The 56207-nt window shown below is 63.3% G+C and carries 57 protein-coding genes, 4 tRNA genes and 2 pseudogenes (1 of these 63 running past the window's edge); 26 read left to right on the plus strand and 37 right to left on the minus strand.

What is annotated here, in order from left to right:
- Window positions 1-107 precede the first annotated feature (107 nt).
- Window positions 108-566: a methylmalonyl-CoA epimerase gene (mce, locus tag ACSJJT_RS01325; protein WP_435916590.1), complete on the plus strand. Its 459-nt coding sequence runs from the start codon at window positions 108-110 to the stop codon at window positions 564-566.
- A 137-nt stretch (window positions 567-703) separates the two neighbouring features.
- On the plus strand, window positions 704-2065 hold the full coding sequence (locus ACSJJT_RS01330; RefSeq protein ID WP_435916591.1) for a DivIVA domain-containing protein: 1362 nt from the start codon (window positions 704-706) through the stop codon (window positions 2063-2065).
- Window positions 2066-2146: 81 nt separating this feature from the next.
- On the opposite strand, the gene nucS is transcribed toward ACSJJT_RS01330, so the two are convergent.
- Complete coding sequence (gene nucS, locus ACSJJT_RS01335; protein ID WP_435917009.1) at window positions 2147-2908, minus strand: endonuclease NucS; 762 nt, start codon at window positions 2906-2908, stop codon at window positions 2147-2149.
- 73 nt (window positions 2909-2981) lie between these two features.
- Here nucS and ACSJJT_RS01340 point away from each other — a divergent pair, with 73 nt between their 5' ends.
- A complete protein-coding gene (locus tag ACSJJT_RS01340; protein ID WP_500861874.1) occupies window positions 2982-3263 on the plus strand; it encodes an Rv1322 family protein in 282 nt (93 codons plus the stop codon).
- Window positions 3260-4072 carry an alpha/beta fold hydrolase gene (locus ACSJJT_RS01345; protein ID WP_435916593.1) on the plus strand — a complete coding sequence of 271 codons (813 nt, stop codon included), beginning with the start codon at window positions 3260-3262 and terminating at the stop codon, window positions 4070-4072. The genes ACSJJT_RS01340 and ACSJJT_RS01345 overlap by 4 nt, the downstream gene beginning before the upstream one ends.
- A 10-nt stretch (window positions 4073-4082) precedes the next feature.
- Here the strand turns inward: ACSJJT_RS01345 and ACSJJT_RS01350 are convergent, their stop codons facing one another.
- Window positions 4083-4586, minus strand: coding sequence for a peptidylprolyl isomerase (locus ACSJJT_RS01350; RefSeq protein WP_435917010.1), 504 nt, complete (start codon window positions 4584-4586; stop codon window positions 4083-4085).
- A 391-nt stretch (window positions 4587-4977) separates the two neighbouring features.
- Here ACSJJT_RS01350 and ACSJJT_RS01355 point away from each other — a divergent pair, with 391 nt between their 5' ends.
- From ACSJJT_RS01355 to ACSJJT_RS01375, 5 genes are read left to right on the plus strand one after another with little or no spacing between them, the layout of a single operon-like run.
- On the plus strand, window positions 4978-5997 hold the full coding sequence (locus tag ACSJJT_RS01355) for a PAC2 family protein (RefSeq protein WP_435916594.1): 1020 nt from the start codon (window positions 4978-4980) through the stop codon (window positions 5995-5997).
- A gap of 35 nt (window positions 5998-6032) precedes the next feature.
- Entirely contained in the window at window positions 6033-7520 is a 1488-nt protein-coding gene (locus ACSJJT_RS01360) for an Hsp70 family protein (protein ID WP_435916595.1), read from the plus strand.
- Entirely contained in the window at window positions 7517-9271 is a 1755-nt protein-coding gene (locus ACSJJT_RS01365) for an FUSC family protein (protein WP_435916596.1), read from the plus strand. The genes ACSJJT_RS01360 and ACSJJT_RS01365 overlap by 4 nt, the downstream gene beginning before the upstream one ends.
- Window positions 9268-9918, plus strand: coding sequence for an IMPACT family protein (locus tag ACSJJT_RS01370; RefSeq protein ID WP_435916597.1), 651 nt, complete (start codon window positions 9268-9270; stop codon window positions 9916-9918). The genes ACSJJT_RS01365 and ACSJJT_RS01370 overlap by 4 nt, the downstream gene beginning before the upstream one ends.
- A gap of 44 nt (window positions 9919-9962) precedes the next feature.
- Complete coding sequence (locus tag ACSJJT_RS01375; protein ID WP_435916598.1) at window positions 9963-10874, plus strand: diacylglycerol/lipid kinase family protein; 912 nt, start codon at window positions 9963-9965, stop codon at window positions 10872-10874.
- Between the two features lie 46 nt (window positions 10875-10920).
- Here the strand turns inward: ACSJJT_RS01375 and ACSJJT_RS01380 are convergent, their stop codons facing one another.
- From ACSJJT_RS01380 to ACSJJT_RS01390, 3 genes are read right to left on the minus strand one after another with little or no spacing between them, the layout of a single operon-like run.
- Window positions 10921-11601 carry a 5'-methylthioadenosine/adenosylhomocysteine nucleosidase gene (locus ACSJJT_RS01380; protein ID WP_435916599.1) on the minus strand — a complete coding sequence of 227 codons (681 nt, stop codon included), beginning with the start codon at window positions 11599-11601 and terminating at the stop codon, window positions 10921-10923.
- A 52-nt stretch (window positions 11602-11653) separates the two neighbouring features.
- Entirely contained in the window at window positions 11654-12274 is a 621-nt protein-coding gene (locus tag ACSJJT_RS01385; protein WP_435916600.1) for an L-threonylcarbamoyladenylate synthase, read from the minus strand.
- Window positions 12275-12311: 37 nt separating this feature from the next.
- Window positions 12312-12632, minus strand: a complete 321-nt coding sequence (locus ACSJJT_RS01390) for a hypothetical protein (RefSeq protein ID WP_435917011.1) — start codon at window positions 12630-12632, stop codon at window positions 12312-12314.
- A gap of 261 nt (window positions 12633-12893) precedes the next feature.
- Here ACSJJT_RS01390 and ACSJJT_RS01395 point away from each other — a divergent pair, with 261 nt between their 5' ends.
- Window positions 12894-14096: a pyrophosphate--fructose-6-phosphate 1-phosphotransferase gene (locus ACSJJT_RS01395; RefSeq protein ID WP_435916601.1), complete on the plus strand. Its 1203-nt coding sequence runs from the start codon at window positions 12894-12896 to the stop codon at window positions 14094-14096.
- Between the two features lie 62 nt (window positions 14097-14158).
- Here the strand turns inward: ACSJJT_RS01395 and ACSJJT_RS01400 are convergent, their stop codons facing one another.
- The 15 genes from ACSJJT_RS01400 to ACSJJT_RS01470 all read right to left on the minus strand — a co-directional run bounded on the left by ACSJJT_RS01400 (window position 14159) and on the right by ACSJJT_RS01470 (window position 26372).
- Window positions 14159-15439, minus strand: coding sequence for a YhjD/YihY/BrkB family envelope integrity protein (locus ACSJJT_RS01400; RefSeq protein ID WP_435916602.1), 1281 nt, complete (start codon window positions 15437-15439; stop codon window positions 14159-14161).
- 99 nt (window positions 15440-15538) lie between these two features.
- Window positions 15539-16126: a MerR family transcriptional regulator gene (locus ACSJJT_RS01405; protein WP_435916603.1), complete on the minus strand. Its 588-nt coding sequence runs from the start codon at window positions 16124-16126 to the stop codon at window positions 15539-15541.
- 183 nt (window positions 16127-16309) lie between these two features.
- A complete protein-coding gene (locus ACSJJT_RS01410; RefSeq protein WP_435916604.1) occupies window positions 16310-16789 on the minus strand; it encodes a bifunctional nuclease family protein in 480 nt (159 codons plus the stop codon).
- An 82-nt stretch (window positions 16790-16871) separates the two neighbouring features.
- Entirely contained in the window at window positions 16872-17582 is a 711-nt protein-coding gene (ftsR, locus tag ACSJJT_RS01415) for a transcriptional regulator FtsR (protein WP_435916605.1), read from the minus strand.
- Window positions 17582-18124 (minus strand): double zinc ribbon and FHA domain-containing protein, encoded by a 543-nt coding sequence (locus ACSJJT_RS01420; protein ID WP_435916606.1) that lies wholly within the window; start codon window positions 18122-18124, stop codon window positions 17582-17584. The genes ftsR and ACSJJT_RS01420 overlap by 1 nt, the downstream gene beginning before the upstream one ends.
- Window positions 18125-18170: 46 nt before the next feature.
- Window positions 18171-18563 carry a glycine cleavage system protein H gene (locus ACSJJT_RS01425; protein ID WP_435917012.1) on the minus strand — a complete coding sequence of 131 codons (393 nt, stop codon included), beginning with the start codon at window positions 18561-18563 and terminating at the stop codon, window positions 18171-18173.
- A 64-nt stretch (window positions 18564-18627) separates the two neighbouring features.
- The gene (locus tag ACSJJT_RS01430) at window positions 18628-19380 is read right to left on the minus strand and encodes a DUF881 domain-containing protein (RefSeq protein ID WP_435916607.1); all 753 of its coding nucleotides are present in this window, start codon (window positions 19378-19380) and stop codon (window positions 18628-18630) included.
- Window positions 19373-19705, minus strand: a complete 333-nt coding sequence (locus tag ACSJJT_RS01435; protein ID WP_435916608.1) for a small basic family protein — start codon at window positions 19703-19705, stop codon at window positions 19373-19375. The genes ACSJJT_RS01430 and ACSJJT_RS01435 overlap by 8 nt, the downstream gene beginning before the upstream one ends.
- Window positions 19706-19747: 42 nt before the next feature.
- The gene (locus ACSJJT_RS01440; protein ID WP_435917013.1) at window positions 19748-20491 is read right to left on the minus strand and encodes a DUF881 domain-containing protein; all 744 of its coding nucleotides are present in this window, start codon (window positions 20489-20491) and stop codon (window positions 19748-19750) included.
- Between the two features lie 20 nt (window positions 20492-20511).
- Entirely contained in the window at window positions 20512-21165 is a 654-nt protein-coding gene (clsA, locus tag ACSJJT_RS01445; protein WP_435916609.1) for a cardiolipin synthase ClsA, read from the minus strand.
- Between the two features lie 45 nt (window positions 21166-21210).
- Window positions 21211-21834, minus strand: coding sequence for a phosphatidylinositol phosphate synthase (gene pgsA / locus ACSJJT_RS01450; RefSeq protein WP_435916610.1), 624 nt, complete (start codon window positions 21832-21834; stop codon window positions 21211-21213).
- On the minus strand, window positions 21827-22387 hold the full coding sequence (locus tag ACSJJT_RS01455; protein WP_435916611.1) for an HIT family protein: 561 nt from the start codon (window positions 22385-22387) through the stop codon (window positions 21827-21829). Before ACSJJT_RS01455 ends, pgsA begins: the two co-directional genes overlap by 8 nt.
- Complete coding sequence (gene thrS, locus ACSJJT_RS01460; RefSeq protein ID WP_435916612.1) at window positions 22380-24449, minus strand: threonine--tRNA ligase; 2070 nt, start codon at window positions 24447-24449, stop codon at window positions 22380-22382. The genes ACSJJT_RS01455 and thrS overlap by 8 nt, the downstream gene beginning before the upstream one ends.
- A 73-nt stretch (window positions 24450-24522) precedes the next feature.
- A complete protein-coding gene (locus tag ACSJJT_RS01465) occupies window positions 24523-25155 on the minus strand; it encodes a response regulator (protein ID WP_435916613.1) in 633 nt (210 codons plus the stop codon).
- Window positions 25152-26372: a sensor histidine kinase gene (locus tag ACSJJT_RS01470; protein ID WP_435917014.1), complete on the minus strand. Its 1221-nt coding sequence runs from the start codon at window positions 26370-26372 to the stop codon at window positions 25152-25154. The genes ACSJJT_RS01465 and ACSJJT_RS01470 overlap by 4 nt, the downstream gene beginning before the upstream one ends.
- Before the next feature lie 225 nt (window positions 26373-26597).
- Between ACSJJT_RS01470 and ACSJJT_RS01475 the strand changes: the two genes are divergently transcribed.
- The 3 genes from ACSJJT_RS01475 (at window position 26598) to ACSJJT_RS01485 (ending at window position 28474) form a co-directional block, all read left to right on the plus strand.
- Window positions 26598-26744: a hypothetical protein gene (locus ACSJJT_RS01475; protein WP_435916614.1), complete on the plus strand. Its 147-nt coding sequence runs from the start codon at window positions 26598-26600 to the stop codon at window positions 26742-26744.
- Window positions 26745-26806: 62 nt separating this feature from the next.
- A complete protein-coding gene (locus ACSJJT_RS01480) occupies window positions 26807-27658 on the plus strand; it encodes an FtsX-like permease family protein (protein ID WP_435916615.1) in 852 nt (283 codons plus the stop codon).
- Between the two features lie 27 nt (window positions 27659-27685).
- Window positions 27686-28474 (plus strand): ABC transporter ATP-binding protein, encoded by a 789-nt coding sequence (locus ACSJJT_RS01485; RefSeq protein WP_435916616.1) that lies wholly within the window; start codon window positions 27686-27688, stop codon window positions 28472-28474.
- Here ACSJJT_RS01485 and ACSJJT_RS01490 read toward each other — a convergent pair.
- Both ACSJJT_RS01490 and ACSJJT_RS01495 read right to left on the minus strand, forming a co-directional pair.
- Window positions 28431-29495, minus strand: coding sequence for an NAD(P)-dependent alcohol dehydrogenase (locus ACSJJT_RS01490; RefSeq protein WP_435916617.1), 1065 nt, complete (start codon window positions 29493-29495; stop codon window positions 28431-28433). The genes ACSJJT_RS01485 and ACSJJT_RS01490 overlap by 44 nt on opposite strands.
- Before the next feature lie 140 nt (window positions 29496-29635).
- Window positions 29636-29710: transfer RNA gene (locus tag ACSJJT_RS01495), tRNA-Val, on the minus strand.
- 471 nt (window positions 29711-30181) lie between these two features.
- Between ACSJJT_RS01495 and ACSJJT_RS01500 the strand changes: the two genes are divergently transcribed.
- The 4 genes from ACSJJT_RS01500 to ACSJJT_RS01515 all read left to right on the plus strand — a co-directional run bounded on the left by ACSJJT_RS01500 (window position 30182) and on the right by ACSJJT_RS01515 (window position 31430).
- A tRNA-Gly gene (locus tag ACSJJT_RS01500) sits at window positions 30182-30254 on the plus strand.
- A 28-nt stretch (window positions 30255-30282) separates the two neighbouring features.
- Window positions 30283-30353 (plus strand) — tRNA-Cys (locus tag ACSJJT_RS01505).
- Between the two features lies 1 nt (window position 30354).
- Window positions 30355-30429, plus strand: a tRNA-Val gene (locus ACSJJT_RS01510).
- Window positions 30430-30671: 242 nt separating this feature from the next.
- Entirely contained in the window at window positions 30672-31430 is a 759-nt protein-coding gene (locus ACSJJT_RS01515) for a sirohydrochlorin chelatase (RefSeq protein ID WP_435916618.1), read from the plus strand.
- A 54-nt stretch (window positions 31431-31484) separates the two neighbouring features.
- Here ACSJJT_RS01515 and ACSJJT_RS01520 read toward each other — a convergent pair whose 3' ends face one another.
- Complete coding sequence (locus tag ACSJJT_RS01520; RefSeq protein ID WP_435916619.1) at window positions 31485-32339, minus strand: PPK2 family polyphosphate kinase; 855 nt, start codon at window positions 32337-32339, stop codon at window positions 31485-31487.
- 212 nt (window positions 32340-32551) lie between these two features.
- Between ACSJJT_RS01520 and ACSJJT_RS01525 the strand changes: the two are divergent.
- From ACSJJT_RS01525 to ACSJJT_RS01535, 3 genes and pseudogenes are all read left to right on the plus strand, one after another.
- Window positions 32552-32677: pseudogene (locus ACSJJT_RS01525) on the plus strand (peptide-methionine (R)-S-oxide reductase); the annotation flags it as partial.
- Window positions 32678-32820: 143 nt separating this feature from the next.
- Complete coding sequence (locus ACSJJT_RS01530; RefSeq protein WP_435917015.1) at window positions 32821-33390, plus strand: DUF3000 domain-containing protein; 570 nt, start codon at window positions 32821-32823, stop codon at window positions 33388-33390.
- Window positions 33387-34625 carry a ribonuclease D gene (locus ACSJJT_RS01535; RefSeq protein WP_435916620.1) on the plus strand — a complete coding sequence of 413 codons (1239 nt, stop codon included), beginning with the start codon at window positions 33387-33389 and terminating at the stop codon, window positions 34623-34625. The genes ACSJJT_RS01530 and ACSJJT_RS01535 overlap by 4 nt, the downstream gene beginning before the upstream one ends.
- A gap of 29 nt (window positions 34626-34654) precedes the next feature.
- Here the strand turns inward: ACSJJT_RS01535 and dxs are convergent, their stop codons facing one another.
- The 6 genes from dxs to ACSJJT_RS01565 form a co-directional block, all read right to left on the minus strand.
- Window positions 34655-36523, minus strand: coding sequence for a 1-deoxy-D-xylulose-5-phosphate synthase (dxs, locus tag ACSJJT_RS01540; RefSeq protein ID WP_435916621.1), 1869 nt, complete (start codon window positions 36521-36523; stop codon window positions 34655-34657).
- A gap of 207 nt (window positions 36524-36730) precedes the next feature.
- Window positions 36731-37852 carry an alpha/beta hydrolase gene (locus ACSJJT_RS01545; RefSeq protein WP_435916622.1) on the minus strand — a complete coding sequence of 374 codons (1122 nt, stop codon included), beginning with the start codon at window positions 37850-37852 and terminating at the stop codon, window positions 36731-36733.
- A 215-nt stretch (window positions 37853-38067) separates the two neighbouring features.
- Window positions 38068-40737 (minus strand): aconitate hydratase AcnA, encoded by a 2670-nt coding sequence (gene acnA / locus ACSJJT_RS01550; RefSeq protein ID WP_435916623.1) that lies wholly within the window; start codon window positions 40735-40737, stop codon window positions 38068-38070.
- A gap of 539 nt (window positions 40738-41276) precedes the next feature.
- On the minus strand, window positions 41277-41522 hold the full coding sequence (locus ACSJJT_RS01555) for a DUF6767 domain-containing protein (protein ID WP_435916624.1): 246 nt from the start codon (window positions 41520-41522) through the stop codon (window positions 41277-41279).
- Window position 41523: 1 nt separating this feature from the next.
- Window positions 41524-42705 (minus strand): class I SAM-dependent RNA methyltransferase, encoded by a 1182-nt coding sequence (locus tag ACSJJT_RS01560; RefSeq protein ID WP_435916625.1) that lies wholly within the window; start codon window positions 42703-42705, stop codon window positions 41524-41526.
- Between the two features lie 170 nt (window positions 42706-42875).
- Window positions 42876-44900 (minus strand): APC family permease, encoded by a 2025-nt coding sequence (locus ACSJJT_RS01565; RefSeq protein WP_435916626.1) that lies wholly within the window; start codon window positions 44898-44900, stop codon window positions 42876-42878.
- Window positions 44901-45033: 133 nt separating this feature from the next.
- On the opposite strand from ACSJJT_RS01565, the gene ACSJJT_RS01570 reads away from it, so the two are divergent.
- Together ACSJJT_RS01570 and ACSJJT_RS01575 are read left to right on the plus strand one after the other, a co-directional pair.
- Window positions 45034-45729, plus strand: a complete 696-nt coding sequence (locus tag ACSJJT_RS01570; protein WP_435917016.1) for a potassium channel family protein — start codon at window positions 45034-45036, stop codon at window positions 45727-45729.
- Between the two features lie 39 nt (window positions 45730-45768).
- Window positions 45769-46428, plus strand: a complete 660-nt coding sequence (locus tag ACSJJT_RS01575; protein WP_435916627.1) for a potassium channel family protein — start codon at window positions 45769-45771, stop codon at window positions 46426-46428.
- 893 nt (window positions 46429-47321) lie between these two features.
- Here ACSJJT_RS01575 and ACSJJT_RS01580 read toward each other — a convergent pair.
- The 4 genes and pseudogenes from ACSJJT_RS01580 to ACSJJT_RS01595 all read right to left on the minus strand — a co-directional run.
- On the minus strand, window positions 47322-47675 hold the full coding sequence (locus tag ACSJJT_RS01580; RefSeq protein ID WP_435917017.1) for an OB-fold nucleic acid binding domain-containing protein: 354 nt from the start codon (window positions 47673-47675) through the stop codon (window positions 47322-47324).
- A gap of 41 nt (window positions 47676-47716) precedes the next feature.
- On the minus strand, window positions 47717-48412 hold the full coding sequence (locus tag ACSJJT_RS01585; protein ID WP_435916628.1) for a DUF3710 domain-containing protein: 696 nt from the start codon (window positions 48410-48412) through the stop codon (window positions 47717-47719).
- Between the two features lie 42 nt (window positions 48413-48454).
- Complete coding sequence (gene dut, locus ACSJJT_RS01590) at window positions 48455-48913, minus strand: dUTP diphosphatase (RefSeq protein ID WP_435916629.1); 459 nt, start codon at window positions 48911-48913, stop codon at window positions 48455-48457.
- A gap of 38 nt (window positions 48914-48951) precedes the next feature.
- Window positions 48952-49214 (minus strand): annotated as a pseudogene (locus tag ACSJJT_RS01595) (DUF3093 domain-containing protein); the annotation flags it as partial.
- A 38-nt stretch (window positions 49215-49252) separates the two neighbouring features.
- On the opposite strand from ACSJJT_RS01595, the gene ACSJJT_RS01600 reads away from it, so the two are divergent.
- Window positions 49253-49552 (plus strand): DUF4235 domain-containing protein, encoded by a 300-nt coding sequence (locus ACSJJT_RS01600; RefSeq protein ID WP_435916630.1) that lies wholly within the window; start codon window positions 49253-49255, stop codon window positions 49550-49552.
- A gap of 70 nt (window positions 49553-49622) precedes the next feature.
- Here the strand turns inward: ACSJJT_RS01600 and ACSJJT_RS01605 are convergent, their stop codons facing one another.
- Window positions 49623-49919, minus strand: coding sequence for a DUF4193 domain-containing protein (locus tag ACSJJT_RS01605; RefSeq protein WP_002513666.1), 297 nt, complete (start codon window positions 49917-49919; stop codon window positions 49623-49625).
- 209 nt (window positions 49920-50128) lie between these two features.
- Here ACSJJT_RS01605 and sepH point away from each other — a divergent pair, with 209 nt between their 5' ends.
- Window positions 50129-51172: a septation protein SepH gene (sepH, locus tag ACSJJT_RS01610; RefSeq protein ID WP_435916631.1), complete on the plus strand. Its 1044-nt coding sequence runs from the start codon at window positions 50129-50131 to the stop codon at window positions 51170-51172.
- Between the two features lie 59 nt (window positions 51173-51231).
- Here sepH and ACSJJT_RS01615 read toward each other — a convergent pair whose 3' ends face one another.
- Genes ACSJJT_RS01615 through ACSJJT_RS01625 form a run of 3 tightly spaced genes read right to left on the minus strand, consistent with a single transcriptional unit; the run spans window position 51232 to window position 53662 of the window.
- Window positions 51232-51879 (minus strand): thymidine kinase, encoded by a 648-nt coding sequence (locus ACSJJT_RS01615; protein WP_435917018.1) that lies wholly within the window; start codon window positions 51877-51879, stop codon window positions 51232-51234.
- Window positions 51876-53003 carry an alkaline phosphatase family protein gene (locus ACSJJT_RS01620; protein WP_435916632.1) on the minus strand — a complete coding sequence of 376 codons (1128 nt, stop codon included), beginning with the start codon at window positions 53001-53003 and terminating at the stop codon, window positions 51876-51878. The genes ACSJJT_RS01615 and ACSJJT_RS01620 overlap by 4 nt, the downstream gene beginning before the upstream one ends.
- Window positions 53000-53662 (minus strand): DUF5998 family protein, encoded by a 663-nt coding sequence (locus ACSJJT_RS01625; RefSeq protein ID WP_435916633.1) that lies wholly within the window; start codon window positions 53660-53662, stop codon window positions 53000-53002. The genes ACSJJT_RS01620 and ACSJJT_RS01625 overlap by 4 nt, the downstream gene beginning before the upstream one ends.
- Between ACSJJT_RS01625 and ACSJJT_RS01630 the strand changes: the two genes are divergently transcribed.
- Window positions 53643-54740, plus strand: coding sequence for an App1 family protein phosphatidate phosphatase (locus ACSJJT_RS01630; protein ID WP_435916634.1), 1098 nt, complete (start codon window positions 53643-53645; stop codon window positions 54738-54740). The genes ACSJJT_RS01625 and ACSJJT_RS01630 overlap by 20 nt on opposite strands.
- A 65-nt stretch (window positions 54741-54805) precedes the next feature.
- Window positions 54806-56207, plus strand: partial view of a DNA gyrase/topoisomerase IV subunit A gene (locus tag ACSJJT_RS01635; RefSeq protein WP_435916635.1) — the 5' portion only. 1265 nt of this gene lie beyond the right edge of the window; the window shows 1402 of its 2667 coding nt (coding positions 1-1402); it begins with the start codon at window positions 54806-54808; its stop codon lies beyond the right edge, outside the window.

The following is a 56207-nucleotide window of genomic DNA, read 5'->3' on the forward strand; positions in this document are numbered from 1 at the left end:
TACCTCGCACCGCGCCCCAGGGACGCCCCCGGAAAAGATCGGTCAATCTCACGGCGAATACCCACCCCGGCTGACTCCGGCTTGGCCAGCAGTGCAAGGATTGAGACATGGAGAACTTCAACAATGATCCCTTTGCGTGCATCGACCACGTCGGTTTCGCCGTCAAGGACATGGACGAGGCCATCAAGTACCACTGCGACGTCCTTGGCTTCCATGTCCTCCTTCGTGAGAAGAACGAAGGCCACGGCGTTGAGGAGGCGATGATCGCCACCGGCGAGCGCGGCAAGGAGAGCACCGTCGTCCAGCTGCTTGCCCCCCTCGGCGAGGACAGCACCATCGGAAAATACATTTCCAAGAACAAGAACATGATCCAGCAGGTGTGTTACCGCACCTACGACCTGGACAAGACCATCGCCACTCTGAAGGAGCGCGGTGCCGTCTTCATTGGCGAGCCCTCCATCGGAACCGCGGGCTCCCGAGTCATCTTCCTTCACCCGAAGTACACCGGTGGCATTCTCGTCGAGGTCACCGAGCCCCCGGCCGGTGGCATGCCGTACAACGACTGATGTCACACCGTTGAGGTGAGAGGTTTTCGGGCTCCGGAGACGCTGTCTCCGGAGCCCGTCTCGTCCCGATGAGTAGCGCCGTTGTGATTCGGTACCAATTGGTAAAGTTGGAGTCATCTAATGGAAGGGGACCATCGGTGAGCACAAAAGACGTTTCTGACGGCCAATTCGACGAGGAGACCGGACTCAACCTCTTCGACGACACCGCCAGCGCGGCCGGTAGTTTCACCCATTCGATGTGGGGTTACGACCGTACCAGCGTCGACAACTACGTCCGGGAGATCGAGCAGCAGGTCTCGACCCTGAAACAACTCACCCGGCACCTACGTGGGCAGGTCTCTCAGGCCCAAGCTGAGGCCACCCAGACCGATTTCAAACGTCTGGGAGTCCACGCCACCGAAATCCTCACCGCCGCCGAGGCCCAGGCAAAGGACATCGTCGCCATCGCTGGCAACGAGGCCGAACGTATCAAGGAGGAGGGCCGTCGGGTCGCTGCTGACATGCGCGCCGCCGCCCAGACCGAGTCCGACGACATCCGTGTCGCCGGGCTGGCCAACCAGCGTGAGCTGCGTGACCAAGCTGCCAAGGATTCCCGAGCTTGCGTCGAACAGGCCCGTCTGCAGGCCCGAACCATCGTCGAGCAGGCCGGAACCCATGCCGAGGCCATCGTCACCGAAGCACGAACCAAGGCGTCGACCATCGATCAGAACGCCCGGGCCCAAGTCTCGCAAATCATCGAGAAGGCTCGTTCCGAGGCCGCCGGGATCACCGAGTCCGCTCGTCACGAAGCCGCCGAGATCACCCAGAAGGCTCGTGAAGAGACCGCTGCCATCGCTGCAGAGGCGCGCGCCAACCACGACCAGGCCATGGCGAAGATCAATAAGCTCCTCGAACAGGCCAGGGCTCATCAGCAGGCCAGCAGTGATACCGTCACCAAACGCACGGAAGAGGCCGACGCCATCCGTCAAAACGCGCTCGAGGAGGCCGAGTCCATTCGCAATCAAGCTGCCCGCGACGCGGAGAACCGTATTGCCACGGCTCACCGTCAGGCAGCCATGATGAAGGAACGCCTCGAGGAACAATACGCCTGGCGCAAGGAGCAGTTGGAGCGCGAGACTGCAGCCTTGCTGCAGCGCAAGAAGGCGGTCATCGCCCAGCTCAGCAACCTCAAGGCTCTGGCGGGAGAGGCCGAGAGCGCCTACCCCGACGCCGATCCGTTCGCCGAGCAGGCGGAGGCCGACCGCACCGAGGATGCCACCATCATCATCGATCCGAAGGCAAAGCCCCAGAGCGCCGGCACCTCGGCTGAGTCAGAAGCTCCCAAGGATAATCAGGCCACCCAGGTGCTCCCAACGGTCAAGGGTGGCAAGACCAAGAATGGCGACACGCAGCGCGACGTCAACGCTGCCCAGCAATCTGAGCCCCAGAACTCCGAGGATGATGAGTCCGACAATGAGAGGACCCAGGTTCTCCCTCAGGGCAGCACACCCAAGAAGTGAGAACTGGCCCTGGCATGTGAGTGGCCCCCGATCGTCTGGTCGGGGGTCACGTCTTTCCCAAGAGCCAGGGATGATCCGGATTCAGAACAAACGGTCTTCCGGGTGGTCCATGCCACGCAGGTCGTCATAGTCGACGGTGACGCACTCGATTCCGCGATCGGTGGCCAGGGTGCGCGCCTGCGGCTTGATCCTTTGAGCCGCAAAGACTCCCCTGACCCGGTCACCCAGCAGGTGGTCGCGGTTCATGAGCTCGAGATAGCGGGTGAGCTGCTCGACACCGTCAATCTCTCCGCGTCTCTTGACCTCGACCGCGACATAGACACCCTCGGCATCGCGGCACAGCAGGTCCACCGGACCAATCGGCGTCATGTACTCACGGCGGACCAACGACCAACCCTCCCCGAAGGTGTCCGGGTTCTCGGCAAGCAACTGCTGAAGATGGGCCTCCACCCCGTCCTTCTGCAGACCGGGATCGATTCCCAGTTCCTCGGTGACGTCGAGGATCTTCGGGCCCAGCAGGATTTGCAGATGATCTCCCGTCGGGGCATCAACCTCCCAAACCTCTTCGACCTCGGCGTCAACGGCGGCGGTGGCAGCCGGCTCGTCGGGCAGACAGGGGCGGGTCGTCAGGGTGCATGGGGAACTCATCCAGTTCAGTGGCTTGTATGCGCGGTCGTCAGCATGGACACTCACCGAGTTGTCCGACTTGACGACGATGAGCCGCTTTGCCCAAGGAAGATGGGCCGTGAGACGACCGGTGTAGTCAACCTGGCAGGGAGCAATGACGAGACGCACGAAGTCGGACTCTACCTGCACCTGAGCCTCAACCTCGAACGCCGTCATGGTGGCCGGGCGTGGGGAGCGCCCGGCCTCGGGTGGTGTCGTCTCCGGCACCACATGCGGCACAATGGGCCACATGGGTCATCATCATGGTTCGCGCAAGTGGCAGCGTCGACCCCGACCCCTCACTGCGGCCAGCCATCCCCATTCCGAGTACAAGAGGGACGGTCAGCACGTGGTACGCACGGTGCCCGCTGACCGAGCACTCAAGGTCTACACCTGTCCCGGGTGCCTGCATCCCATCCGGCCGGGGACCCCGCATGTCGTCGCCTGGCCACATAAACCATCGATGTTCTCCACGTCCCCGGTCGAGGAACGTCGACACTGGCACACCGGGTGTTGGAGGTCACGTCCATGAATGAGCTTCACCTGACCACCCTTGGTGACGGTCGTCAGGACGTCTACTGGTGTCACGGGGTCTTCGGGCAGGGAAAGAACTTCACCAGGGTCGCCAACGACCTCCTCGCCACCGATCCGGACGCCTACCGGTGCATCCTCGTCGACCTGCCGAACCATGGCTGTTCCCCCTGGACACAGCGTTTCTCCTACCCTGCCATGGCCGAGGCACTCTCCGAGACGGTCAGGAAGACCAGCGAGGACCGCCCGGTCCATCTCCTGGGCCACTCGATGGGTGGCAAGGTCGTCATGCGGACAGTTCTCGACAATCCTGATCTGGCGCGCAGCCTGACGGTCGTCGACATGGCACCGGTGGACTCACGTCTCACCCTCCTGGCTCCTCTCGTCCATGCCATGAAGTCCGTGGATCTGAGAGCCTTGACCACACGACGCGAGGCCGAGGAGCAGATGTCCGACGAAGTCCCTTCCGCGACGATCCGTCAGTTCTTGCTACAGAACCTGCGACACAACACCGGTGAGAACAACCGCTGGTACTGGCAGATGAATCTTGATCTGCTCGGCAATGCCTTGTCAGACATTGGCTCGTGGCCATCGGTCAATGCGACTTGGGACGGACCGGTGCTGTGGATCACCGCTGAGGAATCTGAGTACGTCGGTCCAGATCATTCCCAGGCCATGCACGAGCTCTTCCCCCAGGTGCGCCGAATTCGAGTGAAGAACTCGGGTCATTGGGTACACTCGGATCAACCCACAGTATTCGTGCAGGTTTTGGCAGCTTTCCTGTCGCGCTGCCCGGGCGATCCCTCCTGAGGGCGCAGGCTCAGCCCATCACCACCGAGCCAATACGGGTGTTGATCTTGGGAGAGCTCCCATCCTCGGCCAACCCCTTGTCAGCGATGTCGGAGATGCTGTCGACACCACCCTGATCGATGCTCCCGATGACCAGGAATGAGTCTGACAGCTTGGAGTCGCCATAGACCAGGGCGAATTGGGATCCGAAACGGTGTTGGGAATCGGTCACCAAGGCCAGGGTGCCCGCTCCGACGGATCCGCCAGTCTTGGCTCCCCTCTCGACCGGGTACGAGTACCCGGGTCCGCCATTACCAGTGCCGCCCGGGTCACCGCACTGGAGGTATTTCGTGTCCCTGGTCACCAACTTGTGGCACGACGTGTCGTTGTAAAACCCCTGCTCGGCCAGGGACATGAAAGAGTTGACGGCGCACGGAGCCGTGGCACGATCCACGGTCAGCACCACTGGAGTGTCATTGATCACCAAGGTCACGCTCGTCGATCCCGCCCTCTCGATCTGGTCGGAATGGGGCATGTCCACAGGACGAGCAGCCTTGCCGGTCACAGCATACCCGCACGGACCGCTGGCTGCCGCTGGTGTCGGCGTCGCCGTCGTTGCTGGGGCAGGGGCGGGACTCTGCTGGGCTTCGTGAGTGCTGGCAGGCTGGCCGGTCGCCGAGGGGGAAACCGTCCACCAATGATCGGGGGAATCGCTGACCCCGGGCACCTCTCCACTGGTCTGTGAGCATCCGGCAAGCAGGGAGAACCCTGCAACGGCGACCACGGTAGCTGCTCGGCGCATCTTCCTCATGTAGTCCGTCCTTCTGTCGTTTTGCAACGCAGTCAGGCTACCCAGCGTCACAACGGAATAGAGTGAGGACTCACGGGGTTGCATCAACCTGGACCTATTGGAAAGGAGGACACCCATGGATCAGCAGAGCGATCGCTTCAGCTGGCATCCCGGCACCGTGGGTCCCGATGAGGAGGTGTCCGCCCTCATCACCCTGGTGCAGTCGTTCAACGACACCGGGCGGGTACAGGCACGGGTACGTGACGCCATCTTCGCCGAACTCCCCCACCACGAGCTCGGAGAATTTGACATCGACTTCCTGCTGGACCACCGCGATTCCCGTCAGCCCATCATCTTTGACACTGACCATTTCGAGGGGTACGAACGCCCTCGTCTGGTCCTCCACGAGGTCACGGACCAACTCGGACAGGCGTTCCTGGTCCTCGACGGCCCTGAACCGGCACTGGGCTGGGAGACCTTGGTGTCCTCGTTGACGAACCTGGTGGACTCCATGGGTGTCCGTCTGACGGTCATCACTGATTCGATTCCGGTGCCGACCCCTCATACCAGGCCGGCCATGGTCACCCGATGGGCGTCGCGTCCCGAACTCATCCTGGGGTCCACCTCGCCGTTCGGCCGCATCCAGGTGCCGGCCTCCTTCCCGGTCGTATTCGGACAGCGTTTGGGCCAGACCAACCACGCCGTCATCGGCCTGGCGTCCCACGTACCGCACTACCTGGCTGACGTGGACTACCCGGAGTCGGCCCGCGCCCTCGTCGAGGCCTTGCGTGGCGCAACCGGCCTGGCCCTGCCCATCAACTCGCTGGCAATGGCCACCAAGACCGTTCGTGCCGAGATCGACGCCCAGGTCGATGGGTCCGAGGAGTTGAAGGCCATGCTTCACGCCCTTGAGGAGCAGTACGACTCGCGAGTTGCCCAACGTGAACTCGGCGCCACTGAGGTCACGGTCCCAGACGCCGAGGACATTGGCGCCGAGGTTGAGGACTTCCTGCGTTCCATTGATGACACCGACGAGTGCGAGGACGACTCGGACAGCGAGGACACTGTGTCCGGCCCGCGGCGCGGTAGCGATGGTGAATCCGACGACGACACACCTGATTACCACCCCCGTCGCGGAGGCGATTCGGACCAGTAATGGCAGTGTTGGTACCCAGCCATAAACTGCCCACCATGGACCTGGGAATCGACTTGGGAACCACCTACACTGCGGTGGCTTCTGTTGACAACGGAAATCATCCCCTGTTGCCCTTCCTCGACACTGACGGAGACTCTCACGACCAGTTGCCCAGCGTGAGCGCAGTCGTTGACGGGTCTGTCCTCCACGGCTTCGAGGCCCGCCAGGCGATGGCCGGTGGCGCTCCTGGCATCCGCTCGGTGAAGCGCCTGCTGGCGGCACCAGGAGTCGGCCCGTCGACCCTGGTCCACATCGGAGAGATGGAGATCCCGTTGGTCGATCTGTGGGCCGACTTCCTGCGCCATGTCATCTCCTGCATCGACGTCCCCGGATCTCATCGCGCCGTCCTCGGTGTTCCCGCCCACGCACACACCGGACAGCGTCTCGTGACGATGGATGCTGCGCGTCAGGCCGGCATTGAGGTGCTCGGCCTCGTCAACGAACCATCCGCGGCCGGGCTGGAATTCGCCCTCCGTCAGGCTCGAAACCTCAATTCCAAGCGCACCCAGGTCATCATCTACGACCTCGGTGGCGGCACCTTCGACGCATCCCTGGTGAACATGGCCAACCAGAGTCCGGAAGTCCTCGACTCCGTTGGTCTCAATGATCTTGGAGGCGACGACTTCGACGAGGTGCTGGCTGATCTGGCAGCCCATCGTCTCGGTGACACCCCCGTTGATCGTGACGAGCTCGTCGAGGCGTGCCGGATCGCCAAGGAGGCCTTACACCCCCAGTCCCGCAATCTCCTGGTCGACCTCGACTCGACTACTCTGCGCATTCCGGTCGCCGAGGTGGCCGAAGTGTGCCAGCCGCTGATCGATCGCACCATCGAGACCATGGATCCGTTGTCCTCCCTGCTCAACAGTACTGACTCCGACGTCGCCGGCATCCACCTCGTCGGTGGCGCCACGTCCCTGCCAATCGTTCCCCGCAGGCTGCGTGAGTTCTTCGGGCGACGAGTGCACCGTTCTCCCAATCCGACCTCGGCCACGGCGATCGGGCTGGCAGTCGCCGCAGACACGGACACCCTGGGAATCCAGGATCGTCTCTCCCGCGGTTTCGGCGTGTTCCGCGAGACTGAGTTCGGACGGGGGGTCGGCTTCGACGTTCTCACCGACCAGAGCACCCGACTGTCTGGAACGATGCCGATCACGCGAACCTACCGTTGCCGTCACAACATCGGTGTCTTCCGCTTCGTGGAATTCTCGCGAACTGACGCCCATGGCGGACCCGTGGGTGACCTCATCCCCTTCACCACGGTTGTCTTCCCCTTCGACGAGACCCTGCAGAACGCCGGAACCGAGCTCGACGTTGACCAGGTCGACGTCCACGAGGTGGACAACGGTCACCTCATTGAGGAGACCTACACCATCCTCGAGACCGGTATGGTCACCGCGACGATCACCGACGTCGACACGGGATGGTCCACCACCGTGACCATGGGGCGTCCCACGACGACGAGCACTGATTCGGTGCATCGATGAACCCGACTGACAAGCCATCCTCACTGCGCCACCTGCTGCACAGGCTGATCATCATTCGCCCGGCCCCGGGACGTAACAAGCAGGCAGTCATCCTCATCATCCCGATGGCCGTGTCCTTGGTGACGATAGGGCTCATCACCGAGCCGACCCATGCAGCCATGGGAATGATGGGGGCCATGGGCGCGCTGGCCGGCAACAGCAATGCCCCACTGTCGCGCGCTCGAATCCTCATCGGCGTCGGCATTGCAACGGTCTTCTCCCAATGTCTCGGCCTGTTGTCCATGCGGGTGGAGTGGCTCATGCCGCTCATCCTCGCCGCGTGGAGCCTCGTCGTCATCTGGGCGTGGCACGCTCTGCAATTGGGCCCGCCAGGGCCTCTCAACATCCTCTTCGCCGGGGCTTTCGGTGCCTACATGGCCAGCCATGGCTGGACGATCACAACGGTCTTCACCTCGACCGGCCCCTCCTTCCTCATCGCCGCCACGGTGTCAATGATCATCTGCGTCATCTCGCCGCACCGACCGGCACGGCTCGCCGTCAAGAAGGCCGAGACAGCGGTCAACAACTACTGCGAGCCCGACGAGGATGCCGACAGCCACGAGATTGCCCGGCTGCGCTCGGCAGCCCACGCTGCCATCCATCAGGCGTGGTGGGCATACAACGATGGTCACGCCTCTGGGGCCGACAACCCGTCGGAGAAATCTGAGCTCTCCCAGCTGAGAGCCCGGCTCGTCACCGCCCACATGCGCCTGGAACACGAGCTGAGGCTGGAGGCCTTCCCGTCCGCCGACGTGTCCCTTCCGGACGATCTGGGCTGGACTCCGCTGGGGCGGCCCAAGACCAGTTATCTGCTCCGGACAGCATTGGAGCGTGGTTCCCGACCGACCATGCTGGCACTTCGAGCAGGCACCGGCGTCTTCTTCGCAGCCTTGCTCATGATCGTGCTGCCCTTCGGCCATCCCTACTGGGCCATCCTCAGCGTGCTGATCCTCATGCACATGGACGCCACCCGATCTGACATGACCATCCGGGCCATCCACCGCGTGCTCGGGACGGCTGTCGGTCTGGGGCTCTATCTGGTCGTGGCAGCATTCGGGCCATCCGGGTGGGTCCAGATCGGCCTCATCATCGTGTTCCTGTGGATCATGCAAGCTCTGGTGACGCGCAACTACGGCATCGCCTGCATCTTCATCACCTGTTTCGCGCTGCTCATGACACCACTCACCCAGCCGGGCGAGATGTACCAGCTCGCCCAGGACAGGATCGTCGAGACAGTCGTCGGTCTTGCCGTCGGTATCATCACGATCCACGTCGTCGGTCGGCGAGCGCCAGTGCTTCTGGTGCGCAGCCAGTACCGTCGCACCTTGCGCTCGATGATGCCCGTGCTGCGGTCACTGTCAGCCGGCCACACCAACACCCCACAGGCCCAGGTGGAACGCAACCAAATGATCCATGAATTGGTCCGCGGGTCTGCTCTGCTCTCTGCTACTCGCCCCGACGCCCCACAAGCTCTACAGGACTGGTCCAAGGTTGATCGCACCGTCACCGAGACCGGCTACGATCTGCTCTCGGTGTGTTGGCACACCACCGACGAGCCCGTGCCGTGGGCACGCCGAGTATTGGCCGACATCGCGATCTTCATCACCAGTCTGCCTCCCATCTCGAATCAGAACCTCGATGCCCACATCGTCGCCCATGAGATGGAGAAGATCCGCCTCGACATGGTCGCCTCCCTGCCGGGGGTCAAGTGAACGAGTACGTCGTCCTGACGGACCAGGTCGAGGCTGAGCTGGAGATCAAACGCTCGATCTTCCGCACCAGGCTGGTCCGCGTCGAGACCGAGGAAGGAGCTCGTGACGTCATTGCCCGGGTGAGACGACATGGCCACGATGCTCGTCACCATGTCTCCGCCTTCGTCCTTGGATCGGATCGTCACATCCAGCGCTGCAGCGACGACGGCGAGCCTGCCGGAACAGCCGGAATGCCGACTTTGAATGCTCTCATGGCAACCAGTAGGTACGACCAACCGCATCTGTCGGACGTCGTGGCCGTCACGAGCCGGTGGTTCGGTGGCATCAAGCTGGGAGCTGGCGGCCTGACCCGCGCCTATGGGAACGCGGTCACCAATGCCTTGAACTCGGCCTCGCTACATCGTCGAGTCCTTGTGGACACCTTCACGACCCTGCTCGACCTACGCCATGCTGGTCATGACGAAGGAGTCATCCGAGCTGCCGGACACAAGGTCATGACGGTCGACTACGCCGCAGACGGGGCCCTCCTGACCCTGGCTTGCCGAGCAGGTCAGGCCGACCATCTGGCCGTCGAACTGGCCGAACTCCTGGGCCGTGACGTCGATCTGACGCCGCGGGCGCAGTGTTGGGTCGACCTCATGCACTGAAATGGAGGTGCCATGACGATGATTTGATGACCTAGGCTGACGACGTGCACACACCTCAGCCGCGCACCGTGGCAGTCATCCACAATTCGATGAAGACTACCAACAATCCCCAGTGGCGCCTTCTCGTCGAGAACAAATGCCAGGAGCACCTGGGGGTCAACCCGTACTTCCTTCCCACCACCGACAATGACTTCGGTCAGGGGTTGGCCAAGGACGCTGTCGCTGATGGTGCCGACCTCGTCCTGGTCTTGGGCGGCGACGGGACGATCCGTCAGGTCGTGGCTGGTCTAGCAGGCACCGGGGTCCCGATGGGGATTCTCGGCATGGGGACGGGCAATCTGCTGGCCCGCAATCTCAATCTGCCCCACACCGATCTGGCAGCCTCCCTCGACGCTGTGCTGACCCGCCCAGTACGGGCCATCGATCTTGGTTACGTACGTTTCGACGAGTCCGAGGAGATGTGCTTCACCGTCATCATCGGCATGGGCATGGATGCACAGACGATGGCCTCCACCCCGGACCGACTCAAGGACAAGGTCGGATGGCTGGCCTATGTGGTGTCAGGCACCCGAGCCCTCATCCAACCCGGGTTCCGGGCTCGCACCAGCGTCAATGGTCGCACACCCGTCGTCACGAGGGCTCGGACGGTGCTGGTGTGCAATTGCTCCGTCCTGCCCGGCGGAGTCGATCTCGTCCCGGACGGCCGCATTGACGACGGAGCCCTGGACGTCCTGACCCTGTCACCGCACGGGATCGTCGGATGGGTCGCCGTCCTCGACCACTTCGTCACCCGGCATCGCCACGGGCACCGGCTGGTTCGTCACGCCCCCTCACGAACAGCGCTCGTGACGTCAGGGTCCGGACCGGTTCTCGCCGAGGTTGATGGCGATCCAGTGGGCATGGTGACGACGATGAGAACACGGGTGGCACCCGGAGCCCTGCTGGTGCGGGCCTGAGGACTCGTGCCTGATGGAGTCAAACCTGACACCTGGGCTGTCAGGCCTAGACCAAGGCGTGAGCGAGGTCGCGTCCGCGATGAGCGGCGTCATCGAGGAAGGCTGGGAAGTCGGAGACGGCTTCGCCATCGGCGGAATCCGACAGGATTCGCACGACGACGAAGGGCACCCTGAGATGGGTCGCCGCCTGTGCCAGAGCCGCACCCTCCATCTCGACGGCACTGGCGTCAAAGGTGGTGCGCAACCACGCAACCTTCTCGGCCTGGGCGATGAACTGGTCGCCGCTGACAATGGTTCCGGCCACGACCTGGTGACCGCGCGGCTCCTCGAGAGCTAGCAGTGCCCCCAACACCTTGGCGAAGAGCTCCGGGTCCGGTTCCCAGAACGCTGGTTCCCCAGGGACGATGCCGATGGGATTACCGAAGGCCGTGTCATCGGCATCGTGCTGGCGGAACCTGTTCCCGACGACGACGTCACCAATTCCCAGACCGGGAGCCACGGCACCAGCAACACCGGTGAAGACGATACTGGTGGCGCCGGCCTGGACCATGGCCGAAGCCGCCAGGGCCGCATTCACCTTGCCGATACCACACTTCGCCAGCACCAGCGCTGTTCCGTCCAACCGACCGCGCAGCAATTCGCACGGACCGTCCAGCTCCACGACCTCGTCGAGGTCCTCGCGAATGAGACGGACCTCGTCCTCCATCGCGCCCATCAGACCAAGCACGTCGTCAAAACCCTTCGTCAGTCGCAGTCACGATTCGGGGGGACAGATGGCGTCACTCGAAAGGGGCCGGATCGCCGGCACCACGGCGTGTGATGACTGCTTCCCCGGAGGTGAAGTCAACCACCGTCGTCGGTTCGATGCCACAGTCCCCCGAATCGATGACGGCATCCAGATGGTCACCGATCTCGTCTTGAACCTGCCACCCGTCAATCATCGGAGACTCCTGTCCGGGCATGATGAGGGTCGAGGAGACGATGGGCTCGTCAAGGGCCTCCAACAGGGACAGGGCCGTCACGTGCTGGGGCACCCTGACGCCCACGGTCTTCTTGCGCGGGTGGAGCATGACCTTCGGTACATCACGGGTCGCCTTGAGGATGAAGGTGTATCGCCCGGGCACGGCCGCTTTGACGGCCCGGAAGACCCAGTTGTCCATCTGGACGTACTGTCCGACTTGGGCGAACTCACTCATTACCAAGGTGAAGTGGTGCTTGTCGGACAGTTCACGAAGCTTGCGAATCCGGTCCAAGGCGTCCTTGTTTCCCAGCCGTGTCCCGAACGCGTACCCCGAGTCGGTCGGGTATGCGATCAGGCCACCGTCGCGCAGGATGTCGACGACCTGGGTGAGGGAACGTTGCTGCGGGTTCTCCGGATGCACCGGGAAATACGTGGACACCTTGTCATGATACCGCCGCAGCGGCGCCACATGGCGGTCAGCGAGCCATCAGCGTGCACATTTCGCGTGCCTGTCCATGGACCGCCGTCACACCAATGAGCGACAGCAGATGCGTTGGTCTGGTCACCTGCGCAGCGACACTGACGGCGTCTCCCTCGACGTCGATGGCCAGCCGACTCACTCCCTTGAGCTGGGCCCCACGAGCCGACTCCTCCGCGGCCTTGCGTGCCGAGCCGGAGCCGTCCCGTCCCACCAGCTGAGCAGCCGATCCCTCCTCGCACCCAGCCCGAGCAGCCTCCGCGGCGACGGTGTGGGCAATCCGCACAGCCCTCGCCTGTTCTGCCCCGTCCACAGCCACTCCAGCAGCAAGGAGAAGGACCGGAAGCAACACCGTCACGACGACGGACAGACTGACGCCACGATCACCACGACGCTGGACACCATCCATCCTCGCCGCACTGACCACATGTCGGCGCAATAAAACAGTACTCGTCATGCACACACACCAGCACAACACCGTGTGTCCTGAAAAGGGTTGACTTTCACTCCCCCGGTGTGCAGTTTCGGCTCATGCCATAGGCTTGACAGCGTCATCGCACGACGAACGAAAGGTTTCCCCATGGCCGTCAAGAAGGTCGCTCTTCTCACCGCCGGTGGATTCGCGCCCTGCCTGTCCACGGCGATCAGTGGTCTGATCCAGCGCTACACCGAGGTTGGCCCCGAGGTCGAGATCATCGCCTACAAGCACGGCTACGAGGGTCTGCTCAAGGGAGACTTCATCGAGGTCACCGACACCGTCCGCAAGAACGCCAACATCCTCAAGCGTTTCGGTGGTTCCCCGATCGGCAACTCCCGCGTGAAGCTCACCAACGCCGCCGACCTCGTCAAGCGTGGTCTGGTCAGGCAAGGCGACGATCCCCTCAAGGTTGCCGCTGACCGTCTGGTCGCCGACGGGGTCGACGTCCTGCACACCATTGGCGGCGACGACACCAACACGACCGCCGCCGACCTCGCCGCCTACCTGGCCAAGCACGATTACGGCCTGACCGTCGTCGGTCTGCCCAAGACGATCGACAACGACGTCATCCCGATCCGTCAGTCACTGGGCGCCTGGACCGCCGCTGAGCAGGGTTCCCGCTTTGCCCAGAACATCGTTGGGGAGCACAACTCCGGGTCCCGCATGCTCATCGTCCACGAGGTCATGGGACGTAACTGCGGCTGGCTGACCGCCGCCACCGCAGCCAAGTACCGCGAGTGGTTGGAGGACCAGGAGTGGGTGCCCGAGATCGGTCTGTCCAAGGAGGCTTGGGACGTCCACGCCGTGTACGTCCCGGAAGCCCACCTCGACCTCGAGGCCGAGGCCGAGCGCCTCAACAAGGTCATGGACGAGATCGGCAACGTCACCATCTTCCTTTCCGAGGGAGCTGGCCTCGACGCCATCATTGAGGAGATGGAGAAGGCCGGTCAGGAAGTTCCGCACGACCCCTTCGGTCACGTCAAGCTCGACAAGGTCAACCCTGGCGCCTGGTTCGGCAAGCAGTTCGCCGAGAAGCTGGGAGCCGAGAAGGTCATGATCCAGAAGTCGGGTTACTTCTCCCGTTCGGCTGCCTCCAATGCGGCCGACCTCGAGCTCATCGGTCGTTGTACCGATCTGGCCGTTGACTGCGCCCTCGCCGGCAAGGCTGGCGTCATCGGGCAGGACGAGGAGAACGGAGACGAGCTCACCAGCATCGCCTTCGACCGCATCAAGGGTGGCAAGCCTTTCGACACCACGACCGACTGGTTCGTCAAGATGCTCGACGAGATCGGCCAGGCCCACTGATCCCAGATGGATGAGGCGATGGTCATGTGATCCGATCCCGTCTGGCCCCACCTTTCTCCGTGTCAGTAGCCGCCTCGGTCCTGGTGCCTGCCCACGAGGAAGGCACCCACGGTGAGTCCTGCCGTCACGAGGACGTGAAGGACAGGTCCACGGCGGTCCTTCTCGGGGGCTGGTGCCAGATGAACGATTCCAGGAAGCTGAGTGTTCTGGTGGCCGGTCAAGGTCGCCGAGATGAGATCGGCAGCACCACGTGGCGGCGTCTCCTCCTCGTCGTCAGTCTGACGGGCAACCCCTTCGATGATGCGGTACCTGCCAGCCGGTTCGGCGACCTCCACGTCGTCTTTCTCAGCCTTCTTGGCGTGTTTGCGGGCGCGGTCTGCCAGAGCCGCCTGCCAGTGTCCTTCAACGGTATGGCAGTCGTCACGGCCGAGCAGGGGCTCGTCGCAGTCGTTCCACTCCTTGCCGACAGCAGGCTGGTTCGCCGTCGCGATCCACGAGGCGATGAAGAGAATCAATCGAGCGATGAGGTCGAAGACCAACATGATGATGATGACTGATCCAAAGGCCTGCACAGCCTTGTTGGAGCTGAAGGCCTGGACAAGGTAGCCGGCACCAACCTGCAGCAGGGCCAGGGCAAAACCTGCGGCCAAGGATCCCTTGAGGATCGGACGCCACACCGGCTTGCCACGCGGCATGACGGTGTACAGGAAGATGAAGAGCAACCAGCCAGCAATCGTCGTGGCGAGCAGGCCCGCCAGAGTCAGCAGAAGGCCATGGCCAGGAACGGTGTCGAGGCCAGTCCACCTCGCCAACAGCCCTGTCATCGAGGAACCAACCTGGGAGGTGATGATCGTCAGCAGGCTCACCAGCAACAGTCCCAGGAATGCCAGCATGTCGGAGAGTTTGGCGCGCAGGAATCCTCGGTCGTCTGCCACCATGTCAAAATCTGGGGCCCATTCCGCCTGAATTCCCTCGCTGATGTTTCCGACCCAGCCGATTCCGGCCCACAATGCGGTGAGGATGGAGACGATGAACGCCCAGATCGATCCGCCGACCTTCATCGCGTTCTCGATAACGCCGCGAATTTGTTCCTTGTCGCTCTGCTGCGTGGCCAGGCTCACGACCGAATCCACCACCTGAGTGAGCAAGTGCGGGCTCAAACGACTCAGAATCAATCCCAGCACAGCAAAAGCAAATGCTATGACCGGGACGATCGCCAGGACCGTGAAATAGGTGATGGATGCGGCGAAATGGTTGCCGAGTCGTCGGGTGAATCTGGTGTGGGCTCGCAGCAGATGAGCGATGCTGGGCCGCTTCACGATAGCGGCAATCATGTCCTTCACAGGGGCCTCCTCATTGCGAATCATTGCATGGAGGGCACTCCCGGCGCACGCTCAACGGGCATGCAGACGGGGACGATTTCCCATCAACTCATCGCCAGTTCAGGAGGCGTGCTTGGCAATTCTTCTGGCAGTGAACTCGTCGAGCTCTTCCCCATCAGCTGGATTGAGGCGCTCACTGGGTAGCTCAGCGAGGCTCCCCTGGACGTCTCGCCACACCCCTCCCAGGGCAATGGCGAACATTCCCTGGCCACCGCGCAGCAGGTCGATGACCTCGTTGTCGTTGGTGCACTCGTAGACCGAGACCCCGTCACTCATGAGGGTGACCTGGGAGAGGTCCTCGACGCCATTGCTGCGCAGATGGTCGATGGCAACCCGGATCTGCTGCAGGGAGACCCCGGCGTTGAGCAGGCGCTTGACGACCTTGAGCATGAGGATGTCGCGGAAGGAGTAGAGACGCTGGCTACCGGAACCGCGAGCAGGTCGGATCTCCGGACGGACCAACCCCGTTCGCGCCCAGTAGTCGAGCTGACGGTAGGTGATGCCGGCTGCGCCGGATGCGACAGGCCCTCGGAATCCGATGTCCTCGGGCATCGGAGCGAAGTCACCCTCGAAGAGGGCGTCCTGGCCGCGACGCGCGGGGCCGTCGAGGGGAGTTCCAACACTCGGCTGCTCACCGGTCGCTGCCATCTCGTCACCCTTCACCAGTTCTGTTCATGGTCTCAACGGCGGAGCACGGTTGCCCCGTCGAACGCCCTCGACGCTACGGCGCCAGCCTCGATCACCGTCGAAGCCACGCCGATCGCTTCACACCGTCCTCACACTCCAGCAACAAATATAGGTTTGACAAGGAATTTTACCGTGGGCTCAAGGTCAACCAGAGGTCAAGGGTCCAGGCCCGAAGTCATCCGGGCTGACCTGGTCCAGGAACTGCCGAAACTCTTCCACTGCGTCCTCCGGGCCGGCATCAAGGAGGATTCCCGCCGAGGAGATGACCTCCTCGGTGCACCAGATCGGAACCGGAAGACGCAGTGCCAGGGCAACCAGATCGGAGGGCCGAGCATCGATCCTCATGTCCCCCAGCACCAACTCTGCGAACCAGATGCCGTCCTCGACCTTGGTGATGACGCATTGCGGTTCTTCCTCACACAGCACCGCGACAACTCGTGCGAGCAGGTCATGGGTGTAGGGCCGGATCGGCTCCTTCTCATTGATGGCGTCGGTGATGGCCACTTTCTCTGGCTCTGCAATCCACAACGCAAGATGGCGACGACCATCGACCTCACGCAACAGCAGCACCGCCGCTCCGGAGACCGGTTCGGTCTGAATCTCGGCAACCTCGAGCAAGACCATGCGGCCAGCCTAGCGCGGCCCCAGCAGCAATCCCTCGGCATGACAACACTCAGGTGGCAAGGACGGGCGCAGCTGACCAGACTCAGTTCGCCGACCAATGGTCCAACATGTCGTAGACCATCGCCGTATGGGCGTGCATCATCACCTTGGTCGTCTCGGCGGCAATCCTGGAGGCCTGCTCGGGATGACGAGCGTGCGGAATGAGGGTCTGCTCAATGAGACCGGCCTCGTGCTCAGCTGCCTGACGGATGGCACGCATGTGGCGGGTGTCCATCCCATAGGCAGAAAGTCGTCGGGCCGCGACGCAGATGACCAGAGCCTCCTGCCCGAAGTAGGACGCCCCTCTCTTGGGACGCACCAGCTGGTGACGCTCGAGTTCCATGAGCAGGGCCTCAGTGATACCCGAGGCTCTGATGAGCTCACGCCGACTCATCCTGATGGGACCACGGGTCTGGACGATTCCCTGGCCTGCCGGAGCCTTCGGGGCAGGAGTCCCCTCACCTTCAGTCGGCAGCGGCGGTGCCTCGGCCACCGGAGGCTCTTCGCCCCGGTCCATCATCTCCAGATGGTCGCGAATGACACGCAGCGGCTGAAAATGATCACGTTGACACGTGAGGATGTACCGCAATCTTTCGACGTCAGAGTCGGAGTACTTGCGATATCCCGATGGTGCCCTCTCAGGGGACAGCAGGCCCTCGGACTCTAGAAATCGGATCTTGGAAATACTCAGATCGGGAAAATCCGGTTTGAGAGTCTTCATCACCTGCCCGATGGTGCGGACAGATCCTGGCATCAGCCGCGACCAGCCCCGTCGGCACCAGATGCCGTCCCGCCGGTGTGGTAGGTCATCCGGAACTTGCCGATCTGCACCTCGTCGCCGTCCCGCAGCACGGCCGAACCGTCGACCAAGGTGCGGTTGACGTAGGTGCCATTGAGGCTGCCTTGGTCCTCGATGATCATGCGACCGTCGGCCTGACGGATGAACTTCACGTGGTGACGAGAGACCGTGATGTCGTCAAGGAAGATGTCAGATCGAGTGGAACGTCCAGCCGTCGTCTCATCCTGGTCAAGCAGGAACTGCGCACCGAGATTCGGTCCGCGTCGCACCACCAGCATGGCGTTCTCGACCGGCAGGTCGGCGATGTCCTGCAACACGTCAGCAGGAAGGTCAAGGTTGGGCGAGGTCTCCTCGGCCACCGTCGGTTCGGTGATGGTCGGGATCACGCCGGTGTTGTCCCCGGGGGTGTCGATGGGCACCCCGAGCCGGGTCCCGCATCGGGAGCAGAAGTTTGCGTCATCTTCATTGACGTGGCCGCACATGGGGCACTTGTTCATGTTCGCGTCCTCGCTCTCGGGGTCTCCGAAATAGTCATTTTAGGGGTCACTCCCCCATGCTCGCGAGGTATTCGTCCGGGTCGAGCAACTCGTCGAGCTCTTCAGGGTCGGACAGTCTCACGTCAAAGAGCCATCCATCACCCCACGGGTCTGCCTCGAGCAGGTCGGCGTCAACCGACTGGTTGACCGAGACGACGTCCCCGGCGACCGGGGACACGAGCTCCCAGCTGCGAGACGAGAACTCCATGTCGCCGCAGGTGTCTCCCGCAACGATCTCCTCCCCGTCGTCAGGAAGGGACAACGACTCCACCGGCCCGAACTGGTCGAGGAGGGCCGACGTGACTCCGACGCGCACCCTGTCACCATTACCGGGCCTGACCCACAGGTGATCCGAGGTGCACAACACATCATCGGGAATCTCGGTCATCGCCACCTCCATGACACGGCCGACGGAAATATCCTCGTACGGGCAGACTACCGCGCTCAACGCCTCGCCGCCCGCGTCATCTCATCGGTGTGGCGTGAGTCATCGGACGCGGATGGGCAACCGCGGAAATGGTGAGGTCCTGGAAGGTCGTGATCTCGACGGAGGCCCCCACCTTGTCGGACTCCATCTGGGAGACCAGGCCACCACGGAACCGTGCACCCTCCCGGAGGGCATGGGGCTCACCGATGACGGTGAGGGTGTAGGGACGACTGATCGTCGTTCCGCTGACCTGGAGACCGTCAGGGCTGGCAGCAAACCAAGTGTCGGCAACGATGCGAACCTTGTTGTTGAGAACCATGGCTTCAGCCCCGGCGTCGCGCATCTCCTCGACGGCGTCGAGCACCATGTCAGAGGTCACCTTCTCATCTGGGTCGTTGATGGTGATCCTGATTCCCGGTCCATGGACCGGAACCGTGCCGGCCAACACCTTCATCCGGGTCAATCGGTCCTCAGCCTGCTGCTGAGCAACCCTGCGTGAATTGGCTCCCGATTGCAGCTCCCTCGTCGTGGCACGCAGGTCAGCGATTTCGGAATCCAGCTGGCGGGAGGATTCCGAGAGAGTGTCCAGCATCGTCACCAAGTCCGCCCTGCTCATCGTCGCGTAGGCGTCCTGATTGTGCTGGGAACGCACCTGAGTGACGATCATGAAGGAACACAGGCACAAGATGATGGCGACGAGGACCTGCCCGGTCGACACCGAGGTCAGGTCCTTGCCGATCTTGCGCCAGTGGTTCTCGGCCCACTCCCGCCGGTCATGGTGCTCAGGCATGGAGCACCTCTCGCCGAATGGCGGCAGCGTTGGTGAAGATTCGGATGCCGAGCACGACGACGACGGCAGTCGACAACTGCGATCCCACACCGATCTGGTCACCCACCCAGACGATGAGGGCCGCGATAGCGACGTTGGAGAGGAATGAGACGACGAAGACGCGGTCGGAGAAGGTGCGGGCCAGATAGGCACGTATCGCACCGAAAATGGCATCAAGGGCAGCGACGATCATGATCGGCAGGTAGGGCTGAAGGCCAGGTGGCAGCGTCGGGTTGACCACGATGCCGATGATGATCCCGACCACCAGGCCGATGAGCGCAATCATGGGTGTCCTTCCTGTGTACCGATGACGTTCATCGTCTCACTGTCATCGATGAGGACTCGCATGACTCACCGACGCCTTCGACCCTGGCACCGAGACCCGATCCCTCGTCGCCACCGTATAAGTGATCGATGAATTGTCTCTCAGATAGGTCATCCAGCGACCTTCAGGTGTGTCAGCCAGTTTCGCCGGGATCGTCTGCGGGGAGCCGATCGCCTCGATGACATAGGGCTGGGAGAGCGACACGTAGTCGACGGTGATCGCCGATCCGGCCGAGCGGATCGCCGTGCGGGGCCCGATTCGGTGGCCATTGACGGCCACGGCCTCCGCCCCGGACTGCCACAAGGCGTTGACGAGTTTGCGCAGGTCGGCGTCACCGAGTTCATCGTCCGGCGCCGCATTGGCGTCATCAAGGAAGATCCGCACCCCGGGGCCCGTCAGTGGGATCAGCGCTGAGTCCTGCCCGGCCTCATCGTCAATGGGCGCTGCGGAGGCAGCTTTCATGGCGTTCACGGAGGCGCGCAACCTGGCCAACTCGGCATGCTGAGCTGATTCGTGGGCCTGGGCCGATTGCACGTGGGCGACCAAATTCTTGCGTTCTCGTGCGTCCAGCGGCGCACGTGCAGCCGTTGAACGCCAGGCGATGCCGATGAGCACCCCGGTGACGAGCAGGATGGCGACGGCAGCGACCCCGACCCGACGTCGCTTCATACTGCTGGGGTTACGGTCGTGGTACTCCTGATACCCCTGGTCCAAGGCTTGTGAGCGGACCTCCCGTAGCAGGTCCATCGACGCATCAGGACGCTGCTTCACGATCGCTCACCCCGACGATCGGCCCGCGGCAGGGTGCGAACGATCTGAACGCTCTGGACGAGGTAGAGGAAGAAGGCCCACCAGTACAGCGTCGTTCCCCAGATCGCGAAGGCCCATCCGAGGACCCGGCAGACCGTCCAGCCACCAGTTCCGAGGTGTCCCAGCAAGACCAGCGGGAAGGAGTACAGCAGGCAGAACGTCGCCGCCTTGCCGACGAAGTGCACCGGCAACGAGGTGAATCCGCGAGTTCTCAGCGCCGGGACCAGACATGCCATGCACACGTCCCGGGCAACGAGCAGGATGACCAACCACAGTGGGATGACGTCGCGCAGGGTCAGCGCAATGACCGTGGCGAAGATGTAGAGACGATCGGCGATGGGGTCAAGCATCTGGCCGATGCGCGAGACCTGGTGCCAGCGCCGGGCGATCTTGCCGTCGAGCCAGTCGGTGATGCCGGCAACGGCAAGCACCGCAACGGCCCAGCCATCCTCCCGTGGCCCCAGAGCGAGCCACAGGAAGACAGGTACGCCGACCAGACGTATCACCGACAAGACGTTGGGAACCGTCCAGAATCGATCGGTGTCCCACGGATTGGCCTCGGACACTTCCTCAGGCGGCAGGGTGCGCGTCACGGCGTCCACCCTAACCATTCCATCCATCCAGTCGAGAGCCTGACCACGCCGCGACCCGACCCATCACGACTGACACGCTCGACGCACCGCCATCATCCGCTGCACCACGGTGATGGCTCCGGCCACCGTTAGGTAGCACAGCGCAATCGGTAGAACGACCAGGCACCAGTGAGGAAAAACCCCTGCCTTGGCCAGACCCGTGATCTCGATGGCCAGCAGGCTGACGAGCAGACGATCCGCACGGGTGGCGATGCCGACCTTGGCCTCCAGCCCCAGGGACTCGGCCTTGGCACGCACGTAGGAAGTGGCCATGCCGAAGACCAGCGCGGCGAGGGACATCGAGGTCCACAGCAAGTTGTCTCCGGAGCCGGCGTAGTACAACGCGACTCCCGCGAAGATGGCGGCGTCACCGAATCGATCCAAGGTGGAGTCGAGGAAGGATCCCCACTGGGACTGACGCCCGATCTTGCGGGCCATGTTTCCGTCGAGTGAGTCGGAGAAGATGAACAGGGCGACCAGCCACGGCCCCTGCCACAACCATCCTTGTGGGAAGCAGATGAGCGCCATGGCGACGGCGCCGATGGTGCCGACCCACGTGACCATGTCGGGGGTGACGTGTGCCCTCAGCAAGGCGTCGGCGATGGGGTTCATGACCTTGGCCCAAGCGGCCCGGAAGTGCTCAAGCATGAGCCACCCACGCATCGGCCAACAGCTGACGTCCGTCTCCCAGCAGCTGCGGGACGGCACGAACACCGGCCACGATCGGAAGGAAGTTCGTATCTCCTGTCCAGCGTGGAATGACGTGCTGGTGCAGGTGGGCGGCCACTCCGGCTCCACCAGAGGGCCCCTGATTCATCCCGACGTTGAATCCCTGCGGGTGGGACACCTCCTGAAGGGTCCGGATGGCGGCCTGGGTGAGGTGGGCCATCTCGATGACCTCCTCCTCGGTGGCGTCAACATAGCCAGCGACGTGACGGTAGGGGCACACCAGCATGTGCCCCGGTCCATAGGGGTAGAGGTTCATGATGACGTAGCAGGTCTGGCCACGGTGAACGATGAGGGCGTCCTCGTCGCTGCGCTTCGGAGCGGCACAGAACGGGCACCCATCCTCCGGGCGGTCACCACGAGGTTTGTTCTCACCACCGATGTACGCCATCCGATACGGGGTCCAGAACCTCCGGAAGGGGTCCGGGACCCCAACCAGGTCCTCGGCGAATTCAAGACGGTAATCCTCAGTCATCGACGACTCCGCGCAAGGTCTCAGCGGTCGGGTCATCGTTGCGACGGTCCTTGTTCCAGGCCGCGATGACACGCGCGGCTTCGTCCTGGGCGATGCCGTTGACCTGGGAACCGTCACGCAGTCGGAAGGAGACTGCACCCGCCTCGGCATCCTCACCACCGGCGATGAGGGTGAAGGGAACCTTCTCCTTCGAGGCATTGCGGATCTTCTTGCCGAAGCGATCAGACGACAGGTCGATTTCGACCCGAATGCCCTGGGATCGCAGCACGTCGGCAAAGGTCGTGACATACCCGTCAAAGGCCTCGGCCACAGGGACCAGACGCACCTGGACGGGAGCCAGCCACACCGGGAAAGCGCCGGCGTAGTGCTCGGTGAGCACGCCGATGAACCTCTCGACGCTTCCCAACTTGGCCGAGTGCAACATGATCGGGCGCTGGTGGGTGCCGTCAGCAGCCGCGTACTCGAGGTCGAAGCGTTCCGGCTGGTTGAAGTCGTACTGAATCGTCGACATCTGCCAAGTACGCCCAATCGCGTCCTTGACCTGGACCGAGACCTTCGGACCGTAGAAGGCGGCACCGCCCGGATCGGGGATCAACTGCAGACCAGTGCTACGGCACACGTCGTCGAGGGTGTCAGTGGCGGCCTGCCAGTCCTCGTCGGAGCCGATGAACTTCTCCTTCTTGGCGCCGTCCTCCTCGCGGGTGGACAGCTCGAGATAGAAGTCGTTCAGGCCGAAGTCGGCCAGGATCGACAGGAAGAACTCGATCTGCTTCTTGATCTCGCCAGGGGCCTGCTCCCGGGTGCAGTACGTGTGGGAGTCGTCCTGGGCGAACCCGCGCATCCGGGTCAGACCATGCACCACGCCCGACTTCTCGTAGCGGTAATCGTGGCCCATCTCGAAGAACCGCAACGGCAGCTCACGGTAGGACCGACCACGCGACTGGAAGATGAGGTTGTGCATCGGGCAATTCATGGCCTTGAGGTAGTACTCCTGGCCGGCCCGGGTGACGTTACCCGCCTCATCACGCTCCTCATCGACGAGCATCGGCGGGAACATGGTGTCGGCGTAGTACGGCAGGTGACCTGAGGTGTGGAACAGCCCGCCCTTGGTGATCTCCGGGGTGTGGACGAAGGAGAATCCCGCCTCCATGTGGCGCGCAATGATGTGCTCCTCGATGAGGTGACGCAGCATCGCACCCTTGGGGTGGAAGACCACCAGGCCCGGACCGATCTCCTCCGGGAAGGAGTACAGGTCGAGCTCGGCTCCCAGCTTGCGATGGTCGCGGCGCTCGGCCTCCTTGATCCGCTCCTGATAGGCAACGAGGTCCTCACGGCTGGCCCATGCGGTGCCGTAGATGCGCTGCAACTGGTCGTTGCCCTGGTCACCCTTCCAGTAGGCAGCCGAGAACTTCGTCAGGGCGAAGGCGTTGGCCAGGTACTTGGTCGACGGCACGTGCGGGCCACGACAAAGGTCCTTCCAGGCAACCTCGCCGTTGCGACGCACGTTGTCGTAGATCGTCAGCTCGGCGTCACCGACCTCGACCGAGGCCCCCTCGGCGCCCTTGCCCTTGGTGCCGATGAGCTCCAGCTTGTACGGCTGGTCGGCAAGCTCCTCGTGGGCGGATTCCTCGCTGGTGACCCGGCGCACGAAGCGCTGGTTCTCCTTGACGATCCGCTTCATCCGCTTCTCGAGCTCGGTGAGCACCTCGGGGGTGACCGGCTCAATGTTGCCGAAGTCGTAGTAGAAACCGTCGGTGATGAACGGACCGATGCCCAGGTTCACTTCGGGGTACAACTGCTGGACGGCCTGTGCCATGACGTGGGTGCACGAGTGCCGAATGATGTTGAGCCCGTCCTCGCTGGTCGCCTCGACGGGCTCCACCTCGGCTCCATCGTGGAGCTCCCGCTGCAGATCGACGAGATTGCCGTCGACCCGCATGGCGACGATGCCACGCTCGGAGCCGAAGAGGTCCAGGCCGGTAGTGGTGGTGTCCACCTGCTCGGTCCTGGAGATACCGGAACGGTGCAGGGTGATGCTGATGGACACGATTGACTTCCTCACTCGATGGCAGCCCGACGGATGCCGGACATGGTCCAATAATGCCGTACCGGGTCGGGTTGCTTCGAGTTGCAGGTCAGCGAATGAGACCAATGTCTCGTGCGCGAGCCACTGCTGCGCTGCGCGAGGTCACCCCGAGCTTGGTGTAGATGTGCGACAGATGGGTCTTGACGGTGGCCTCCGAGACATACAGGGCTTCCGCGATCTGAGCGTTGGAAAGCCCCTCTGCCGAGGCTTCCAGCACGTCGAGCTCACGAGCCGTCAAAGAGGTCTGCGGGGAGCGCATCCGCGCCATGAGGCGAGTGGCGACAGCGGGCGCCAGGGCTCCCTCACCGCTGGCGGCACGGTGGATCGACGACAGCAGTTCCTCGGCGGGAGCATCCTTGAGGAGGTAACCGGTGGCACCCGCCTCGACCGCTGCCAAGATGTCGGCGTCGGTGTCGTAGTTGGTGAGGATGAGGACTTCCGGGGGATTCGAGTGTGACCGAATCTCGCGAGTGACGTCCACCCCGGACGGGGCATTGGCGTCGCTGCTGAATTGTAGGTCGAGCAGCACGAGGTTCAGTTCCATCGTCGCTGCTGCGGCGAGGGCCTGGGCGGGAGTGGCTGCGGTGGCGACGATCTCGATGTCCGGGTCGGTACCGAGCAGGGCCGTCACCCCGGCTCGCACCACCGGATGATCGTCGGCGATGAGGACGCGTACGGTCATGACGGTTCTCCTTGGCGGACGAGGTGTGATTTCTCGGTGGCGGAATGTACCGGCAGATCGACGTTGACGATCGTTCCCTCCCCTGGCCCCGAGGTCAGTGAGACCTCGCCGGACAGCTCGTGGACCCGCTGCCGGATGGCATGCAGCCCGAAAGCTCCCTCGCGCACCGGGGCGTTGAGGTCCATCCCAACGCCGTCATCGGTCACCCTCAGATGGACGTGGGACGCGTCCGGCCGCGAGATCTGAATCGTTGCGTGATGGGCACGGGCATGACGGACCACGTTGGACATGGCTCCCTGGCACAGCCTGAGCAGGGCTGTCTGGATCTCCATCGACAGGTCTGAGGTGTCAGGACAGTCGACGTCGACGTGGAGCCCACCGATTGACCATGCCGTGGCACCCAGTCGCTTGAGAACTGCAGGCAAACCCTGATCGGCCACGGTAGGAGGAGCCAGTTCCGCAATGAGTCCGCGGGTCTCGGACAGTGCCTCGGACGAGGTGCGGTGGGCCAGCTGAACCTGCTCGATTGCCGGATGGTCAGGAGCCGTACGCTCGACCGCCGACAGGAGCAGACCGATGCTCGACAAGGATTGTGCGACGGTGTCGTGGATTTCTCGCGCCAACCTGGCACGTTCCTCGAGCACCCCAGCTTCCCGTTGGGAGGCTGCCAGCCTCTCCTGTACGACGAGCAGGTCGGCATTGAGGCGTTCCAACTTGACCGCTTGAGCCTGCATGGCCTTGAGGGACAGACCGACAACGACGGCCACTGCGGCACCGGCCACCGGGCCGACGACTCCGCCGACGCTCCAGCCACTCGTCAGCCCGCCGCCGAGGACGATGGCCACGGCCCCGACGACGACGGCGATGCAGGCATGAAGAGGGGCCAGATAGTCCAGGTAGACGAAGGAGAGCGGGATCGTCAGGTAGGCGGCATAGGGGAAGTCGATGGCCAACAGGATCGAGACGGCGACCATCGCCGCCACCAAGATGGGCTGCCACCTCTCACGCCGAGTGCGGTCCATGACATGGGACATCATGAGGGCGGTGTGGACGACAACGAGAAGGATCGCCCAGGTGAGGATTCGCCACACGTGGGGTGGGGACAGCACCAGGGCCATGACGACGGTGAAGATGACCAGACCGGCGAAGAGCACCTGGATGCCGATCTGCATGCCCACCCTCACGGCCACCGCACGTCCGCGGTGACTGGCCTCGATGTCGCGCCAACGGTGCAGCCCATCACGAGCAAGTGTGGTCGTCCTCATCAGCCACAAGTGTAGGTGCGCAACCCACATCTTCGTGCCGTCAGGTTCCCTCCCCGCATCATCCAAAAGGTTGACATCCGCCTCCGCCTGGAATCGTCCCACAACCACACCACGCACTGATTCCGCCAAGGGCTCTTACCAAGAAGGTGGTTACGACGACAACGACAAGGAGTTCCCATGTTCCTCGCTCGGCGTGATCTGGCCTTCGCCAAGGGGCGGTTTGCCCTCATGACCGTCGTAGTGGCCCTCATCTGCGTACTGGTCGGTTTCCTCACTGGTCTGGCAGGGGGGGCCTCGCTCAGCGCAGCGTCGCCGCAGTGGTGAAGGTGCCGGCTGATCGGGTCGTACTGGCCAAGATGGCATCAACGACGTAGACCGATTCCCGGGTGACTGAGAATCAGCTCAAAACCTGGCAGTCAGCTGACGGGGTGTCCAAGGTCACTCCCCTGAGCGTCACCCAGACCCGCGCCAGCAAGGACGGCACCGGATCCGCGGTGGCCATCTTCGGGTCCGATGTCGCGGTAACCTCCCTCGGGACCCCGGAGAAGGGGAAGGTCATCATCTCCCGCACCATTGCTGATGACCTCAACCTGGCGGCCGGGGACACGGTGGACATCGGATCCCAGAAGTTCACCGTCGAGTCGATTGGTGGCGACACGTGGTACTGTCATTCGGCCGTCGTCGCCATGGGCCATCAGGACTGGCAGGCCACCGTGACCCGCATGGGACAACCCAAGGCAGAGCCGACCGCTCTGCTTGTGCATGGAGTGCCCGATTGGAAGGCGGTCGACGATGCCGCCGGCACCGAGTCAGCTGCTCCCTGGAAGTCGGTCCGGATGCTGCCGACCTTCGGACCTGAGATCGGCTCCCTGGCACTCATCATCAGCCTCCTGCTGGGCATCTCCGCCCTCGTCGTCGGAGCGTTCTTCACCGTGTGGACAATTCAGCGTCAGCACGACATCGGTGTGCTGCGTGCCCTGGGGGCAACGACTCGAGCCTTGCGTCGTGACGCCCTGGGACAGGCAGGTGTGGTACTGGCCATCGGTATCGGTGCCGGCCTGGTCCTCGTGACGATCGCCGGATTCGCCATTCGCTCGACCATGCCCTTCGCCATGACGTGGTGGACGGTACTCGGCCCGGGGGCCCTGCTCGGTCTCCTGGGCCTTGCCGGAGCTGCTGTGGCCATCCGCTCCCTGTCGAGTGCAGAGCCCGAGCAAGCCCTCGGCTCGACCCGCTGACCTGTCCGTCCACCTCAGGAGTTTCGCATGATCACCCTCGACAACGTCACCTTCACCCGCCCGGACGGCAACCGTCGCGTCACCGCCTTGGAGAGTGTCAGCATGCACGTCGCCAACGGTGAGGTCGCCGTCATCACCGGACCGTCCGGATCGGGCAAGTCAAGCCTCTTGGCCGTCGCCTCCACCTTGGCTCGGCCTGACTCCGGCACCATCCTCATCGACGACATTGACGTCACCGGACTCGACGACGCCGACGCCACCGAACTTCGCAGGAAGAAGATCGGCATCGTCTTTCAGCAATCGAACCTCATCCCCAGTCTCGACGCCGTCGACCAGCTCGTCATGATGGGAGAACTCGACGGTGTGCATCGCTCCACCCGCGGCGAGCGCCTCAGACAGGCCAAGGAGCTCCTTGACGCCGTCGGCCTGACCAACCACATGCACAAGAGGCCGGCGCAGATGTCAGGCGGACAGCATCAGCGAGTCAACATCGCGCGGGCCCTCATGAACGATCCCAGCGTGCTGGTCGTCGACGAGCCGACCAGTGCCCTGGACTCCCAGGCTGGCGCCCGCATCATCGAACTCGTGGTCAAACTGACCCATGAGCACGACACCGCCACGCTGCTCGTGACGCACGACGAGGAGCTCATCGGGCATGGCTCCCAGCACCTGAAGATGCTCGATGGACATCTCATCCAGGTGCGTGGGGCCGGCGACGTAGAGCCGTCACGCAACGGCTCACACGCAACTCGTGGCGGTATCGGCGCGTGGCTCAGTCGGTTGGGGCTGCTTTTTCAAAGGTCGCGGTGTCGATGACAAAGCGGAACCTGACGTCTCCTGCAACAACTCGGTCATACGCCACGTCGACCTCGTCGACGCCGATCTTCTCGACCCAAGCCCCCAGATGGTGCTCGGCACAGAAGTCGAGCATCTCCTGGGTCTGCGGGATACCCCCGATGTTGGATCCTGCGAGCACCTTGGAACCGTTGATGAGGGAACCGATCGGCAGCCCCAGCTCCTCCGGGGGCAGTCCGACACAGGCCATCACGCCGCGCGGCTTGAGCAGCCTGAGGTAGGACTTGAGGTCGATTGGGGCGCTGATGGTGTTGAGGATGAAGTCGAACTCGCCGCGGTGATCGCGGAAGAAGTTCTCGTCACTGGTCGCCAGGGTGCGCGTGGCTCCGAGCTTCTCGGCGAGTTGGGCTTTGCGGAGGCTGCGCGACAGGACGGTGACCTCAGCCCCCTTCGCCGCAGCGATCTGCACGCCCATGTGTCCCAGGCCACCTAGGCCCAGAACGGCGGCCTTGTCGCCGGGGCCCACGTTCCAGGTGGCGATGGGCGAATAGGTGGTGATTCCGGCGCACAGCAGCGGAGCCGCCTCCATGAGGTCCAGGGAGTCGGGGATACGGCAGACGAATCTCTCGTTGACAACGACCTTCTGGCTGTACCCGCCTTGGGTGATGGTGCCGTCGACGTCGCAGGAGTCGTACGTTCCCACGCACCCGTTGAGACAGGCCTGTTCCTCCCCTGCCTCGCACTGCTCGCAGTGGCCGCAGGAATTGACCAAACACCCAACCCCTACCCGGTCGCCGGGCTGGTATTTCGTCACCTCGGAGCCGGCAGCCTCCACGACGCCGGCGATTTCGTGCCCGACGGCGAGCGGAAAGTGTGCCTGACCCCACTCGTTGCGGATGGTGTGGATGTCGGAGTGGCAGACTCCTGCCGCCTTGATGGCGATGACGACGTCGTCCGGGCGCGGATCTCGCCTCTCGATCTCGACGACCTTGAACGGCTTGTCCGGGCCTTCCTTCTGGAGAGCCTTGACGGTGATGGGCATGAGTACACCTCCTGAGTGATCCCCAGTGCCGATCCTTGACACTGACGTCACCAGAATATTGCGAATCAGCCTGTGAAGCTGCCGAGGAGCACAATTCAGGGGCGCGTACGGGCCAATCAATGGGTACACCCATTACCTGATGGTGGGCGATGCGGGGTTCGAACCCGCGACCCCTTCGGTGTGAACGAAGTGCGCTACCACTGCGCCAACCGCCCGCGCTGGAGAAACTATGCCAGAAGCGGGAGTGCTTGTCCAAGTCGACGGGCCGTCATCCACAAACATCACGGACCCAGATGACTGACGTCATCCAACCGGCTGATGACGTCTGATCTGCGTCCGTGTGTGGTAATCAGGGTTCTGACACACCATCATGCAACACACGGTGGCAGCAGACTCGATCAGCAACCGAATTACCACCTCGACCAGCCCCGATCAGGCACCCTCAGCCCATATCCCTCACATCAGAACCTGGATCAACAATCATCAGGGGCCGGCGGCGGGCACGTCCGTCCCCCGAAGCGCGACACGCCGATGGACTACATACTCTGACGAGGGGGTACGCACGTCGTTGGCGCGAGTGTCCCATCCCGATTTGCATTGCCAACGAGGCATCCTCTAGAGTTCTTTTTCGTCGCCCGGCGGGAGCGACAAGGAGCGAACACCCTTCGAGAGCCGCCGGAAAACATGCGGACGTGGCTCAGTTGGTAGAGCATCACCTTGCCAAGGTGAGGGTCGCGGGTTCGAGTCCCGTCGTCCGCTCGGAGAGGTCTTTCGGACCTATCCACGTGGTGGAGTGGCCGAGAGGCGAGGCAACGGACTGCAAATCCGTGTACACGGGTTCAAATCCCGTCTCCACCTCGGGCGGTTGGCGCAGTGGTAGCGCGCTTCCCTGACACGGAAGAGGTCGCCAGTTCAAACCTGGCATCGCCCACCACGAGGTCGACCGACGTACGTCGGTCGACCTTTTTGTTATACCGACCGTTTCTCCCTGCGCCCGAGACCTGTCCAGGTGAAGCGGTGACGCTCGCAGTCACCGCTCATGTGATCCATGTCTTGAGGGACTGGATGCACACCGGTTCACAGAGACATTTTCGCCAATTCGGCGGATCTACTTCGCTAGGGTAAACGCGACGTGTCGGACCTGTTGTCCTGGTAGTTGGGAAAGGGAGTGCTCAGATGGCTGCGCCAGTACTCGACCTCGTCCTCCCCGCGATGTCCGAAGCCTCTGCGACTCTCATTGGCCAGAGGCTTCGGCAGCGAATGTCTCATCTCCACCCGCACATCGAGTCGACGGTCAGTTTCGTCCCGGAGAAAGGCGGTTGCAAGGCTCCTCGCAGCAAGCCGTCGTGGAGTGAGCTGGTCTTGGTCCCCATCAATGTCACTCACCTCCATTCCAGCCCACCGCAGCTGGCTCGCCATGCCGAGGACATTCGTCGGAGTCATCCGGACCTGGCCATCCGCGTGGCCCGCCCCACCGGCCCGACCCCGGCCCTGCTCAACCTCGTCGATGCGCGTCTGCGACTGGCAGCCCATCGCGTGCACGCTCAGGAATTGGATGTGCTCATCCTGTCGGTTTCGGACAGTGGAGATCCGCGGGGCGCGGCCATGCTTTCCAAAATGACGCGCCTGTGGTCCCAGCACCACCACCTCCCGGTTCACATTGCCACCAACAGTGGCGGCGCCACTGACGTCGAGGAGGTTGTCGCCCATCTTCGCCGCGAGGGTCGTCGTCACATTGCGGTGGGAAGCCTGTGGATCTGCGATGACGAGACCTTCCGCGCCCACACTCACAAGGCTCTTCATGCTGGCGCAGAGGTCGTCTCCGCACCTTTGGGAGACGATCCGGTCCTCGCAGCCCTTGCCTTCGAACGGTACTGCTCGGCCGCCATGGGCTTGGTTTCCGGGCCGATCGGTGACGAGGTCATCTCCGAGTAACACCCCCTTCGACGCACCACCGGCCCGGACAAGTGTCCGCGCCGGTCTCATCCGTCACGCGTTGCTGAGGCGCTCCTTCTCCTTCTCGACATCGAAGTCGGCGGGAGGCCAGGTAAGCTTCATGGAGCGCATCGTCTCCAGCAGAATGCGTCCTACCGCCCAGTTGCGATACCACTTGTGATCCGAGGGGATGATGTACCAAGGTGCAACGTCAGGATTGCACTTGCCGAGTACGTCGTTGTAGGCGTCCATGTACTGGGGCCACTTCGAACGAGTATCGAGATCTCCGGGGTCGTACTTCCAGTACTTGGCAGGGTTGTCCAGACGGGCCTGCAGCCTCTCCTTCTGAGTGTCCGGGGAAATGTGCAGGAAGCACTTGATGACCTTGTAGCCGTCAGCAGCCAGTCCGAGCTCGAACTCGTTGATGAGGTCGTAGCGCGCCTTCCAGACCTTCTCCTCGACGAGGTTGTCGACCCTGGCGACAAGGACATCCTCGTAGTGGGAGCGATCGAAGACGCCGAGCATGCCGGGCTCGGGCAAGGCCTTGCGCACGCGCCACAAGAAGTCGTGCTTGAGCTCCTCGTCGGTCGGAGCCTTGAAGCTGTGGTGGTGAATTCCCTGCGGATCAACCAGCCCGAAGACGTGGCGGACCACTCCACCCTTGCCAGCGGTGTCGAGGCCCTGCAGGACGACGAGCACCCGACGGGCCTCCTCAAGACTGCTGCGGCCGCGGGCGAACAGCCTTTCCTGTAACTCCGAGAACTCCTCAGCCATCGGTTCGAGCTCCTTGAGAGTCGCCGTCTTGTCACCCGGGGCCTCCGGAGTTGCGCCGGTGTCGATCTTGTGGACGTCGACCGGGGGTTGCGGGCAGCGCAGCACGTCGGACAGTTGAGGGGAGCCTTTGACCATCGGTGTTCGTCCTTCCTGGGTTCTTGTGCCTCCATCCTGCCGTGACCCGGCGGACTCGGCGCGGGAATGACCCCCACCGAATTACCGTTTCACTCAACACGGAACCGGTGAGATGCGCCGGGCTGAAGGAGATCATGACCGACAAGCACGCCACGTCGCCAGACCTGCAACCGCGCCTCGTGCTGGCCTCTGATCAGTGGCGTCAGCGTCGACGCCCACGCACGGAGGTCCGGTGCGCCCGCGGCGACTCCCACCTTGGACACGTTTTCGCTGGTGAGGGTTTCGACACCCCAACCGACCTGAGGTACTGCATCAATTCGATCTGCCTCGATCTCTAGTCGACAGAAACTGACAACTGACGGCCACCTCGCGGTGAAATCCCTCAACCCGAACAGTTCCGACCAGGGATATCACCGTGTGCGGCGCGTCGGGAGAGCACCAGGTATGCCGATTCCCATAGCCTGAAGAGGTGATTCGGCAGATGTATCCGGTGGATTTCGAAGAGTTGCGTTCCCGAATCCTCGAGTATTCGTGGTCAAGCAAGCTCGAGGTTCACGAGATACCCGCTCCTACCCGCATCTCGCCGTTCTCGGTGGCGATCGAAGGATCCGTCGTCATCACCGGTGACGACTTGGGAAGCGGACGTCTCATCCTGCTCCACGATCCCTCGGGCTCCGAGGCGTGGCAGGGAACGAGCCGATTCGTCGCCATGATCCGTGCTGAGGTCGATCCGTCGATGGCTTCAGACCCTCTTGTCGGCAATGTCGCATGGTCCTGGCTGACCGACTCCCTCGACACCCACCACGCGATCCATCATGCTGAGGCTGGCACCGTCACCTCCGTGGTCAGCCGCCCGTTCGGGCAGCTCGGCGCCGACCCGGAGTCGAATCACATCGAGGTGCGTGCCTCATGGACACCGACATTCTCAACTGCCGAGGACGTCGACTCACATGTGGAATCATGGAGCGACCTCTGCCTGCTCTCTTGTGGGGTCTCCCCGATCCCTGACGACATCGCCGCGATTTCACCACGCCGGGCGAAACTCGCGTGACCGATTATCCCGTCCTCGCAGAGCCTCGGGAAGGCGTACCGCCGGTCGTCGCTTCTCCCGAGGCTCTTCGCCGTACGTGCCAGGCGCTCCGGGACGGCCACGGTCCCATCGCGATCGACACCGAGCGGGCCCATGGTTTCCGTTACAGCCCGCGCGCCTACCTCATCCAGTTGCGCCGTGAGGGATCCGGCACTCACCTCGTCGATCCCGTCGCCCTCGACGAGACAGACGGTTTGAAGCCCCTTGCCGATACCCTCGCCGGGACACAGTGGATCCTCCATGCCGCTACTCAGGACATGCCATGCCTGGCGATGGACGGTCTGCGTCCTGACGACCTGTTCGACACTGAGTTGGCCGGACGCCTCCTCAACCTTCCTCGCGTCGGTTTGGGACCGATGGTCGAGCACTACTGCGGGGTGACCCTGCTCAAGGAGCACTCTGCCTCCGACTGGTCTCGACGTCCCCTCCCCCGTGGCTGGCTCGTCTACGCAGCTCTGGACGTCGAGCTCCTCAATGACGTTCGCGAACAGGTCATCGCCGACCTCCAAGACGCTGGGAAGGACGAGTGGGCTCGTCAGGAGTTCGCCCACCTCGTCGACGTCGCCACGCAACTGCCGAGCGAGGCGCCAGGGGTCGATCCGTCACGCTGGCGCAGGATCAGCCACATCGGTGACATTCGCAGCCGATCCGGGCTACAGCTGGCACGCGACCTGTGGCTGGCACGCGAGAACCTCGCTCATGATCTCGACATCGCTCCGGGCAGGCTGCTGCGTGACGAGGCCCTCATCGCGGCTGCCAAACGCTGCGACCGCACCGTCAACGTCGACGCAGAGAAGCTCCTGTCCATCAACGGATTCCATCGCGGCCAGGCCAAGAAACATCGCCAAACCTGGGTCGATGCGATCAACCACGCCCGCAGCGTCCCGCCGAAGAAGTACCCGCAATTTCGGCAACAGTCCTCAGCAATCCCCCATCCGCGATCCTGGCAGCGTCACCATCCGCAGGAGGCTGCCCGCTGGGTGGCCGCCAGACCGGCCGTCAACGAGGTGGCCGTCGACCATGACCTCCCACCGGAAAACCTCTGTTCCCCGGCATGGTTGCGGCAATTTGCATGGCAGCCACCACACGACCTCTCCGTCACGGGGATCAACGCCTTCTTCGCAGATCTGGGCGCCCGGCCGTGGCAGCGCGAGATCCTCGCGACTCTGCTCAGCGGGGTGATGGCCGAGCTGTGATCAGCCCCTCAAGAGCTGAGAATGTCAGCTCACTGGCAGTCAAGCTGGCTGGCCAACCGGGTGACGGTCTCGGCGATCCCCTCAGCGCTCAGGCCCAGCTCAGCCATGATGGCCGACCGCGAGTCGTGGTCGAGGTAGCACTGCGGAATACCGAGGTTGCGCATCGGGCGCCAGACGCCACGCTCTGACAAGGCGTCAGCCAGATGGGAACCGAGTCCGGAGACGACCAACCCGTCCTCTGCACTGACGATGGCACGAGCCCTTGAGGCCTCGTCAAGAAGCTCCTCACAGACCGGGAGGGACCACCGGGGGCTGACGACTCGTACCGGGAGATCGAGGCTGTCTGCTGCCTTCAGGGCATCGGTGCACAGCTGACCATGTGCGACGACGAGGATGCCGTCCTCCGGTCCGTCGCGCAGGATGTCCAGGCCATGGTGGGAGGACACCGCGGGGATGTCGTCAGGCATGGGAGCCTTCGAGTACCGGACGACGGTGGGCCGGTCATCAATGTCGACGGCCTCGTCGAGTACCGAGATCAGATGCTGACGGTCACGAGGCGCCGAGAGCATGAGGCCGGGCACGATCCCGCACATCGCCATGTCCCACATGCCGTTGTGAGAGGCGCCGTCGGTGCCGGTGACTCCGGCCCGATCCAACACGATGGTCACACCGGCATGGTGCAGCCCCGCATCCATGAGGAGCTGGTCGAAGGCCCGGTTCAGGAAGGTCGAGTACAACGCGACGACCGGGTGAAGACCGGCCGCAGCCATGCCAGCCGCCGCGGTCACCGCATGCTGCTCGGCAATTCCGACGTCGAGGACCCGCTCCGGGTGGCGCGCGGCAAACGGAGCCAGTCCGACCGGGTGGAGCATGGCAGCAGTCACACCGACGACGTCGGGACGCCTTTCCCCCAGCTCGAGCATGGCACCGGCAAAGGCCTGGGTCCACGAGGCACCACCGGCAGCCTTGAGGGACTCCCCCGTCTTGGGATCGATCTGCCCGACGGCGTGGAAGTGGTCCTCCTCGTTGGCCTCAGCGGCAGCAAATCCCTTGCCCTTCATCGTCATGACGTGGACGATGACGGGATGCTCATAACGCTTGGCCAGTTCGAGGGCGCGCTCGAGGGACGAGACGTCGTGGCCGTCAACCGGACCGAGGTACTTGATTCCCAGGTCCGAGAAGATTCCGTTGCCGATGAGGGCGTCCTTGACACCGGCCTTCGCCGCGTGCATGAGACCGAAGACCTGCTTACCCAGCGGCTTCTCGGTGACGTGCCGCTTCATACGATCGAGGGCTTCCTCGTAGTGAGGATCGGTGCGAATGATGGCGAGCTGGTTGGCCAATCCGCCCACCGTCGGGGTGTAGGAGCGTCCGTTGTCATTGACGACGATGACCAGACGCAGGTCCTGCTGGTCGGCGATCGAGTCCAGGGCTTCCCAGGCCATACCGCCCGTGAGAGCACCATCGCCAATGACTGCGACGACCGTACGGTCCTCGCCACGCGAGAGGAATCCCCTGGCAATGCCCTCAGCCCAGGACAAGGAGGTGGAGGCATGCGAATTCTCCACCCAGTCATGGGGTGACTCGGACCGGCTCGGGTATCCGGACAACCCGCCACGCTGACGCAGCTTGTCGAAGCCAGCGGCACGCCCGGTCAGGATCTTGTGGACGTAGCTCTGATGACCGGTGTCGAAGATGATGGGGTCATGAGGTGAGTCGAAGACCCGATGGAGAGCAAGCGTCAGTTCGACAACGCCGAGGTTCGGCCCCAAATGGCCACCAGTCCGCGAAACGTTGTCGATGAGAAAGGTACGAATCTCTTCGGCGAGGTCCTCGGCCTGCTGGGTGGTGAGTTCCCTCACGTCGTCGGGGCAGCCGATGTCATCGAGAAGAGCCATACGTGCCATCTTAGGACGTGTCGCCAGGGCGACGACCCGCTTTGCGCTCCGACTCACCTCACGGCCACTGTCTGGCTTCCTTCCTCGCAACTGGAAAAGCCTTGAAAGGGCCAGGATGCACGAAGGTTCGGCATGCCACGAGGGTGCCGGGCCAATCCCCCACTACCGCCCCCGGAGAGGAGGAATGGCCCGGCAGATCATGGGGACTCAGGCGCGCACGGCCTTGAGGACGAGAGGCAGGTCCTGACTCAGATCGGCGTTCCAGCAAGCCCAGTCGTGGCCGCCGTCACACCTGAACCCGCCGTAGGTACGGGTCGTGTAACGGATGTAGGTGTGAGGAACCTGGCGAGCAGCAAGCCGCGCGTGCAAAGCCGTCGTATTGGCCCCGACAGCAGTTTCAATGGCCATCGCACCTCGCTTACCGATACCCAGCCCGGTGCCCGCGTACAAGGCCAGACGCGTGCCATCGCGCTGAATCCTGGCAAGCTTGTCGGCGCCTTGGGTACTGGACGGATTCGCCTCGACGAGAGCCGTGTTGGCCCGCACCATCGGACCCCAGACCGAGTCAAGCTGATACCCACTCTTGACGAGCTGCTCGGCCACGGTGGCCCTTACCGAGGCGCTCTCGATGTCGACGCCACCCGAGTAGGCCGAGACCGAGGAAAACATCTCTGGACGTTCCATCGCGTAGTGATAGGCACCGTACCCACCCATCGAGAGCCCGGCAATGGCGCGATGCTTTCCTGACGCCAGGGTACGGAAATTCGCGTCGACGAAGGGAATTGCCTCGTCAAGGTGGTGGTGCAGCCAGTCGGCGTCGCCACGCGATTGGTTCGCCCAGTCGGAGTACCAGCTGACCTTACCACCCTCCAACGTCACCGTGATGAGGTCAGCATCAGCAGTGATCTGCTCTGCTTGGCCCTGTGTGCGCGATTCATCGGTCCAGTCACGGACACGGCCGCTGCCACCGCCAGGAAGCAGGTAGAGGACGGGGTAGTGCTTGTCGGGATGAGTGGCGTACCCGGCTGGCAGGGTGACGCGGACGGCCATCTGGCCATCGAAGGTCTGTGCAGAATCGATCGACGGAGTTGAGTAATTGATCTGCCAGGTACGCTCCAGGCCCGAGACCTTCGTCACGGAGGTGACATTGACGCCCCTCGCATCACGAATCTGCGTGTCATGGATCTGTCCGAGGGCTTCTGGACGCGCCGCCGCAACGCCGTGGGCTGGGGAGTCGGAGGTGGCCTGTGCAGCGTGGGCTGTCGTGGGCGTCAGTGCCAAGGCACCACATGCCAGTGCGGTGACAACGGTTCGGGTGAGTCGTCCCATCGGTGTTTCCCCTCGTCGTCGAGATCTTTGAGCCTGTTCTGTCGTCACTGTAGTGACCACAGGGGTCACGGGGGCGAGGGTCGTCACACGGGCTTCAGGCCGTCTCGAGGGCACCCGCCATGTCGCCGTCACTCTCCTGCCTTGGCGCGATTCCTCAGGGGACGGCGAACGGGGGTGGGAGCGACGTCGTTCCCACCCCCGATTGAACGCATGCGTCAGTGCCGAGCCATGTTCCTCAGCACGTACTGCAGGATGCCTCCGTTGAGGTAGTAGGAGCGCTCTCCCGGAGTGTCGATGCGGACGACGGCGTCGAACTCGACGACCTTGTCACCGTTGACAGCCTTGACGTGGACTGTCCTCGGTATCGTCTCGTTGATCTTGTCGACACCAGTGATCTCGAAGGTCTCCTCACCGGTCAGACCGAGGGAATCGGCCGACTCACCCGCCGGGAACTGCAACGGCAGGACGCCCATACCGATGAGGTTGGAGCGATGGATGCGCTCATAGCTCTCAGTGATGACGGCCTTGACGCCCAACAGCTGGGTACCCTTCGCGGCCCAGTCACGGGAGGATCCGGATCCGTACTCCTTACCACCCAGGACGATCAACGGGATCCCCTGCTCGCGGTAGTTCACCGAGGCGTTGTAGACCGTGGTGACGGGGCCGTCGACCGTGGTGAAGTCGCGGGTGAAGCCCCCCTCGGTGCCCGGAGCGAGCTGGTTGCGTAGACGGATGTTGGCGAAGGTGCCACGCATCATGACCTCGTGGTTGCCACGGCGGGAGCCATAGGAGTTGAAGTCGCGGCGTTCGACACCATTGCCGGCCAGCCACTGACCCGCCGGGGAGTCGGTCTTGATATTGCCGGCCGGGGAGATGTGGTCGGTGGTGACCGAATCGCCGAGCCTGAGCAACACACGGGCGCCGGTGATGTCACCGACCGGGTCGGGCTCAGCCTTCATCCCGTCGAAGATCGGCAGCTTACGGACGTAGGTGGATGCGGGATCCCACGCGAAGGTCTCACCCTCGGGGGTCTCCAGCTCCTTCCACCGCGGGCCACCGTCGAAGACGTCGGCGTAGCGCTCGGAGTACATCTCGGCGGAGATGGACGACCCGACGATCTCCTCGATCTCAGTGGTGGAGGGCCACAGGTCGGCCAGACGGACCTCGCGACCATCCGGGGTGGTGGCCAGGACGTCGTTGTTGAGGTCGATGTCCATGGTGCCGGCGATCGAGTAGATGACGACCAGGGGCGGGCTGGCCAGATAGTTCATCTTGACGTCGGGGCTGATACGCCCTTCGAAGTTGCGATTGCCGGACAGGACGGCCGTGACGGCCAGATCGTTCTCGTTGATGGCAACCGAGACCTCGGGGATGAGTGGTCCGGTGTTGCCGATACAGGTGGTGCATCCGTAGCCGACCAGCTCGAAGCCCATGGCAGCGAGGTGCTCGGAAAGTCCGGCACGCTCGAAGTAGTCGGTGACGACCTGAGAGCCCGGTGCCAGCGAGGTCTTCACCCACGGCTTCGGCGACAGACCCAGTTCGTGGGCCTTCTTGGCCACCAGCCCAGCGGCAATCATGACGCTGGGGTTCGAGGTGTTGGTGCAGGAGGTGATGGCGGCGACCGTCACGGCACCATTGCGTAGCTCGAAGGAACGTCCGTCAGCCAGGGTGACCGGAATCGCGGCGCCTGGATTGGTGGTGTAGTCGGGAACCGTCTTCTCGAAGGTTTCCTTCGCCTCGGAGACGAGGATGCGGTCCTGCGGACGCTTCGGGCCAGCGACCGAGGGCCTGACCGTCGAGAGGTCGAGCTCCATGTACTCGGAGTAGCGGGGCTCACGATCCGGGTCGTGCCACATGTCCTGAGTTTTGGCGTACGCCTCGACGAGCTCGACCTGGGCCTCGTCGCGACCAGTGAGGCGCAGGTAGTCCAGGGTGACGTCGTCGATCGGAAAGATGGCAATGGTCGAGCCGTACTCCGGGCTCATGTTGCCCAGCGTGGCGCGATTGGCCAGCGGGACGGCGGCGACACCGGGGCCGTAGAACTCGATGAACTTGCCCACGACCTTCTGCTCGCGGAGCATCTGGGTGATCGTCAGGACGAGGTCGGTGGCAGTGACGCCGTCAAGCAGCTCCCCGGAGAGCTTGAAGCCGACAACGCGCGGAACGAGCATGGAGACGGGCTGGCCGAGCATGGCGGCCTCGGCCTCGATGCCACCCACCCCCCAGCCGACGACGCCGAGGCCGTTGACCATGGTGGTGTGCGAGTCGGTGCCGACGCAGGTGTCCGGGTAGGCAACCTTCTTACCGCCCTCATCACGGACGAAGGTCACACGGGCAAGGTGCTCGATGTTGACCTGGTGGACGATGCCGGTGCCCGGCGGGACGACGCGGAAGTTCTCGAACGCAGTCTGGCCCCACCTCAGGAACTGGTAACGCTCGCGGTTGCGCTGGTACTCGATGTCCTTGTTCAGCTCGAAGGCCTGCGGGGTGCCGAAGCGCTCGACGATGACGGAGTGGTCGACGACCATCTCGGCGGGCGACAGCGGGTTGACCTTGCTGGGGTCACCACCGAGGTCGGCGACGGCCTCGCGCATGGTGGCCAGGTCGACGATGCAGGGCACGCCAGTGAAGTCCTGCATGATGACGCGGGCCGGGGTGAACTGGATCTCCGTGGACGGCCGGGCTTCGGCGTCCCAATGTCCCAGATCGGTGATCTGCCCGGCGGTGATGTTGGCACCGTCCTCGGTACGCAGCAGGTTCTCGAGCAGAACCTTGAGGCTGTACGGCAGGTTGTCAGAACCGTCAACCTTGGTGATGTCGTAGATCTCGTAACACTGGCCGTCGACGTCGAGGGTTCGCCTCGCGTCGAAGCTGTTGACACTCATGTGGACTCCTGACTGGTCGATGCGGATGTCATCATCTCGCGTCGAGCTCCACCACCGCGGCAGAACAAGATATCTTGATATCAAGATATCTTGTTGCGAGGCAGGCCCCAAGTTAGGTTCGACTAAGTAGAAGAACGATCCCACAGACCCACCAGGCCCTGTCGGTATGCTCACGGCATCACAACCCGAGGCACATTGGCCGTTCCGGCCGAGACGAGCCACATTCGTCCGTCCGCGTTCACGCCATTACCATCGGGGCTCAACGGTCGCACCAGTCGAATCCGTGGCCAAGATGTCGAACCAGATGTCAGATCCATACACATTGAGACCAGCGCATACATTCCCGGTGTTCGAGCAATGATCCTGCATCGCCGCACGTCAGACGCGGTCCCGAAAGTCGACCGACGACAAGAATCAGATCCATCCCAGGTGATGTGGAAGATGGCGCACACTGTGTACTCGTGTCAGCAACGCACCACTGCGTCACCAACTCCAGGCCTGCAGCGAACCTTGGGTGCGGGACAGGTCCATCCCATGGATCAGCCAAGCCCCTCAGAATCGGAGCACAACTCACCGTCACCTGCCGCCTCGACCGCACGCGGAGGGGTGGTCTGCTTCTCCCTCTCCCGCGCAGCCTTCCTGTACCTCGCGAGCTCGCCGCGCAGGGCGTCATCCCCCATGACGAGGTACACCAGCCCGCAGTCCTGAGGACCAGTGACGTAGAGCTGGCACAGGCTACAAGGATCTCCCGGACGCAGCGGACACATCGGAACAGGATCTGCCATCTCAGATCTTTGGCTCCAGGATCGCCACGGCCTCAACGTGATGAGTCATCGGGAAGACGTCGAGCGCACGGATCGAACGCGGCACATATCCGCCGACGTCGAACAGGTGCAGGTCACGGGCCAGCGCGGCCGGATCACATGCGACGTGTGCAATCGCCCGCGGTGACGTTCGCGTCACCGCTTGGACGACGGCCTTACCCGCCCCCTTGCGCGGGGGATCCAAAACGACGAGATTCGCCTTGGCCTTCATACGCGGCAGAACCCGTTCCACACGCCCAGCAGTGAAGCGCCCACCGGGGACATTTCGTCGTGCCAGCGCCACCGCCTGACGTGACACCTCTATGCCACGGACGCGAACCCCATGATCTGCAAGCAGGCCTGCGAAGAGTCCGACACCGCAGTACAAATCCAACGCCTCGTCGCCCTGATGGGGATCCAGTCCACCTAGCACGGCGTCGGCCAATGCCTCGGCTGCCCCGGGATGGACTTGCCAGAAGCCACCGGCGCCAACCTTCCAACGCCGCTCACCCACCTGAGTCGTCATCGTCTCGCCGCCGGCAATGAGCTGACCATCCGCGATGACGCTCACCTGCGGATCCTCGGTGAGGCGGCTGGTCACCATGACGATCGCCTGTTGGGCCGCGCGGCACGCTGACTCGGCAGCCGGACGCCCAGCAGGGTGTGCGATGGGGCAACCACCTTCAGGCACCTGCACCAGGTCGTGACTGCGATGGCGTCGCAGAGCGGGACACCCATTGAGGCTGCGATACTGCATGCGTGTCCGCCAGCCCAGGCCGTCGGAGGAACCGTCAACGGCCTCCACAGTTCCAGTCCACTTGATGCCGGCGATACGGTTGAGCTGTTCAGCAATGACCCGACGCTTGAGCTCGCGCTGGAACTCGACGTCGACATGTTGGAAGTCGCAGCCACCGCATACCCCCGCGACCGGGCACGGCGGATCGACGCGATGCGGGTCAGCCGACACAACCTTGACGGCCTGCCCGAACCAGTGCGAGACCTTCGAGGTGTCGGTCAGTCGAACTCGAACCTTCTCCCCCGGCAATGCGCTGCGGACGAAGACCACCCTGCCGTCCAGACGCGCCACGCAGTAACCACCGTGGGCAATCTTGCCCATGACAAGGTCGAATTCCTCGACCGGGGACGCATCAACAGACTCATGCACCCGCGCAAGTCTAGGACCCACAGTGGTGCCGCGTCCGCGCGACTGGGACGTTGATGGGCCTCAAACCCCGTGATTCAGGGGTGGGCCAAGCCAGGTTCGCGAGAAGCTGATGTCGAGGCACGACTGCAATGCCTCGTGGTGAACGTCATCACGAGGAAAGCACCCCGATATCAGTGGCGGGGAGTGATCGTCGCGCTGGGATCTCGCCACGACCGCGGATCGTTGCGCTTCCAGCGCCTCTCCAGAATCGCCGAGCTGCGCAACTGGTACGGCACCGACGAGATGAGCACACCCGGCATGAAGTGCAGCCGCGCTCGCACCACGAGAGCCATTTGGTTGTGCAGGAGGTGTTCCCACCAGTGACCGACGACGTACTCAGGAATGAACACCTCGACCATGTCGCGCGGATTCTCACTGCGGATACGACGGATATGGTCGATGAACGGGTTGGTGATCTCGCGATATGGAGAAGCGATGACGCTGAGGGGAATGTCGATGTCCTCTTCGTCCCAACGCTCCAGCAGGCGGTCCGTGGCGTCGGGGTCGACGTCGACGATGACGGCTTCCAAGAAGGTCGGCACGGTGGCCTTGGCAAACTGAATCGCCCTCATCGTCGGCTTGTTGAGGTCCGAGATCATGATGACCGCGTGGACCCGCGACGGCAGGGCACGGTCGGACGAGCTGTTCAGCTCCAGCTCCTGAGCCACCGAGTCGTAATGCTTCTTGATCCCCGTCATGAGGACGTAGACCACAGCCATGGCGATGAGCGCGAGGTAGGCGCCGTGGATGAACTTCGACGCCAGGATGATGATCAGAACGACACCAGTTCCCACCAGGCCGATGCCATTGATGATCCGCGAGTGCTTCCACCTGCGGCGCTCCTTGACCGAGGCCGAGGTGTCTGTGCGAAGCAGCCGCGTCCAGTGACGCATCATGCCGGTCTGGCTCACCGTGAAGGAGATGAAGACGCCGACCACGTACAGCTGGATCAACGCCGTCACCGAGGCATTGAAGACGAGTACCAGGATGATGGCGCCGGTGGCGAGCGTCAGGATGCCGTTCGAGTAAGCCAGACGATCGCCACGGGTGTGCAGCCGACGGGGCAGGAATCCGTCACGGGCGAGGATCGAGCCCAGCACCGGGAAGCCGTTGAAGGCAGTGTTGGCAGCCAGGAACAGGATGATCATCGTACAGACGATCATGATGTAGAAACCCGGCTTGAAGGAGTCGTAGAAGACGGTTCGGGCCAGCTGACCGACGACCGTCACCTGGTCCTTGACAACGTTTCCGTGGGTGTCGACGAGATGGGACTCCCCTGTTGTGTCGAACATCTTGACGCCCGTCAGATTGGCCAGGATGAGCATGCCCATGAGCATCGAGACAGCAATTCCGCCCAGCATGGCCAAGGTGGTGGCGGCATTCTTCGGCTTTGGTTCGCGGAAAGACGGCACACCGTTGGAGATGGCCTCGACACCGGTCAGAGCGGCGCAACCGGAAGAAAAGGTACGCGCCATGAGGATGACGAAGGCAATACCGACCAAGCCGGTGTACTTCGGCGCCCCGACGACCGTGCAATCAGCGGTGGGGGCACGCAGCTCGTCACCCAGGACGAGAATCCTCGTCAGACCCCAGATGACCATGCAGATCACCGAGACCATGAAGGCATAGGTTGGAATTGCGAAGAGAGTTCCCGACTCCCTGACGCCGCGAAGGTTCATGGCTGTGAGAATCGCGATGATGACGGCAGCGGCAAACCCTTCGTGACCGGCAAGATCGGGGATCATCGCCTCAGCGTTCTGGATGCCCGACGACACCGACACGGCCACGGTCAAGACGTAGTCCACGAGCAGCGCACTGGCCACGACGAGCCCGAACCGCGGACTGAGGTTGGCTGTCGCCACCTCGTAGTCACCACCGCCGGACGGATACGCATGCACCGTCTGGCGGTAGCTCATCACGACGATGAGCATGACGAGGGCAACGGCAATGCCGATCTTCCATGAGAATGCGAATCCGGCAGCACCTGCCAGCGACAGGGTGATGAGGATCTCGTCAGGGGCGTACGCCACGCTCGAGAGAGCGTCGGAGGCGAACACCGGTAGTGCGATCCGCTTCGGCAGGAGGGTCTCACCCAAAGCACTGCTCTCGAGTTTGCGCCCGATGAGCACCCTCTTGACGGCTTGGAAAACCTTCACGGCGGGTCACTCTACTTGCGTAGGACATCGTCGGCACCTTGCCGGTAGCCTCGAGACCGTCAGGCCAGCAAACGCCTCGGACAAGACAGTCAGACCGGGACGCGGCACAATGGCCCCGACAACCACGACACGGATGGGTGCCACCGCCACCCAGGAGAGGGGTCACGTGCACATCGTCATCATGGGATGTGGCCGAGTCGGATCGAGGTTGGCCATCCTGTTGGAGAAACGTGGCCACGACGTGTCGGTCATCGACATTGACGACAACGCCTTCCGTCGGCTTGGCCCCGACTTCAAGGGACAGACGGTCAAGGGTGTCGGATTCGACCGCTCGGTGCTCGAGAAGGCCAGTATCCGCGAGGCTGACGGCTTCGCTGCCGTCTCCAACGGCGACAACTCCAACGTCTTGTCAGCCCGGGTGGTCCGCGAAGAGTTCGGAATCGACAACGTCGTGGCGCGCATTTTCGACCAGGGACGAGCCGAGGTGTACGAGCGGCTCGGTATCCCGACGGTCGCGACCGTGCGCTGGACTGCCGACCAAGTGCTGCGAAGCCTCATGCCGGAGGGGTCTGAGCCTGCCTGGCGTGACCCGTCCGGTCAGGTCCGCCTCATCCGCATCAACACCCACACTGACTGGGTCGGGATGAAGATCTCCACCATCCAGGACCGCATCCACACCCCACTGCCGTTCCTGTTGCGGTTCGGTCAGGGCATGGTTCCTGACGCCGCCACGTTGCTGCAGGACGGCGACGTCGTCTATGCGGCCGTCGAGGTCGAGCGCATCACCGAAGTCGAAGGCCTGCTGGCCAAGCCACCGGTCAAGCGCTGATCGCACCCACAGCGCCACTCACCTGAGGCAAGGAGAATCGTGAGAATCGTCATCGTCGGAGCCGGTAACGTCGGCCGATCCATTGCTCGTGAGCTCACTGCTCATGGACACCAGATCCTGCTCATCGACAAGAATCCCAACGCCATGAAGCCGGACGCCGTTCCGGAAGCCGAGTGGTTGTGTGCAGACGCCTGCGAGTTGGCTACTCTCGAGGAGGCTCGCCTCGACAGCTGTGACATCGCCATTTCGGCCACCGGTGACGACAAGGTCAACTTGGTCCATTCGTTACTCGCCAAGACAGAGTTCGGCGTTCCCAGGACAGTGGCTCGCGTCAATCATCCCGGCAACGAGTGGATGTTCGACCAGGTGTGGGGAGTCGACGTTGCAGTGTCGACCCCGCGGCTCATGGCGGCACTGGTTGAGGAGGCCGTGACCGTCGGTGAGTTGGTGCGCCTGTTCACCTTCCAGAAGGGACGAGCGAATCTCGTCGAGCTCACCCTGCCGGACAATTCGCCGCGCGTGGGGGACCGCATCCGCGACATCTCGATGCCCGGAGATGCGGTGTTGGTTGCCATCATCCGCGATGGTCAAGGACGTGCCCCGGAGCGCGAAGCAGCCCTTGAGGCTGGCGACGAGTTGCTCTTCATGGTCTCGCCGAACTACGAGCCCGACCTGGTCGATCTACTGGCACCTCGCTGATCAGCGGATCCGGATTCTCACAACCCCGGGACTCGGCCCCAGGGTTTCCTGTGTCGGATCACTCTCGGCTGATAGGCCACCTAGCGTGGCCTCCCTGCTCCACTTCGTGTTCCCCCTTCCCCTTTTCCCGCCTTTCCCCTTGTCCGTCCGTGTGGTGGTAATTCCGGTCGCCTGTGGGGCTGGCACCATCTGTCGTGGCAGCGGGGCAGCTCGCATGCAGGATTGCCACGATGGTGGGGGTGGCAGTGACCGGGAAAACAGTGGGGGTGGGGCCGTGGTACCCACGGTGGTGGGGCTCCCCCCTTGGATGTTCGTGGTGATCACGGTTATGAGTGCCGGTGGTGCAAGGACTCGTAGCAGAGGTGCCCACAGTTGCGAAACGGGCCGACCGAGACCAGGGTGTTTGACCAGAACTGGACAGGTGAGAGCCCTTCAAGACTTCCTGGACCACTCCTGGGGTGGGCCGTGTCCACCGCTACAACCCGCCTGCCGGGGCCCACCGTTCCCAGTCGTGGCAAAACCGGTGACAACTTCACCAGTTACCACCCCACACGACACCAAGCCCCGCCAACACCCACATCACCACACCAACAATGACCAAGCCCACAAGGCACGGGAAGGACGACGCGGGGTAAGCAGGAGGCCGACACAGCCGTGAAGGACATTGGCAAAACGTAGGCGCAGGATCAGGTTGCGGCAGCAGTATCGGGAAAACAGGTACTAAACGGTGAGAAGAGGTACTCGCAGTAACCAGAAGCGCGAGGATGCAACAACATCAAGGAGACGACAGAACCACGCCGCGTACCCGTGTCGGCATTAGACTTCCGCCCCGGCAAGGATTCGGCAATCCTGAAATCCTCCACCGAAACCGTCCCCTAGTCGGAAGCTCGCCCTCAGTCAGGAAGAACGGTGTACCTGGGATTGTAAATCACCCGGCGACCATCGGCCTCAGTAATCATCCCCTCAACACTGATCCTTCGTCCGGCACGCAAACCGGGAATGCGACGTCGGCCCATCCAGATAAGCGTGACCGCACCAGTGCCATCGCGCAGCTCTGCTTCGAGCCAACGATTCGTCCCACGCGGGTTGAGGGTCAGCACCTCGATCCGCCCCTGGAGGGCCGCACGGGAACGCATCTTGGCCTCGGCAATGGTCGAGACCCCGGCGTCAATGCTGGAACGCTGCAGGTCGTCATCGGCAAGGTCCTCATTGGACGCCGTGAACCGGTGCAGGGCTCGCAGAAGCATCGACTCGCGGGGAGCGCGAGGACCGGTGCTTTCGGTCATGATCAGGACTCCTCCGGGCGTAGCCCCTCAGGAACCTTCAGCGGGATGACGTCACCGGGAACACGCGGGCTGTCGTCACGACGCACCACAAGATTGCAGAAGAACTCCAGCAGCAACTGGCCTGTAGCGTCGAGCTTCTCCCCGAGAGCCGACTCGCCCATGAGCACACCGCGCAGCAACCAGCGCGGTCCCTGAGCCAGCCACGTGCGCGAGACGTGGTAGCCGTCCTCGCCGTCGGGGCCTTTCATCGGGACGATGCGACGCAACTCGGCACCCATCGGACCCGAATCGACATTGGCCTCGCCACCCTGAGCAGCGGTACCCCGAATCATCTCCTCGTGGACCTCGTCAATCATGAGTGTGGAGGCAGGGGCTGCGAAGAGGGCCACCTCAATGGCGGAATTTCCCTGAACGACGAGCAGGCTCTGCACAGCACCAGAGGTCTGATCCAGCTGGATTTGCATCTGCATGTTCTCGAAGGGAGTGACGATGAGGGACCCGAAATCGATGCGCTCGAAATCGTCAGCATCGAGGTCGACCTCATCTATGTCGAAGGGGCCGTCCTCGCGGTCGAGGTTGATCCGGTAGGAGGAAGTGTCCTTCTCCTCGTCGGACTCGTCCTCCCCGGTGGCCTCGAGCTCCCCGTCGATGACCTCATCCGTCTCGACGTCGTCGTTGCGCTTCTTGCGACCGAACATTGTGTCCTTCCTCGACCGACACCGTGTGCCAACAAAAGCAGTCTAACCGTCAGCGGGACGCACACCAGAAACGCCGGTGGACCCATACCCACCCTGGCCACGTTCGGTCTCGTCCAAGTCATCAACCGGTTGAAACACTGCCTGCACCACCGGCACCACGACGAGCTGAGCTATCCGAGACCCGGCGTCAAGGTGCAAGGACTGCTGGGGATCGGTATTGATGAGCAATACCTTGAGCTGACCCCGATACCCCGGGTCGATGGTCCCGGGCGCGTTGACGATCGACAACCCGTGCCGAGCTGCCAGACCCGATCGCGGATTGACCAGCCCGACACAACCCTCTGGCAAGGCAATACGCACACCAGTCTCGACCATGGCCCTCTCCCCCGGGCCCAGGTCGACGTCGTGACGGCAAGTGAGATCAGCCCCCGCGTCGCCAGGCATGGCATAGCGGGGCATGGCTTCAGGATCTGCCACGGTCGGAACAGTGACGTCAGCCACGGCTACCCTCCTCATCACGAGTGTCGTTGGAAGCGTCCTTCGATCCAGGCACGAAGGACGCGGCGGCCGAATCCGAAGCCGTCACGTCCCCAGTCACGCCGCTGCGAACCCGCCCAGCCTCAACGACGGCGGCAACGACGATGACGGTGACCATCATGCCGATGGACGAACTCGTCCATGCACCGGTCACCGCGATGAGCGAGAGCGCTGCGACAGCACCGATGAGCCACCACGAGAACGGCGCCCAGGGTCTCTCGAGATGGATCACGGATCCAGACGGATGGTGGGAATTCACCGTCACAGCCTAGTCGACGGGCCAGGACGCAATATGATGACGCCATGATCCCAGAAAAGATCCTGTGGAAGGTTTACGCCGGTGCTCTCGGCGCCGTCACCACCATCGTCAGTCAGAAGGTCGTCCAGGGCGTGTGGAAGTACGTCACGGGTGATGAGGAGACTCCCCAGCCTGATGACCCCGAGGTCTCGACCACGAAGGCGCTCTCGTGGGCGCTGGCCAGCGGCATCGGGATCGCTGGATCCCAGCTGCTCATGAACCGCTTCGTCAACAAGCGTTGGATGAAGTTCAGCTCGGTCAACCCCACCACCGGCAAGAGCCTCAAGGACGAGAACGACGACTGAACCTCATCCCACCGACGACAGCTGACCCCCGTCTCATGGAGATGAGGGTCAGCTCACGTCATGGGGAGGATCAGACGCAATCGACGCAGTAGAACTGGCCGTCACGCTCCTCAGCGAGCTGGGAACGTCCCTTCACGAGGAAGCAGGACGCGCACGTGAACTCGCCGGACTGGCGAGGCAGCACGCGAACGGTCAGTTCTTCATGGGACAGATCAGCGCCGGGAAGCTCAAAAGCCTCAGCAGCCTCGACCTCGTCTTCGTCGACCTTTCCGGAGTTCTTGTCGTTGCGCTGGTTCTTGAGCTCCTCGATGGAGTCCTCACTGACCTCCTCATCAGTCTTGCGCGGAGCGTCGTAATCGGTAGCCATGGTCACCTTCCAGTAAGGACTCGAGACGTCGCCAACTCGCCGACTGCGAGCTGCGACCGCACAATATTCGCACCCTTGTGTATCACACCTGTCAAGCCGGCGGACAGCGCGCCGGGGCATCCGGGCGGTACCATCACGCCCGAAGGAAGTAAGTTGGTGACTCACACAGCCAAACCCCGACCACAAGGAGTCGGGAGGGAAGGTGGACGATGGACAGCGCTCTGAGCCCCCGCGAGATTCAGTCGCGGATCCGTTCCGGGGCCACTGTCGAGGAGGTGGCCGCTGAGGCGGGCGTCGGCGTCGATCAGGTGGAGCCCTTCGCCATACCGGTCCTCGCCGAACTGGATCACATCATCGAGGTTGCCATGACGTGCCCGGTTCGCCGTGCCGGCGCGCCTGGGTCCCACCGCGCCCTGGGGACCGTCATTTCCCGTGTTGCCAAGACCAATTCGATCCCCGATGAGAAGATTTCCTGGCGGTCGTGGCGCCACGAGGATCACACCTGGGCCCTCGAAGCCACCTGGCCCGCGACCGAGGAGGGGGCTCCGAGCGCAGCGATGTTCCGCTTCGACCTCAAGGGACGCCACACCTCCCCTGAGGACGCCGGTGCACGTTGGCTCGTCAACGACCGCTCCCCTGCTCCCGCCGAGCCGTTGGCGAACGGTACTCCCGATCCCGATCAGGAACCGACGCTGGATCTCAACGACGAGTTGGCCATTGTTCGCGCAGTGAGCAATCGTCCACAGTCACCGGCCGACCCCGACGCGGTCGCAGGGATGACCAAGCACGACGGGGTCTACGACTTCGTCCCCTCGTCCCCAGCCGACATGGACATGCTCTACGAGATGCTGGCGGGCTTCCAGGAGGACTCGGTCAACATCTACGAAGGCCTGAAGACACCGGTGGTCGACGTCGATTCCACCCCCGGAATCCAGACGTCGGAGGCATCGCAAGACGCGACACACGAGTCCCAGACCGATGACCCGCCGGACGAGAATGCTCCCGCTCCTGAGAAGGAAAGGCCGGAGACGAAGGAGGACGCCGCTGCCAAGAAGCCGACAACAAGGACGACGCCTCGCACGTCGAGGTCCACCACGGACAGCCGGCCTGCCGACAAGGACGAGCCCCAGCAGGATGCCCTCGTCGAGAGTGGCGAGCAGCCGCGCAAGAAGCGCAAGCCTCGCAAGTCCAAGAGGGCGTCTATCCCGTCGTGGGACGAGATCATGTTCGGAGGCCCCACCCCGCACGCGTGACAGGCCCTGAGCTCTGAAACGTTCACACACGATCCCCGGCTGGACAGCAGGGATCGTTGTCAGTCGTCGAAGGGCAGGGTTTGCTCGGAAAGAGTTGCCCTGGACATTTCTGCGGCAATCCCCTGACGGTGGTGACGACGGCACAGCACCTCGTAGTGGATCTCCGATCCGCCGCCGATGTCGCCGACGCCCACCTGGTCCCCCTCACGCATCATGACGCCGCCGACGACACGGGCATTGTGGGTCGCAGGACGTCCGCACCAGCACAGCGGCGAGACGGGCGGATGGACGACGCGGTCGGCGAGTTCGACGAGCCGTTTGGATCCGGGGAAGAGCTCGGTCCGGAAATCGGCCAGGATGCCGAAACAGTAGACGTCGATCCCGAGGTCGTCGACGACCCGGGCGAGCTGGTCGATCTGTTCGGGACGGTAGAACTGGGCTTCGTCGCAGATGAGGTAGTCGATGCGTCCACCACGACTCAGCCGTGCCACGACGTCGTGGTGGAGGTCCAGGGAGTCCGTCACCTCGACGGCCTCGACGCTCAGGCCGATCCGGGAGGTGATGCGGGCGCCGCCGGAGCGATCGTGCATGGCATACCGAACCCCCTGACGGTCATGGGCCGACTGAGCGTGGTCCATCTGCAACGCGAGTGTGGACTTTCCGGAGTCCATCGGTCCAGTGTGAAAGACGAGCTCGGCCATTCTCAGCCCTCGCAGACCTGCGCCAGCAACGGAATTCTCATCTCCGGCGGGGTCAAGGAGCCATGCATGCCGACCAGGGAGAGCTCCTTGGGAGTAGCACGACTCATGATCGCCCAGTCATCACGGGTGATCGCCAGCACGTCACCGAAACGGGAGCGGGTGGAGTGATCCACGACGCCGAAGAGCCCCGCGTCGACGGCGTCGTCACCGAACACGACCTGGGCACGGTCTCCGAGCACCCGTCGCCACCGCCGGGCGACCTCGACGGGGCATTGGGTGTACACGTGGCGGAATCGGGGTTCCCCCGCCAGCAGATCGACGTCTGCGAGCAGTCCCCCCTCGTCCTCCATCATGACGCGGTGGCCCTGCGGCACATCGATCATGCCGTGATCTGCCGTGACGACCAGGGCGGTACCGGGATCCAGCTGGTCAAGAAGGGCTCCGACGAGATCGTCAACCCACATCAGACGTGATCTCCACGCCGCGGACTGCCATCCCTCGCCGTGGCCGACGTGGTCGAGGGACCGCTCGTAGACATAGGTCAGGGAAACGTTCCCGGCCTGAGACGCAGCGAGGGTCTTGTGAACACGCTCGTCGACGTCATCCTCGTCACATATGGCCACGAAGCGCGGACCGCGCAAGCTCGCCCGCGTCAGCCCGGACCTCTCGAACCGAGCCGGTCCCACGCTGCTGACCGCCACCCCCGCTGCCCCCAGGTCCTCAAAGGCCGTCGGGTGGGGCTGAATGACCTCCGGGTCGTCGCCGTTAGCCCAGCTCAAGGCGTTCATGGCCCGTCCGGAGGGAGCGCGGAAGGTGTACCCGGCGACACCGTGGTGTCCTGGAGCGGCACCGGTACCGATACAGCTCAACGAGGTGGCTGTCGTCGAGGGGACCTGGCAGGTCAGATCGTGGCACATGTGCATGTCCGACAGTGTGGGCGCCAGGTGCCGCGACTGCTCAAGGTTCTCCCGTCCCATCCCGTCAACGAGTAAGAAGACGTAACGCTTCGCGTCGGGCAGACCGAGCCCAGCTGGCCCTTGGCCCGTCAACGCTCTCCCCATGGCGGGGACCAGGTCGGAAAGGGTCTGCGGACCCGGCGCCACGAGGTCAGGGGCAAGCAATGGCGTCATCGTGCTGCTCCAGTGGCTACCTGCATTCGAGTGGCAAATCCCATCATCCGCTCGACCTGATCGGCGCCATCAGCGGCAGGGCTCATCCGGATGACGATGTCGTCACCGCTGAAGGTGCCGGTGTAGCCGTGGTCTGCGGTACACATCGGGTCACCGCAGGTGGCGGGCTCGAGCTCGATGTGCGACACCGCGCCCCAGGTCATCTGCAGCCAGGTCTCCACGGTCGTCGCCGAGGGGTCCTTGCCGAACTTGTCGGGGTCCACGACGACGCGCGTCAGCACCACCGAGCGCACTTGCGACAACGGGATCGACTCGCTTGAGGTCACGGCCTGCAGCCGTCCTCCTTCGGTCCGCTCGTCGGTGTGACCGATGAGCATTCGCGTCGCCGTACGCAAGATGACGGTGAGATGCCGGTGGACCTCGTCATTGTCGAAGGCTGCCTCGAGATGAAGCAGATGGTCGAGGACCTCTTCTCCGGCCAAAGAGTTTTCGGCGACGTCAATGACCAGCTCGGGGAAGAATCCACAGGACTGGATCTCGACGGCCAGGGCAGCCGGAAGGGGAGTTCGGGCTTGATCGACAGACTGGCTCACCGGCCCATCGTCCCACGATGGAGCCCGATCCAGTAATCTCCAGGACATGTCGAACCGGCCGTTCATCGGAGCTCGAGTCGAGGATGCCCTTCACAGGCGTCTCAACGCCACGCTGCGCCGACGCGGTTGGATGCCGCGTGTGATCGGATATCGCAGTTACGGATCGGCCACCCATGTGCGCGTTCTGGGCCGAGTCGTCCTCACCAGTCCTCCTGGTGCCAATCCGGAACAGGAGCGTCATCCCGGCCGTTCTCCGCTCACCCGGCGCAACATGTTGTCCATCGACCTGCTGTCCCAGCGGGGGTGGCGCAACTTCCTCGGTCTTCCAGCACCGGGTACCGAGGTCGTGGTCGACGTCAATGGGGAGAAGATCACCGTACGTGCCGACCGTGCCGGATACGTCGACGTGCGCATGAAGAATCCTGGGTTGCAACCGGGATGGCACGAGGTCACCCTCTCCACCAGCGGGGACACCACGAAGGCGAAGGTCCTCGTCGTCTCGCGCAACACCCGTTTCGGCATCGTGTCCGACATTGACGACACCGTCATCGCAACGTCTCTGCCGCGCTCCCTCATCGCCGCCTGGAACTCCTTCGTCCTCACTGAGCAGGCCCGCAAGTCCATTCCCGGCATGGCCCGCATGTATCAGAAACTGCTGGGGCGCCATCCCGACGCACCCGTGGTCTACGTGTCCACCGGCGCCTGGAACACCTACCCCTTCCTGGTGAGGTTCCTGGCCCGCCATGGCTACCCGCAAGGACCACTGCTGCTGACCGACTGGGGACCGACGAACATCGGGTGGTTTCGCTCCGGTGTGGACCACAAGCGGACGGCCCTGCGCGAACTGGCCCGCGATTTCCCCGACATCGAATGGGTGCTGGTCGGCGACGACGGGCAGCACGATATCCGGATATACTCCGAGTTCGACGAGCTGCAACCCGGCCACACCCGCGCCATTGCCATCCGTGAGCTCTCGACGACCCAGCAGGTGCTGGCCCACGGGACGACGACGGTTCTCGAAGACCGTCACCGGGTGCAGTGGGCCCCCGAATCAGCCCCCTTGGTACACGCACCCGACGGTGACACATTGGCCCCGCTCCTGGACAAGGTGCTCAACCATGAGGACTCCCCAGGCCGATCCTGACATGCGGATTTTGCGCCAATCGACCAAAATAGGTCGTTAGCGTGCGCTGCTAGGGAGGTATCACGATGGTCAAGAAGACGGTGGTCGACGACTTCACTGAGAACATCATCGACGTCGACGTCTCCCGCGAGATGGAGAACAGCTTTCTGGAGTACGCCTACTCCGTCATCTACTCTCGTGCCCTGCCGGATGCCCGTGACGGCCTCAAACCCGTTCAGCGTCGCATCCTCTACACCATGGGTGACATGGGGGTTCGCCCCGATCGCGCCCATGTGAAATCGGCCCGTGTCGTCGGTCAGGTGATGGGCCAGCTCCACCCCCACGGCGACGCCGCCATCTACGATGCCCTCGTGCGCACCGCCCAGCCTTGGGCCATGCGACTCCCCCTCGTCGACGGGCACGGTAACTTCGGATCCCTGGACGCCGGACCGGCCGCCATGCGTTACACCGAGTGTCGGATGGCTCCCCCCGCCCTCACCATGATTGACGGGCTCGACGAGGACACCGTCGACTTCGAACCCAACTATGACGGCAAGGAGACCGAACCGTCGGTTCTGCCGGCCGCCTTCCCCAATCTGCTCGTCAACGGGGCGTCGGGCATCGCGGTGGGAATGGCCACCAACATCCCGCCCCACAACCTCGTCGAGGTCGTCGCGGCCCTGCGTCACATGCTCGACCACCCGGACGCCGATCTCGAGGAGATCATGCGCTTTGTGCCGGGGCCCGACCTGCCCACCGGAGGGCGGATCATCGGCCTCGACGGCATCGCTGATGCCTACCGCACCGGCAGGGGCTCCTTCAAGATCCGCGCCACGGCACGCATCGAGAAGATCTCCCCACGACGCCGCGGCATCGTCGTCACCGAGCTGCCGTACATGGTCGGCCCGGAACGCATCATCGACCAGATCAAGACCTTGGTGCAGTCCAAGAAGATCACCGGCATCTCCGACGTCAAGGACCTCACCGACCTGACCAACGGCACCCGTCTGGTGATCGAGGTCAAGAACGGTATCAATCCCGAAGCCCTGCTGGAGCGACTGTACAAGCTCACCAAACTCGAGGACTCCTTCGCCATCAACGCCGTCAGCCTGGTCGAGGGACAACCGCGAACCCTCGGCCTGCACGAGATGCTGCAGGTCTACCTCGACCATCGCCTCGAGGTCACGCTGCGACGTACCACCTTCCAGCTCAACAAGGCCAAGGACCGGCTGCACCTGGTCGAGGGGCTGCTGCTGGCCATTGTCGACATCGATGACGTCATCGCCATCATCCGATCCTCCGACGACGCGGGGACGGCCCGCATCCGGCTCATGGAGACGTTCAACCTCGACGAGGTACAGGCCAATTACATCCTCGACATGCAGCTTCGTCGACTCACCAAGTTCTCGACGATCGAGTTGGAGTCCGAGCGTGACGAGCTGCGCGAGCGCATCGAGGGACTGACCCTCATCGTCAATGACGCGTCCG

This window comes from Cutibacterium nasicola, from assembly GCF_051303185.1.
In the GTDB taxonomy this organism is placed as follows: domain Bacteria; phylum Actinomycetota; class Actinomycetes; order Propionibacteriales; family Propionibacteriaceae; genus Cutibacterium.

Coding starts and splice junctions, on each gene's coding strand:
- ACSJJT_RS01405 (WP_435916603.1), bottom strand. CDS start 16,126: ATGGCAGCGACCGGTGAGCAGCCGAGTGTTGGAACTCCCCTCGACGGC.
- ACSJJT_RS01520 (WP_435916619.1), bottom strand. CDS start 32,339: ATGGTCAAAGGCTCCCCTCAACTGTCCGACGTGCTGCGCTGCCCGCAA.
- pgsA (WP_435916610.1), bottom strand. CDS start 21,834: ATGCTTGAGCACTTCCGGGCCGCTTGGGCCAAGGTCATGAACCCCATC.
- ACSJJT_RS01530 (WP_435917015.1), top strand. CDS start 32,821: ATGTATCCGGTGGATTTCGAAGAGTTGCGTTCCCGAATCCTCGAGTAT.
- ACSJJT_RS01425 (WP_435917012.1), bottom strand. CDS start 18,563: ATGGAGGTGGCGATGACCGAGATTCCCGATGATGTGTTGTGCACCTCG.
- ACSJJT_RS01420 (WP_435916606.1), bottom strand. CDS start 18,124: ATGAACAAGTGCCCCATGTGCGGCCACGTCAATGAAGATGACGCAAAC.
- ACSJJT_RS01580 (WP_435917017.1), bottom strand. CDS start 47,675: ATGCTTCTGCGAGCCCTGCACCGGTTCACGGCGTCCAATGAGGACCTT.
- ACSJJT_RS01440 (WP_435917013.1), bottom strand. CDS start 20,491: ATGGACCTGCTACGGGAGGTCCGCTCACAAGCCTTGGACCAGGGGTAT.
- ftsR (WP_435916605.1), bottom strand. CDS start 17,582: ATGCCAGGATCTGTCCGCACCATCGGGCAGGTGATGAAGACTCTCAAA.
- clsA (WP_435916609.1), bottom strand. CDS start 21,165: ATGGTTAGGGTGGACGCCGTGACGCGCACCCTGCCGCCTGAGGAAGTG.
- ACSJJT_RS01570 (WP_435917016.1), top strand. CDS start 45,034: ATGGGTGCCACCGCCACCCAGGAGAGGGGTCACGTGCACATCGTCATC.
- mce (WP_435916590.1), top strand. CDS start 108: ATGGAGAACTTCAACAATGATCCCTTTGCGTGCATCGACCACGTCGGT.
- ACSJJT_RS01360 (WP_435916595.1), top strand. CDS start 6,033: ATGGACCTGGGAATCGACTTGGGAACCACCTACACTGCGGTGGCTTCT.
- ACSJJT_RS01355 (WP_435916594.1), top strand. CDS start 4,978: ATGGATCAGCAGAGCGATCGCTTCAGCTGGCATCCCGGCACCGTGGGT.
- ACSJJT_RS01455 (WP_435916611.1), bottom strand. CDS start 22,387: ATGACTGAGGATTACCGTCTTGAATTCGCCGAGGACCTGGTTGGGGTC.
- ACSJJT_RS01430 (WP_435916607.1), bottom strand. CDS start 19,380: ATGCCTGAGCACCATGACCGGCGGGAGTGGGCCGAGAACCACTGGCGC.
- ACSJJT_RS01345 (WP_435916593.1), top strand. CDS start 3,260: ATGAATGAGCTTCACCTGACCACCCTTGGTGACGGTCGTCAGGACGTC.
- ACSJJT_RS01365 (WP_435916596.1), top strand. CDS start 7,517: ATGAACCCGACTGACAAGCCATCCTCACTGCGCCACCTGCTGCACAGG.
- sepH (WP_435916631.1), top strand. CDS start 50,129: ATGGACAGCGCTCTGAGCCCCCGCGAGATTCAGTCGCGGATCCGTTCC.
- ACSJJT_RS01435 (WP_435916608.1), bottom strand. CDS start 19,705: ATGATTGCGCTCATCGGCCTGGTGGTCGGGATCATCATCGGCATCGTG.
- ACSJJT_RS01410 (WP_435916604.1), bottom strand. CDS start 16,789: ATGGTCTTGCTCGAGGTTGCCGAGATTCAGACCGAACCGGTCTCCGGA.
- ACSJJT_RS01620 (WP_435916632.1), bottom strand. CDS start 53,003: ATGACGCCATTGCTTGCCCCTGACCTCGTGGCGCCGGGTCCGCAGACC.
- dxs (WP_435916621.1), bottom strand. CDS start 36,523: ATGGCTCTTCTCGATGACATCGGCTGCCCCGACGACGTGAGGGAACTC.
- ACSJJT_RS01605 (WP_002513666.1), bottom strand. CDS start 49,919: ATGGCTACCGATTACGACGCTCCGCGCAAGACTGATGAGGAGGTCAGT.
- nucS (WP_435917009.1), bottom strand. CDS start 2,908: ATGACGGCGTTCGAGGTTGAGGCTCAGGTGCAGGTAGAGTCCGACTTC.
- acnA (WP_435916623.1), bottom strand. CDS start 40,737: ATGAGTGTCAACAGCTTCGACGCGAGGCGAACCCTCGACGTCGACGGC.
- ACSJJT_RS01625 (WP_435916633.1), bottom strand. CDS start 53,662: ATGAACGGCCGGTTCGACATGTCCTGGAGATTACTGGATCGGGCTCCA.
- ACSJJT_RS01600 (WP_435916630.1), top strand. CDS start 49,253: ATGATCCCAGAAAAGATCCTGTGGAAGGTTTACGCCGGTGCTCTCGGC.
- ACSJJT_RS01585 (WP_435916628.1), bottom strand. CDS start 48,412: ATGTTCGGTCGCAAGAAGCGCAACGACGACGTCGAGACGGATGAGGTC.
- ACSJJT_RS01395 (WP_435916601.1), top strand. CDS start 12,894: ATGGCCGTCAAGAAGGTCGCTCTTCTCACCGCCGGTGGATTCGCGCCC.
- ACSJJT_RS01485 (WP_435916616.1), top strand. CDS start 27,686: ATGATCACCCTCGACAACGTCACCTTCACCCGCCCGGACGGCAACCGT.
- ACSJJT_RS01555 (WP_435916624.1), bottom strand. CDS start 41,522: ATGGCAGATCCTGTTCCGATGTGTCCGCTGCGTCCGGGAGATCCTTGT.
- ACSJJT_RS01465 (WP_435916613.1), bottom strand. CDS start 25,155: ATGACCGTACGCGTCCTCATCGCCGACGATCATCCGGTGGTGCGAGCC.
- ACSJJT_RS01340 (WP_500861874.1), top strand. CDS start 2,982: ATGGGTCATCATCATGGTTCGCGCAAGTGGCAGCGTCGACCCCGACCC.
- ACSJJT_RS01350 (WP_435917010.1), bottom strand. CDS start 4,586: ATGCCCCATTCCGACCAGATCGAGAGGGCGGGATCGACGAGCGTGACC.
- ACSJJT_RS01545 (WP_435916622.1), bottom strand. CDS start 37,852: ATGGGACGACTCACCCGAACCGTTGTCACCGCACTGGCATGTGGTGCC.
- ACSJJT_RS01515 (WP_435916618.1), top strand. CDS start 30,672: ATGGCTGCGCCAGTACTCGACCTCGTCCTCCCCGCGATGTCCGAAGCC.
- ACSJJT_RS01475 (WP_435916614.1), top strand. CDS start 26,598: ATGTTCCTCGCTCGGCGTGATCTGGCCTTCGCCAAGGGGCGGTTTGCC.
- ACSJJT_RS01490 (WP_435916617.1), bottom strand. CDS start 29,495: ATGCCCATCACCGTCAAGGCTCTCCAGAAGGAAGGCCCGGACAAGCCG.
- ACSJJT_RS01630 (WP_435916634.1), top strand. CDS start 53,643: ATGTCGAACCGGCCGTTCATCGGAGCTCGAGTCGAGGATGCCCTTCAC.